Here is a 54583-nt window from a genome sequence, read left to right on the forward strand (position 1 = left end):
ACCGAGGCGTAGAACTTGAGCGCCCGGCCACCGGTCGTGGTCTCCGGGGAGCCGAACATCACACCGATCTTCTCGCGCAGCTGGTTGATGAAGATAACCGTCGTCCTCGTCTGGCTGAGCGCGCTGGTGATCTTTCGGAGCGCCTGGCTCATCAGGCGGGCCTGTAGGCCCATGTGGGAGTCGCCCATCTCGCCCTCGATCTCGGCGCGCGGCACCAGGGCCGCGACGGAGTCGATCACGATCAAGTCGATCGCGCCGGAGCGGATCAGGGTGTCGGCGATCTCCAGAGCCTGTTCGCCGTTGTCCGGCTGGGACAGGATGAGGTTGTCGGTGTCGACGCCGAGCTTCTTGGCGTACTCCGGGTCCAGAGCGTGCTCGGCGTCGATGAACGCCACCGAGCCGCCGGCCTTCTGTGCGTTCGCCACCGCGTGCAACGTCAGCGTCGTCTTGCCGGAGGACTCCGGCCCGTACACCTCCACCACACGGCCGCGGGGCAGACCGCCCACGCCGAGCGCCACGTCCAGCGCGGTCGATCCGGTGGGGATCACCTCGATGGGACCATTGGGCCGCTCGCCGAGGCGCATGACTGCACCCTTGCCAAATTTCCGCTCGATCTGTGCGAGCGCGGTGTCCAGCGCCTTTTCGTGGTCGGTCCCTGCCATGAGCTTTCACCCGGTCCGATTGTGTGGCACGCCGCACGTCGGAGAACGTGAGCGTCTACTGCCGACAACGGACGTCTCGGAGATCCCAGTAAACGAACATCCGATCGATTTGCGTGTCCAGTGAAAGGTACCAAACCGAGGGGGAGCGGGACGGGTCGCGCACCGAACCGCTCCGGAGGCAGATTGCGCCGCCGCCCGCTTCCCCGCGCTGAAACGCGGCTCCGTCGAATGTCGTCACGGCTTCCGAGGATGCCCTCCACCGGCTTCGCGACATATGAGACCTCACTGCGGCTGGCCTTGCTGCTGGCATGAGGTGTTCTCAGGTGGCCGTGCCGACCGCGAAGTCGCAGTCAGGCGGTCCTGCTGTCTCTCGGTAACCGACTCGAGTCACGTCGCTGCGTCTCGTTGACCTGTACCCGATGACGCATCATGTGGAGCGCGTTGCCACGCTGGGGTTTGCAGTGAAGACGACCTGACCTGTGATGTCCTTCGGCGTCTCTTGGTCCGCGACCGGTTCGCGAGATGCTCCCCGGGATGTCCGAAGGTAGCGCGAGAAGCTCCATTGAATGCAGACGGTAGGCCCCGTTCGGGTTGCCTGGAGCGCAACGACGTCTCCAGGCAACCGACTTCAGGCTCTAGAAGAACCCAAGTTTCTTCGGGCTGTATGAAACAAGAAGGTTCTTCGTCTGTCGGTGGTACATGGACCATGACCCCACTGACCTGCAAAAATGTGGGGAATCCCTTGCTGTGAAGCCTAGTTGTTCCGCACCTGGTCCGGATCTTGGAATTCGATGCCCGCGGGACTCTGTGCTGGTACTGCCTGGCACGGGTAGGCGAGGGCGTCTCTTGCTGCCCAGGCGGTCCAGGCGCATCAGCGCTGTTGGTGAGTCACATGTGAGAGCGAGGCCCGCTGCAGGTCTGCTCCGATGGGGTTCTGCATGCGCCGGCGGCGACGACGCCTGGGCCGATTGACCCCCGTCGAGTACGAGACCATCATGACCCCACCCGCAGCTCTGGCTGCATAAACCCCGCTGTCACCCGATCGTGCAGTAGTCCCAATCGAATCAGGTGCTCGACGCGGTCAAGAGGAAGGGCGGGAAGTACGGCGACCTGGCGCGGCCGTTCATCGTGGCGGTTGGCCGTGCGGCCGTGTTTCCCGAAGACGAGGAGACCGAGACCGCGCTGTACGGGACCTCGGCCGAGTACGCCCACGCTGGCGCACCCCTGACCGGCCGCACTTCGATCGGAACTTGGAGCGAAGCTCGGATCTGTGGCACCGCGCCATGGGTGGTGACCTATCCGGCTGTCAGCAGCCCGACGGCAACTCCCGCTGCGGCCAGTCCCGCAGTCTGCGGAAGGGTGAACCGCTCCCTCAGGAGGGTGATGCCCAGCAGGACCGGGAGCATCGGGGTAGAGGGAGGAGAGGACCACGGTGATGGCGACGAGCTGCTGCTGAACCGCGAACAGGTACAGGACGAGTGCACCGGCCGCGATCATCCCAGTGAACGTCGCGCCGATCGGTGCCGCACCGGCATCCGTATCGGCGCACGATACGACAGCGCTATGGGGAGGACGACGGCGATGGCCGCGAGTCGTCCGGCAGCCACCGGCCAGAGGCCCGTCGCCGTCTGTGCCTGGGCGAGCGCCAGGTACTGGAGACCGACCAGAGCGCGGGCACGGCGATGACGATGCCGAACCAGGAGAGGACCGACGGCCGGTCTCCGAGGACGGCCACACCGACCAGGACCAGCAGGGCCACTCCTCCCACGGCGCTGACGGGTACCGCCATGGTCTTCTGTACCGCGGCCCAGCCCGCGGTACAGAAGACCATGGCGGCACCGGTGCGGACGCCGGACAGCGCACCCCAGGCCAGACCGGCAGCATCCGGTGCCGTGCTCGGCAGGACGAGGACGAGGACGAGGACGAGGGCAACGGCGCGGGCGAGAACCAGGCCGCCGACCTGCCCGACGAGGGCGACGACGGCGAAATGGGCACGGCGGGAGAGCAGCCCGCCCCGCCAGTCGGCCAGGCCGTAGCAGGCCGCTGAGCCCAGTGCGAGAAGGACGCCCATCATCGGTCACCGGGACCCCGCCCCCTCGTCCCGCTCAGCCTGTCCCACCGGCCACACCGCGCCCCGCACGCAGCTTTTCCGGTCGCACAGGCGGCAGATCAGATGCGCGTTTCCGATCTCTTCGTACAGCCCAGTCAGCAGTTTGCTTAGCAGACCGACCAGAGCGATCTGCTCGTCCTCATCGAGCACGGCGACGATTTCGGTCAACGGTGCTCCCCGTGCCGTGAGCAGCTTGCGGGCCGTCCGCTGCCCGGAATTCGTGAGCTTCACCGAAACGGAACGGCCATCTCCGCGGCGCCGTCCGACGAGTCCGCCGCTCTCGAGCGAGTCGACCATCCGCGCCGCCGACTGTGACAGGCCCACTCGACACCCGAGCTCGGTGACGCTCAGCCCCGGTGAGACGGAGAGGGCGAGCAATGCCGCCGCTCCACTGGCGCTGACGCCAGCCGTTCTTGTGGTCTCGGAGAGCGCCACGTCGGTGACGGCGAGCGCCGTGGTACCCAGGAGATTGGCGACACGCATCGTTTCATGCATAACTTGAGATCGCGCAGGGTGTAAGAAGCACAGGTAACAGCGCCGTCGTTAAGGGAGACATGACCCCAAAACCGCAGCCGTAGCCGCTGTGGTTCGCTCCCATGTGTAGCTTGCCGCGAAGGCTTTGCCGTCCCTGCCGAGGCGATGACGCAGCCCTCGATCTTGTATGAGCCGTGACAGTGCCGCAGCGATGCTCTCCGGAACACGCGGTTCAAAGTAGACGGCATTGTCCTGAAGAATCTCGGGAACGGCGCCCGCCTTTGTCGCGGCAACGGCAGTGCCGCAACTCAGCGCTTCCAATGGCGGCAGTCCGAAACCCTCCGAAAGCGAGGGGTAGACGACGAGCTGGGCCGCGCGGTAGAGGTGGGGAAGCAATCGGGAAGGGCAATGTCCTATAAGCCGGACACAATGTTCCAGCTGATATTCATGGATCAGCCTCGACAATTCATCGGAATCTTCGAGAGCGAGAACCAAAGGAAACTTCTCTGTTATGTCGGGACAGAGAGACGCGGCTTCGATCAGACGAGCAACGTTCTTCCGAGGGAACGCGCCTCCGACGTACAGACAGAACGGCTCACGGAGACTGAACGTCTCCTGGATCAGGCGTACGGAAGAAGCACGGTCTGCGGGGACGAAATCCAGGCATGGAGCGATGTGCGTGACGTGAGATTTCCCGAGGATGCCCCAGCGCTCTTCCACATCGGCACGAGTGTCGTGTGAAACGCAGAGGAGAGCCCTGGCATCGGATGCGCACTTTCGTGCCCACCTGGAGTAATAGGAATAATAGGCAGGAGGGCATTGCGCGTTGTGTCCGGTGAAGTGCTCGAACGCAAGATCATGAACGGTCACGACCTTGATGCCCGGCCAATTGATCGGGCCCATGGACAATGGGCCGAAGAATATGTCAGGATCCACCGAATCAACGTGCTCAGGGAGGACTCGCTGTTCCCAGTATTCCCGGCGCGCAAAGCGCTCAGACGGTGCGTCCGCTGGTACGGGAACTGTCGTGAAGCGAAACTTTGGTGACTGTTTGGGAAGCACAACCTCGCCGACGGATTCTTCAGGCACAAGCGCTGTTACTCGGACCCCTTCTGTATGTGCAAGCCCATCAATAATCCGCATCGCATAATTACCGACGCCGCCGCCTCGCGGGTGGGCAATCGCTGCGTCGATGGCAACATGCATACCAGACCACTCTCCCAGATGTTCAGTCGGATTCAGGGCCGCTCTCTGGTGCCGCCGTCAATGACCGGCGCTTCCGTAATGCCGAGCCTGGCTGCGCCAGAATGAGTAACTGGCAGAAAGGCACAGGAGCCCGACGAGAGGCGACGCCGTGGCAATCCATGGGTGTACAAGCACTTCGTCGGCGCGTCCAAGCAGCTCGGATGCAGGAAAGTATGCGACAAAGGCCAGGGGGACGATGAAAGTCAAGGCAAACTGGGTTGCCAGGGGGAAGGCATTCATCGGATAGCCGCCGAAGTTATTGAAGACACTGTCGATGAGCAAGCGAAATGATCGGGTGGACAACAGTTTGAAGCAGAGAGCCGCGCCGGCCAGTTGCAACGAAAGCTCCACCAGGGCGCCTCCGACAATCGCCAAGACGAGATAGCCGACGGTGGCAGCTGTCCAGTCCCGATTTACCAGGCCGGCCGAAACTGCAAGGAGGCCGACTCCGGCGAGTAGATCGCCGGCAACTTGCGGGTTGATCTGCCGAGTCGTCAACTGAACCAGCAAGCCTGCTGGACGGACCAAATAGCGATCGAATTCTGCCTCCCGTATGACCTCATCGAGTCGATTCAATTGGTTGAAGGGAATGGTCCACAGAGCATGTGCTGTGAGTCTCATTCCATACAAAAACGAAATCTCAGTCAGACTCCAGCCGCCAATTTCTCCGAACCGCTCCACGACGGCCCACACAAAAACAAGACCGACGCACTGATAGGCGATGCCTCCGACAATCATAAAGAGCAGATTGGCTCGATATTGAAGCTGTGATCTCCATGCTGCGGCCAGGAGCAGGAAGTAGCGCCGTACGAGGCCAGGACGCGCGTACACACGCTCGTTCCGTTCGGTGGGAATCTCTGTCATGGCGACTTACGCACCTACCCGCCTTGGACGACGACTCGACGCCATGCCCTTGTCCAGACAGTGCGTAGGATTACGCACAGCACGATCAGCCAGGCAAGTTGCCTGCCCACGGCAGTACACAGATCGAGGATTCCCTGTAGTTGACCCACGTAGATCGCAAGCGGTGTGTACGTAGTGCCTTGAAATGGCAGCCACAAAGCCAGAGACTGCAGCCATTCCGGCATGAACCACAAGGGAATCAATGCTCCGGACATGAGTTGGCCCACCATTCGATAGACCATGAAGATCCCACTCACCTCCAGGGTCCAGAACGCCAGCATTCCGACCATGGTTGCGAGAAGCACGGTGACGATATAGCCGAGTACTGAACTGAACATCCAAAGGATGGCGCTCGCGGCCGATGGTGGCTGTTGCGCTCCGCCGATGAGTACAGCAAACGGAATCGCCAGCAAGGCGAATGGGAGCATGGCCAGGGTGACGCCCGATTGAGCGCAGATCATCTGAATGGGAAAGCTGAGGGGGCGCACCAGATCAATGGCAACTCGGCCATCGCGGATTCGTTCTGGAATGGCAGAGAAAGTGAAGGGGTTCAGCACCCAATACTGTACGGTTGCCAGTGTCGAGTATGTTGTCTGGGTTGTAAGGGAAACTTGATTCCCGTTGTTCGCAGACACGGAACCATCGGTTGGGAACACAGAAGTCCATACTGCCTTGAGCAGGTAAATCTGTATGAGCAAGCCCACGAGTTGAAGAAGGTAGTCGGTCCGGTACGTGGATACGCTCGCGGCAGATGCCCGCACTATCCCGAGGGAGGCCCTGGCGCTCCGACGAGTGGCATGCGCGGTTTTCATCGAGTGGTAGGGGCGGATGTGGAAGAGTACAGGCGCCGCACTACGCCTTCCAACTCAGGCTCCGTGATCGACATATCTGTTACCGCATTTTGCCTCAATACGGCTCCGATGAGGTCAGGCGCCTGGATTTGATCAGGAAGAAAATGGAGGCAGATCTGGCCAGTGCGGTCTCCCGTGGTGAAGGCCACGCCAGGGATCTCCAGATCGACCCATGAGTGTCCTTCTGCCAACTGGACGACCAGTTGGCGATGCGGCGCGTAGCGTGCCTTGAGCGAGGACACGCTTCCGTCGTACAGGACCCTGCCGCCGTCGATGAGAATTATGCGCGGGCACAGTCGCTCTACATCAGCCAGGTCATGCGTGGTCAGGATTACGGTCGTACCCTCTTCGCGGTTGAGATTGGCGATGAATTCGCGCATGCGTTCCCGCGCAACAACGTCGAGTCCAATAGTTGGCTCGTCAAGAAACAGAATGCGCGGTTGGGGGAGCATAGCTGCGGCAAGATCGCCACGCATCCTCTGTCCGAGCGAGAGCTGTCGAACCGGTGTATCCAAGAACGGCTGGAGATCCAGCAGCTCGGCAAAAGTCTCCATGTTTTTCTTGTACCTCGCCCTGCTCACACCATAGAGCTTGGCTATGAGATCCAAGGAGTCCCGCAGAGGAAGATCCCACCACAGCTGAGTTCGCTGCCCGAAGACGACACCGATGTTGAGAGCGTTTTCTTCGCGATCACGCCACGGAAGCTTTCCTGCTACTTCGACGACACCTCGCGTCGGCTGGAGTATTCCCGTGAGAATCTTGATGGTGGTGGACTTGCCCGCTCCATTCGGGCCAAGGTATCCTACCAGCTCTCCAGAATTGATCTCGAAGTCTACGCCTTGGAGGGCTTGAGAGGTGATCCGCTGCCGCGTGAAGAGCGTTCGTAGCGCACCGAACGCACCGGAGTGCCGCACCGGTCGATGGTATTCCTTGGTGAGCCCTTCAACCTGAATTATCGGCATCTTCGTATCCCGCCCCCTTCGGTGTGGTGCTCGGCGGCGCGGTCCAATGCGAAGTGTTGACGCAGGAACGCAAACGTGCCAGTGGGGCCCGTGTTCTCACCGCCGGACACGACGAAGCCGCGATAGTCCGGCTTGCTGGAGCCGGCGCAAAAGACATGAGAACCCGTGAAGTGGGGATGCAGGAGTTCATTGTCGGGTTCGCCGGGCCCGAAGGAGTCGCCGACAATGGTCGCCTCGGCATCCGTGGCGACGCCCAGGCGTGGCAAGCGGTTGACGAGATGCTGAACGGCACGGGCCTTGGTTGAGGTAGCCGGGAGAATGTCTATCGATTTGGTCCCGGCAGCTCGAACAATGAACCGATCACCATGGACAGCTGCGATGGTTCTCGACAAGTCGACGACAATTTTCTTTCGCTGGGATTCCAGGCCGAGAAGTGTCAGTGTGGTCTGGACTTCCTTCTGCTCGATGCAGACATTTCCCGATACGGCTTGATCTCCCTTGCGGAACAATGTGGGCAGATGGCCCCGCTTTCGTGTGTAGGTAAGTACCAATTGCGTGATGGATTCTCGATAGTGCCCGAAAAGTGGGGCGTTGTCGTAGTGGTATCTCGCTCTTCCCGCGCCGGTGAATTGTAGACAGGACCCCCCGTGGTTGCTGTAGAGCACCATCCCCTGTCGCAGCCTTGGTGCGATTCGGGCACAGATCCGTCGTTCGAGCGAATCCGAAGAGGCTCCCGACACGACGGTGATCAATACGTCGTGGACGCCGAGCAGTTGGGACAGGATGTCCACCTGATCGGACGTCAGAGCACCATGTGTGGGTGTGAGGGTGGCGTCCACGTCGGCTATCAGGAGACTGCGGAATGCCTGACTCATCAGTCGTGAATCTTCCCGGGCCAGGACGTGTTCAGGCGAACGTTCCTTCGTCGTATTGAGTTCATTCCTGACCTGAGAGTGCGTAGGCCTGATACCAGTCCATAGAAAGGTCGTCGTCGACCGTCACCCTGTTCCACAGCGGGGCGCAGTGATCCTGGGCAACCTGTCTGAGTTGCTCAAAACGATTCGTGACAGTGGACTGGATGAACTTGGCACGCTCATCCTCGGATGTGAAATGCTTGATTTCCTGCCAGACGGATCTTCCCGCCACGAAGCCTGAGCATCCCGCTGAGCCGGATATCTGAACGATATTGCGTAACTGGTCGAAGTCGACACCCCCCGACAAGACGGCCCACGGTGCTTCTATCATTGAACTTACCCGACGCACAAGTGATGGCCCGGGATACTCAATTTTGAAGATGTCGGCGGGAACGTCCGCGAGTGTCTCGAGTGCGGCTATCGTTCGTTCATCGCGGCGGTCGAGATCTCCTGGAACCATCGGTTCAAGGAGAAGCAGGATGTCCTGCTCCAGGCATTCGTGAGCCACCTGCTCGGCGAGGCGGCGACCGGCTGCCGCGCTGTCGGCGTCGTCCGGATCCATGTTGACTAAGAGTTTCACCCCGATGGCCCCGGCGTTCTTCGCCTTCTTGGTGGACCAGCCGTCGAGGAGCTCGGACTGTGGATAGCCGTCCTGCATGCTTATGCCTGGCTTTTCAAGACTCAGGATGAGTGCCGCGGACGGCGGAGTGAGATTAATGCCGTAATTTGGGTCGAGCAGCACACCCGTTGTGTGGACGTACAGGGGCGCGAGGAGCTGTTGCTTGAGTTTCCTTATCTGCTGGTAGGCCAGTGCACCGTCGTACATCTTCGCGAACATTCGCCGGTGATCCATTGCGGCGATGGTGAAGATGCCACTCTCGCTCAGCGCGTGGAGGCCGCGGACCTTGCCGGGCGTGGAGGCGAGACTGTACCTGCTGATCGCTCACTCCTTAGAACCGATGACGATCTGTTCGCTCGACGGGTCAGGAAATCATCCCGCGAATCGTTGGGAGGGTGCTGTGTACTCCATCAAGCCGGGGATTGGTCAAGTACGTGGCGAGAACGGTAAATGCGAAGTCCTGCGCGATGCCGGGGTTGATTGTCTCGAGCGTACGGTGAATGTCGTGCCAGTCTCCGCGCCATTCTCCTCGCTCAAAAGATTCAACCGCTGCCGTGACTGCCGCTTCGATCGTTTTGTGCGTGCCGTTTTGTTTGCACAGCTCGGTGAGGCGCTGCGCTGCTGCCTCGAGTGTAAGTTCGCTGTGGTCTTGACCGGTGTGCGAATTTATGGCCGCGGCAGTGGATAGGACGTGCGCTTCCGAGGCTTCTGGGAGATTGTCGTTGAGGATTTCTCTTCGCTTGTCCTCGCCGAACAGTACGCCTAATTCTCGGATGAGATCTGCCGGTTCGTCGGGGGAGTGAACAAAATTGAGATATGCATTGTAATTTCCCAGTGTTGCCCGAAGCTGCCACGGTGCTCTCTCACCCGGCTCCGAAGGGCCCTTTTGTTCGGCGAGCTTCTGCGTTGCCGTCATATTCCTTGGAGTGGTGGAGCGGAGTAGAAGGAAGAGGCAATCTGAGGTGCCGAACAGCATGTCGACCACCTGCTTGTGCTGGCGAGTCACTGCATTCCACTGGTATCGCCACAGTCCGCGGAGTACATGGCGTGATGCTCGGACGGTTTCGAAATGGACGACTTGCCAGTCGTGTGCATGCAGCCAACGAAGTATCTGGGGAACCTTGCCCAGTCGCAGCGCTTCAGGCTTCACGAGGAGTGTCGAGTGGCGTGTGCAGTAACTGCGAGTTGCCCGGCCCGGCATGCTGAGTGCGTCTTGCCAGGTCTCGACGAAGTACGTATCGTCTGCGAATGCTCGCCGCTTTTGGTCGATTTGCGTGAGCCAGTGCGGTATCGAGGAGTAATTCGCGTATGTTTCCATGCACGTCCCGTTCTGGTGGCTCAGTGTCAACTGGGCCTTTCGTGCGCGACCTTAGTAGATCTTCCCAGAGGGGCGCTAGCCTCGATCATTCATGAGGGTCCGTCAGCTTGCTGACGGACCCTTTGTGGTGAGTGTCGGTGGGGGTTTTCGGAGTTTGAGCAGGTTGAGAGCCCGGCTGTCGCGTCGGGTGTGCGCCGGGTGCCACGGCTCCGGTCGGCTCGTGCTGCTCGCAGGGATGGGAAGGTGCTGGTCAGCCGGGGTTCGGGAGGGCGTGGAGCCGGTCCAGAGCGTCGGTGATCACGTTGGTCCAGGGCCAGTGCCCGGCGAGGCGGAGGTAGCGGCGGCGCCCGGTGGTGACGAGCTGGGCGGCGGTGGAGAACAGCCGAAGCCGCAGGCGGCGGGGCTCCCAGAGCCGGGCGGTGCCGGTGAGGGCGAGCAGGGGCATCCAGGCGAGCAGGTCGAGGGCGATCTGGACGATCTCCAGCCAGATCTGGTTCTGTGCGGTGTCGTGGAGGGGCAGGTTGCGCAGGCCGGTGGCGCGGGCGGCGCGGATGCGGTCCTCGGCCCGGGCCCGCTGGCGGTGGCGCAGTTCGAGGGCGGCGATCGCCTCGCCGGGGGTGTTGGTGGCGAAGCAGGTCAGCCGCATGCCGTCGGCGTCGGTGAAGCGCAACTGAGCACCGGGGTGCGGCCGTTCCTTGCGCACGATCAGCCGCATCCCCTTCGGCCAGCCCGTCAGGCAATCGCTGCTGGCGTCGAGTTCGGCGACCCAGGTGCCGTCGCGGATGTCGCCGTCGGGTTCGACGGCCGGTGTCCAGGCCGAGGCCGGGACCTTCAGGACGGCCTGGTGGATGGCGTCGGTGATGGTCATGCCGACCGAGTACGACAGCCACCTGCCTCGTTGGGCGAGCCAGGCGACGAACTCGTGGGTGCCGCCGCCGGAGTCGGTGCGGATCAGCGTCTGACGTCCGCGACGGAGCCGTTTGGGCAGCTGGGCCAGGGCCAACCTGGTGGCCTGGATGTGGTCGGCGGCGGTGTTGGAGCCGGCGTTGCCTGGCCGCAGCAGGCCCACGACCGGCTCACCGGACCCGCCCCGGCCGTGGTCGACGAAACCCATCAGCGGGTGGTGTCCGAACGTCTTCTTCCAGGTCGCGGCGGCGTCCTGTTTCTCGGAGTGGGCCAGGACGAGGACGCCGTCGATGTCCACGATCACCTGCCCGTCAGCGTCCGGTGCGGCTTCACCGGCCAACCGCCAGACGTATTCGCGCACTTCAGCACGGGCGGTGCGCAGCGCGGCCAGGACTCGATGTCCGCCCGACGCCAGCTTGCTGATCAGCCGGGAGACCGTGGGGTCGGAGGCCACCGGCCCGAACACGGCCGGCTCGGCCCGCAGTACGGCGACGTCGGCCAGGCAGTCCCCGCCCAGCGCGACGGCGAGCGCGATATCCAGCAGGATCTTGCCCGGATCGTGCACCGCCCGTGGCTTGCGCCATGGCCCGAGCGCCGCCGATATCGCCGCATCCAGACCGGACTTGCGGACCGTCTCGACCAGCAGCACGGCCCCGGCCTGCGAGACGACTCCGCGACCGCCGCCCTCGATACGGACATGCGGGTGGGACCCGATACGCTTCTTCACCTGGAAAGTGCCTCCGGCGGTGGTGGGAACAAGGACCTCAGCAATCCTCATTCTCGCTGGTCAGAGGCACTTTCTGCTTTCTTGATCACCAGCCGGACACCCCGCCTCATGAAAGCGCGAGGCTAGAGCTGCAGACGCGGCGTAGAGCGCGGAACATGGTGGAGCTCCAACTGGTCCGTGGCTGGTCCGGGGATTGCGTGGATTTGAAACGGTTCGCGCCGGAGCGTCTTGGGGTGACTGCGTACAGTGGCTGAGGATCTCGGTTGTCTGGAGGGAAAACCTCCCTCCAGACAACCGACTTGCAGCTCTAGAAGAACCCAAGTTTCTTCGGGCTGTATGAAACAAGAAGGTTCTTGGTCTGCTGGTAGTGCTCCAGCATCATCTTGTGGTTCTCGCGGCCGATGCCGGACTGCTTGTAGCCGCCGAACGCCGCGTGCGCGGGGTACGCGTGGTAGCAGTTCGTCCAGACCCGGCCCGCCTGGATCGAACGACCCGCGCGGTACGCCGTGTTCATGTCCCGCGTCCATACGCCGGCCCCGAGCCCGTACAGCGTGTCGTTGGCGATCTTGATGGCGTCGTCGAAGTCCGTGAACGAGGTGACCGACACGACCGGACCGAAGATCTCCTCCTGGAAGATCCGCATCCGGTTGTCGCCCTGGAAGATCGTCGGCTGGACATAGTACCCGCCCGCCAACTCGCCGTCGTACTCGATACGGTGACCGCCCGTCAGAACCTTCGCGCCCTCCTGCTGGCCGATGTCCAGGTAGGAAAGGATCTTCTCCAGCTGGTCGTTGGAGGCCTGGGCGCCGATCATCGTGTCGGTGTCGAGCGGATGGCCGGGCTTGATCAACTCGGTGCGGGCGACCGCCGCGTCGAGGAACTCGCTGTAGTGGCCCTGCTGGATGAGCGCCCGGGACGGACAGGTGCACACCTCGCCCTGGTTCAGCGCGAACATCGTGAAGCCTTCCAGCGCCTTGTCCCGGAAGTCGTCGTCCTGCGCCCATACGTCGTCGAAGAAGATGTTCGGCGACTTGCCGCCGAGTTCGAGCGTGACCGGCTTGATGTTCTCGGAGGCGTACTGCATGATCAACCGGCCCGTCGTGGTCTCGCCGGTGAAGGCGACCTTCGCCACGCGCGGGCTGGACGCGAGCGGCTTGCCCGCCTCGACCCCGAACCCGTTGACGATGTTGACGAGGCCCGGCGGCAGCAGATCCGCGACCAGGCTCATCCAGTAGTGGATGGACGCCGGGGTCTGCTCGGCGGGCTTGATGACGACCGCGTTGCCCGCCGCGAGCGCCGGGGCCAGCTTCCACACCGCCATCAGGATCGGGAAGTTCCACGGGATGATCTGCGCCACGACACCCAGCGGCTCGTGGAAGTGGTACGCCACCGTGTCGTCGTCGAGCTCGCCGAGCGAACCCTCCTGAGCGCGGATCGCCCCCGCGAAGTAGCGGAAGTGGTCGATGGCGAGGGGGATGTCGGCGGCCAGCGTCTCGCGGACCGGCTTGCCGTTCTCCCAGCTCTCCGCGACCGCGAGCTTCTCCAGGTTCGCCTCCATCCGGTCGGCGATCTTGAGAAGGACGTCGGCGCGCGCGGTCACCGAGGTACGGCCCCAGGCGGGTGCGGCCGCGTGCGCCGCGTCCAGTGCGCGCTCCACGTCCTCCGCCGTGCCCCGCGCGATCTCCGCGAACGTCTGCCCGTTCACGGGACTCGGGTTCTCGAAGTACTGCCCGCGGGCCGGCGGCACGTACTCGCCGCCGATGAAGTGGTCGTAACGCGCCTGGTAGGAGACGATCGCGCCGTCGGTACCGGGCGCTGCGTAACGGGTCATGTGCTGCCTCCCAGAAAAGACCGCCCGCCGTTGGACGGCTCTCGGCGCGAGAGTAGGAGCGGGGAGGTTGCAGATACGTTGCGCGGGGTGGGGCGGAGCGGGGGAGGGCGGGGAGAACCGGGTCGGATCGGTCAGGACGCATTCGGAGCGGGATCTGGGCTGGTGGGGCTTACGTCTGGGGTGTGCGGGGTTGGACGCAGGCTGTGCGCGGTATTGCCTGTTGCCCTCGGCACGCTGCCGTGGTTGTGGGTGCTGCGCGGTGGCTGTGACCCGTAGCCGCTGTCGCGACCCGTCGCCGTCAGCGTGATGTCCACCCGGGGGCCGCCGACTGCTCGGCCTCCAGCTCCTCCAGGCGTGCCCGTACCGGGGCCGTGGGCCGTATCGCGGCGAGTGCCCGCCATACGTCGAGGTCGTCCTCGCCCCACGGCGCGTGGGCCCAGTCGGCCAGCAGGTCCGGGTCGTGGCCGGAGACGAGCGCGGCGCGGAGCCCGTCGGCGAGCCGGCGGCGCAGCCGTGCCACCGCCGGGGCCTGCGAACCGGGCAGCAACGGACCGGCATACGCCGCCACGGCCGCCGTGACCGCGCCGACGCCCAGCTTGCGCTCCACGACCGAGACGTCGGACTCGACCGGCACCGCGAGCCGGTAGGGCCGCGAACCGAGCACTCCCGGCCCGAGGAGGCGGCGCAGGCGGGCCAGCTCCGCGCGCAACGTCACCGGCGTCACCGACTCGTCCTCGTACAGCGCACACGACAACTCGTCGCCGGACAGCCCTTCCGGATGCCGGGACAGCAGCACCAGGATCTCGCTGTGCCTGCGGCTGAGGCGCAGCTTGCGGCCGCCTGCCACGAGCAGCGCCTCGTCCCGTCCCAGGGCGGTCAGTTCGAGGGCGTCCGTGGTGGCCGGGGCCGGGGTGAGCAGGGCCAGGTGGGACTCGGCGGCGCGTGCGACGGCCTGCACGAAACCCAGGCTGTGCGGATGCGCCAGACCATCGCCGCCGGTGATGTCGACCGCGCCCAGCAGCCGCCCGGTGCGCGGATCGTGCACGGGTGCCGCCGCGCACGTCCACGGCTGGACGCGCCGTATGAAGTGCTCCGCCGCGAACACCTGCACCGGCCGGTCGAGCGCCACCGCCGTGCCCGGAGCATTGGTACCCACCGCCGACTCCGCCCATCGCGCGCCCGGCACGAAGTTCATCCCGTCCGCCTTCCGGCGGGTCCCGGGATGGCCCTCGACCCACAGAAGTCTGCCCTGCGCGTCGCACACGGCGAGGAGATGCTCGCCGTCCGCCGCGAACGTCCCCATCAGCTCGCGGAACAGCGGCATCACTCGGGCCAACGGATGCTCCGCCCGGTAGGACCCCAGGTCTCCGTCGGTGAGCTCCACCCGAGCGGTGCCGTCGGGTCCGACCCCGGCCCGTGCCGAACGCCGCCACGAGTCGGCCACCACGGAACGCACCGGACGCGGCACCGTGCCCGCCTCCGTGAACGTCTCGTGGGCGCGGCGCAGCGCCCGCACCCGCTCGTCGGGGTCGGTCCCCGTTTCCAGGGCCACCCATGGATCGGTCAACTCGGCCTCCCGGGAAGGCGATGCGGCTGGGGACATCGTCACTCCCGTGGCGGGCGCGGACAAGCATCGTGACCACGCCCGGTACGGCCCGCCTCGCGCGTGGCGCTGCCCGACCCTCCGACCGCCTGCGGCTCAGGCGGAGTTGACCAGTCTCATGTAGCGCGTCCAATCCCAGTTCGGTCCCGGATCGGTGTGGTCGCTGTTCGGTACCTCGTAGTGCGCGAGGATGTGCGAGCGGTCCTTGGGGATCCGGTACTTGGCACAGATCGCCGCGGTGAGCTTCGCCGACTCCTCGTACATGGCGTTGGTGAAGTACGCGGGCTTGTCCACCCAGCCCTCGTGCTCGATGCCGATGCTGCGTGTGTTGTAGTCCCAGTTGCCCGCGTGCCAGGCGACGTGGCGCTCGCGCACCATCTGTGTGACGTACCCGTCGGCCGACCGGACGACGTAGTGCGCGGACACCTTCTTCTTGGGGTTCTGGAAGATGGTGAGGGTGGTGCGATAGGTCGCCTGCGTCACGTGGATGATCACGAAGTCGACAGGATGGCTCGTCGGGCGGTTGGCTGTCGTGTAGTTGGCCTTGGTCGCCGGGGTCCACTCGGCTCGTGGGTAGTCGACGGCCTGGGGTTTCGCGCCGGCTCGCGTGCTCGGGAGTAAGGCGGTGGACAGCGTGGCGAGTGCCGTGCTTTGAAGCAGGCGCCGCCTGCTGGGCAGGGATGCGGGCAGGAACGGGGGTCGGTCCATCGGGGCGCCTCTCGGTGGGAGCGGTGTCGTGCCGGGGCAGGCGGTAGAGCGAGTTCGTGTGTGCCGGTGCCGGTGTCGGTGAGTCGGGTTCAACGGCCCAGGGTCGCCGCCGCTTCGCGCATCCGTGTGTGCAGCCCGCGGTGTGTCTCGCGCTTGGGCAGCCACTCCTTGCGGAGCTTGGCCACGCAGGTGTAGTTGGTGTCGCAGACGTTGGCGAGCGGCGACTCGACGGTCTGGGTCGCGAACTGGTAGGCATCCAGCTCGCTGAACCCGTAGTCGCGCACCAGCCACCGCACCAGGTCGAGCTGGGATATTCGGAACGCGTCCTCCAAGGGGCGTGCCGAACCGGTCGAGATGATGTGCGTGTCCGACTCGATGCGGGGCCACGGCGTGGCGATCCCCTTGAGCAGTTCGACGATCACCACGGTGTTCATCGCACACTCGACGGCGACCCCGCAGGTCTCGCCCTCGCCCTGCCGTGCGTGCCCGTCGCCGAGGCTCAGCAGCGCGCCTTCGACGTTCACTCCGAGGTAGCAGGTGACCCCGGCCCGCATCTCGGGGGTGTCCATGTTCCCGCCGTGTGCGTCCGGCACCAGGGCCGAGCGCACCTCCAGGTTGGCGGGCGCCACGCCCACGGTGCCGTGCATCGGATCCATCGGCAGTTCGATCCGGATGTCGCTGTCGCGGGCGCTGAACAGCGCGGTGCGGCGCGCGCGGTCGAGCTGCCAGATCCACACGGTCTCCGGCAACGGAGGCTGCAGCGTGGCCGTGGTGTGCGTGGATGTGAGGGCCCCGAACAGCGGGACCGTCGTCGACGCCGCCCAGTCCCGTGCCGGTTCGATCGACACGAAGTGCACCGCGACCGTGTCGCCCGGCTCGGCACCCTCCACGTGGAACGGTCCCGTCTGGGGGTTGAGGAACGGAAACTCGCACACCTCGGACACCAGGTCCTTCTCCGACCGCACCCGCCCGGCGAAACAGTCCTCCGTGTACAGGTCGAGGACCGTGCCCGGCGCGATACGCGCCACCGGCGGCGCGCCGCCGAACGTCCACGCGTACTCGCCGGGTTCGGGCCGCACGGTCAGGATCCGCGGGTCGCTCATGGTTGTACAGCTCCGTTCTGCGCAAGGCTGGGGAAGGAGTCTCGTCGAGGCGAACACGGGCGGTCTCGGCTGTGCGCCCCGAGTGGCGTCGCAACAGCACCGCGATCAGCACGACCACGGTCATCATCCAGGCGCCCACGACCGGACCCGCGTACGACACCGGCAGATGCCTCGCCGGCTGGGGTAACTCTCGCCCGCGACGCGGGACGTACCAGGCGCGGGCAAGGCCCATCGCAGTCTCCCCCGACATGTGAATCCCCCGCTTTCCCCGTGCTCTGACACGCCTCCGTCCGCCCGACGACGGCGTCTCGCGTGAATCACGGTACGGCTCTTGCCGATGGGGGAGGAAGAACATGGCCCGGTCCGTGGACAACACCGGGACTGTGGACAACTCGGTCACTCGTGAGGGGGATTGAGATGCCCGAGACAGACCGGAGCGCGACCGGAGCGCGCGGCCGGGTCCGCAGGGAGGAGAGCCTTGTGGCGGGCCTACGCGGTGAGGCAGGGCGAGTTGGGGCAGGGCGAGCCGAGGCCTACGACGCCCCGCCGCCCACGCCCGCCGGATCGTCCAGCACGGTCCGCACCACCGAGTGCGCCGCGCCCAGCAGCGGTCCCTCGGGGCCCAGCCGGGAGACGGACACCGCGCAGGCCGGGCCCGCGGTCCGCCGCGCCAACTCCCGTTCCAGCGACGGCAGCAACCAGGGCGCGAGCCCCGACAACGCCCCGCCCAGCACGACGGCCTCCGGATCCAGCAGGTTCACGGCACCGGTCAGCGCGATGCCCAGCGCGATTCCGGCGTCGCGCAGGGCCCGCCGCACGTCCTTGTCGCCCTGAGCCGCGCGCTCGGCCAGCAGCCCGACCCGGTCCTCGCCCAGTTCCAGACCGGCCGCACGCAGCACGGCCTCCTCGCCCGCGTACTGCTCCAGGCAGCCGCGCCCGCCGCACGCGCAGGCGGGTCCCTCGGGACGTACCGGCACATGCCCCAACTCGCCGGCGAAGCCCCGCGTCCCCCGCAGCAGCCGTCCGTCCACGACGACCGCCCCGCCGATGCCGATCTCGGCGGAGACGTGCAGGAAGTCGCGCGGCGCCTGTTCGTTGAGCCAGAGTTCGGCGAGCCCGCCGAAGTTCGCCTCGTTGTCGACCGTCAGCGGGAGTTCGCCCGGCAGCAGAGCGCCGAGGTCCGTGTCGTGCCAGTCGAGGTTGGGGGCGCGGACGACGGTCCGGGCGTCGCGCGCCACGAGGCCCGGCACGGCGACGGCGAGGCCCGCGGGCCACAGGCCCTCACTCTCCGCCTCGGCGACGACCCGTCGTATCAGCCCGGTCAATTCCCGCAGCACCGGCTCGGGCGACCGGCCGCGGTTGGTGCCGTGCCGCACCGCCCGGGCCCGCACTTCGCCGCGCAGATCGACCGCGCACACGGCGAGATGGTCGACACCCACTTCCGCCCCGATCCCCGCGGGGCCGCGCCCGCTCAGGGCGAGCGCCGAGCCGGGCCGCCCCACCCGCCCCGGCCGTTCGGGGCCCAGCTCTTCGAGGAGCCCCGAACGGATCAGCTCGTCGACCAGGGTCGAGACGGCAGCCCGGGTCAGCCCGATGTGCGAAGCGACGGCGGCACGGGACAGCGGACCGTCGGCGTTCACGGTGTGCATCACCCGCGACAGGTTGCGGCGACGCATGCCCTGCTGGGTGTCGGGCAGTCGCCGAGCCGGACTGCTGGGATGGCCCTCGTGCAGCGGTGCGGTCATGCCTCCGTCAGTCCTCGTCCGGCCGGCCCACTCAGGGCTGTCCTGGTCAGTGCGTGCCGACGCCTCCGGGAGGGAGGGCCGCAGGTGCCGATCAGTCGTTCAGGGGCGATCCGCCTCCCGCTCCAGCAGCGGAGCCGCGTCGGAGAGTACCCCGGCGATCCGCGCGAGCGCCGCCTCGTCCCGCTCCACGGCCTCCAGCACCGGGCCGCGCGCGGTGTGCCAGCGCCGCGCGACCGCCGCCGGATCCTCGCCGGTCAGTACGCCCGCGGCCTGCGCGGCAGCGCCGAGCGCCACCAGTTCCTTCGCGTCGGGCACCTGAACAGGGCGCCCCGACAGCCGGCGTACGGTCTGCTGCCAGGCCGTTCCCCGCGCGCCCCCGCCGATGAGCAGCAGCGGGGCCGAGCGGTCCGCGTCCTCGTCGAGCACCAGGTCGAGGGCGCCGAGCAGGGAGTGGACCGCACCGTCGTACGCCGCCTGGAGCAGCTGTCCGGGCGTCGTGTCGTGCCGCAGTCCGAGCAGCAGGCCGGAGGCGTGCGGCAGGTCCGGCGTGCGCTCGCCGTCCAGGTAGGGGAGGAGCGTCACACTCGTGCCCGGCTCGACGGCCTCGCGGTCGATGCCCAGCAGCGCGGCGACGCGGTCCACGGCGAGGGTGCAGTTGAGGGTGCAGGCCAGTGGCAGCCAGTCGCCGCGCGCGTCGGCGAAGCCCGCCACGGTCCCGGACGGGTCGGTGGGCCGACGCGTGGAGACCGCGTACACCGTGCCGGATGTTCCGAGACTGAGGACCGGAGTGCCCGGGCGCAGCCCGAGGCCCAGCGCCGCGGCGGCATTGTCACCGGTGCCGGGGGCGACCAGCGTGCCCTTGGAGAAGGGCAGGTCATGGCGGTCGCGGACGGTGCCGGCGACCTCACCGGGCCGCACCACACGCGGCAGCAGGGCGGGGTCGAGCCCCACATGCCGCAGGATCTCTTCGTCGTACGCCTCGGTGCCGGACGCCCACCACCCCGTACCGGAGACATCGCCGCGGTCGGTCGTGCCCTGCCCCGTGAGGCGCTCGGTGAGGTAGTCGTGGGGGAGCCGTACGGCCTTGGTCGCGCGGATCGCCGCCGGCTCGTTCTCGGCCAGCCAGGCCCACTTCGTGACCGTGAAGGAGGGGGCCGGGACGCTTCCGGTGCGCTCGGCCCAGACCTTCGCGCCGCCCAGTTCCTCGGTCAGACGGCGGGCCTGCGGCGCCGACCGCACGTCGTTCCAGAGCAGGGCCGGGCGTACGGGTTCGCCCTGGGCATCCAGTGTGACCAGACCGTGCTGCTGCCCGCCGATCGACACCGCGGCCGCCTCGCGCGCCGCGTCTCCGCACTGGTGCAGCGCCTCGCACAGCGCGTCCCACCACTGCCGCGGATCGCTCTCGCGGCCCGCTCCGGACGAGACGGTGTGCGGCGCCTGGCCGCTCGCCACCACCTCCCCGGTGGCCGCGTCCACGACCAGGGCCTTGGTGGACTGGGTGGACGTGTCCACGCCGACGACGAGCGGACCCTCGGCTGCTGACATCGGACTCTCCCTCTTCCGCGGCTCCGCGGGGTCTGACCTGGTGTTTTAAGGGGTTTGTCCGGGCCGAGACGGCCCGGATGCCACTCCATGTCTCTGCTCGGAGACATCTTGTCTCTTCCCAGAGATGCCTCCGCATACTAATTTGTTAAGCGCCATGACGAAATAGTCGGAGCAAGCAAGGAGCCGCGGCATGAACTACCAGCCCACCCCCGAGGACAGGTTCACCTTCGGCCTGTGGACCGTCGGCTGGCAGGGAAGGGACCCGTTCGGCGACGCCACCCGGGCCGCCCTGGACCCGGTCGAGTCGGTGCAGCGCCTGTCGGAACTCGGCGCCTACGGAGTGACCTTCCACGACGACGACCTGATTCCCTTCGGATCCTCGGACATCGAACGCGAGTCGCACATCAAGCGCTTCCGGCAGGCTCTCGACACGACCGGTATGACCGTGCCGATGGCCACCACGAACCTGTTCACGCACCCCGTGTTCAAGGACGGCGCCTTCACCGCCAACGACCGGGACGTACGGCGCTACGCGCTGCGCAAGACGATCCGCAACATCGACCTGGCGGTGGAACTCGGCGCGCAGATCTACGTGGCCTGGGGCGGCCGCGAGGGCGCCGAGTCCGGTGCCGCCAAGGACGTACGCGTCGCGCTGGACCGCATGAAGGAGGCCTTCGACCTCCTCGGTGAGTACGTGACCACCCAGGGGTACGACCTGCGCTTCGCGATCGAGCCGAAGCCGAACGAGCCCCGCGGCGACATCCTCCTGCCGACGGTCGGGCACGCGCTGGCGTTCATCGAGCGCCTGGAGCGGCCCGAGCTGTACGGCGTCAACCCCGAGGTGGGCCACGAGCAGATGGCCGGGCTGAACTTCCCGCACGGCATCGCGCAGGCCCTATGGGCGGGCAAACTCTTCCACATCGACCTCAACGGCCAGTCCGGCATCAAGTACGACCAGGACCTGCGCTTCGGAGCGGGAGATCTGCGTGCCGCGTTCTGGCTGGTCGACCTCCTGGAGACGGCGGGTTACGCAGGACCCAAGCACTTCGACTTCAAGCCGCCGAGGACCGAGGACTACGACGGCGTGTGGGCATCGGCCGCGGGCTGCATGCGCAACTACCTGATCCTGCGCGACCGCACGGCGGCCTTCCGGGCCGACCCCGAGGTCCAGGAAGCACTGCGGGCCTCGCGCCTGGACGAACTGGCGCAGCCGACCGCCGCGGACGGACTCCAGGGGCTGCTCGCGGACCGTACGGCCTTCGAGGGCTTCGACGCCGAGGCGGCCGCCGCGCGCGGGATGGCGTTCGAGCACCTGGACCAGCTGGCCATGGACCACCTGCTGGGTGCCCGAGGCTGATTTCGCCTCCGATGGGAGACTCCTGCGCGGAAATCTCCGGAATCATGCGATCCATGCCATGAGTCCGTATCAACTTCCGCGCAGGGGTCGCGTCATGACCGGTTCGAGGCGACTCTTGACGGTATGGCCACGCCGCCCTTACCGCCCCAGCCTCCTCGGCCGCCGGACGACGCACCGCCTCCGGGCGGTGGCGGGTTCGGCCCGCCGCCCGGAGGCTTCGGACCTCCTCCAGGGGGTTACGGACCTCCTCCTGGAGGCAACGGCCCGCCATGGCAGGGGGGCGGCGGAGGCTGGCAGCCACCACCGTCACCGCCGCCCGGACCACCGGGCGGCCCGGGACGCCGCCGCACCATGCTCCTCGTCCTGCTCGCCGTGCTCGTGGTGATCGGGGCCGGAGCCGCCGTGGCCCTGGTCGCCACCAGCGGCGACGGCTCGTCGGACAAGGACCCGCCCGCGGAGAGCAGCGCGAGCACCAGTCGTCTGCCGACGCCGTCGCTGAGCATCCCGTCGGAGGTGCCCAGCGAACTGCCCTCCCTGCCCAGCGATCTGCCGTCCGACTTGCCGAGTGATCTGCCGAGCGGCCTTGACTCGCTGCTCCCGTCCCTCGCGAGCGACGAGGTGCCGTACTACATGCTGCGAACCGGTGACTGCTTCGACATCGACGACAGCCGGCCCGGCCAGGCCTCCAAGCGCTCGTGCCGCGCGGCGCATGACGCCGAAGTCGTGAAGGTGGCCGAACTGGAAGGCACGTACACGACCGATGCCGGCCTCAAGAAGGCGGCATCGGACCTCTGCGAGAAGCCCCTGGACACCAAGGCGGCCCGGCAGCCCGCCGGCACGGTTCGCGGCACCCTGGTGCAGTATCCGGACCCCTCGGGCTTCGGGATCGGCATAGACAAAGTCGCCTGCAGCCTGGCCGCGGACGTCGGTGAGGGAAGCCGCAAGCTCACCAAGCCGCTGAAGTGAGCCGCGCGCAGCGGAAGTGAGGCACACGCGCAGCCGAACTGAACCACGCGCGCGTAGTCGCGTGAAAACGCCGAACGGAGCCCGGCGTTCAGAACCCGCGCGGCAGCCGTACGTACGTCACCGTGGTCTCGATGCCGCTGTCCACCAGACGTCCCTGTGCGTCGAACGCCTCCGGGCCGTCCGTCATACCGAAGTCGTTGTCGTTGATCAGCGCGAGCGTGTCGTGGTCCACGCGCGCGACACCCTCGATCTTCCCGGGTATCCCTTCCACCTGGCCGAGGTCGACGACAAGACGCTTGCGCAGCACCGGAACACCGGAGGCGGCCGGGTTGTCGAGTTGCTCCAGGGACGGGGAGGTGGTGTCGTCGTCCCACTTGTCGCCGAGGATGTCCGCTCGTCGGCTCAGCTGCACCACCTGCAAGCGAGCGGCCTTGTCGGTGCGCTCCTCGACGAGCAGCCGGTCGCGTCCGACGGCCACCACGGAGGAGATCTTCAGCTCGGACGTGTCGTCCTCGCCCGGGTCGACCACGTTCACCGGGTCGAAGCGGTACGCGTACTCGGCGGTGACGGCCCGCTTCTTCGGCGAGAAGCGCAGCAGGCGCGTCGTCAGGGACGCCTCACCCGCCTCCGTGTCCGGTACGGACAGGGGGCTCTGGACGGCCATCACCAGGTCCCCGCCCGGAAGTTGGGCGAGTCCCTCGAAACCGCGGTTGACCTTCCGGTGCAGAAGGATGGCGGGCAGTGCCTCGACCACCGGGTAGTCCGCCCCGGTCAGGTTCAGCCCCTTGGGCACGTACCGGGTGAGCACCTTCCCGCGCGCGGAGACGTGGACCAACGAGGGCCCGTACTCGTCCACGAGCCAGAAACTGCCGTCCGCCGCACGCACGATGCCCTCGGTGTCCAGCCCGTTCGGGTTGTACGTGAGCGGTGTCTTCGCGTCGTAGGAGTACGGCGCCTCGTCGCGTCCCTCCTGGTTGGGCAGGCCGGTGACGGCCTTCCCGGAGGTGGTGGTTACGGGTATCGAGGCCAGCACCTTCACGGTGTCGCCGGACACTCGGATCTTCACGATCGCGGGGTCGAAGCCGGGCACGGGGAACGTGCGGCGCTTCTTGCCGTCCACCTTGATCTGGCCGTTGGGCTCGCGATCGGTGACCGTCCAGAACTCGCCCTTGCGGCCCGCCGGGTAGATGTCGCTGCCGATGCCGCCGAGGTCCACGCCCCGGTCGTCGTCCACCGTGCCCGGCAGCAGCGCGTTGCTGAACGTCCCGAGAGGGAGATCGCCGAGCGTCACGGAGTCCGTGACACGCGCGTCCCCCGAGGGCGCGCCGACCGCCGTACCGGCCACCGCGAGGCCGGCCAGCAGGGCGAGCGGCACGCCGCCGGCGACGGAACGGCGGACGCGGCGCCGGACGGCGGCATTCGGGGACATCGGGCCTCCAGGGGCACAAGTTCGGTGACAGCGGCAAGATTTCGCCCCCGCACCGAACGCCGAACCGCCGATGGATGAACAACGAGCGTCCACCACTCATCCGGTGAACGACGGCGGTGTCCTTCGTGCCTTCCCGCCCGGTGTCACTCCTGCCCCTCGGCCAGGGCGAGCGCCGTCGCCGGGTCCGGGGACGCCGGCCCCGCGGGGGTCCAGCGCCCCCGCTCCTTGCGATACGGCCACCAGCGGCCGTCCGGCCCCAGACGCACCTGTGCCGCCCCGCCGACGACGGTCCAGCGATTGCGGGACGCGCGCAGTGGCGGCCGCTCCTCCTCCCAGGCCGACGCGAGAGCGGCGCGCGCGCGTGCGAGGTTTTCCGCCTCCACCGTCCACTCCGTCTCCAGCACGTCGAGCGCGGGCACGCCGCCGTACTCCCAGGCACGGACGGCGAGCGCAAGCCCCTCCCGGTCCCGCCCCGACCCCTCCGCGAGTCGGGCGGTCACCGAAGCCGCCGGAGCGCTCGAAGCCAGCCGCACGGCGTCCTGCGCCGACGTCAACTCGGCCTCTATGGAGTGCTGTTCGTGCCCGGCCCTGACGGCCTCGGCCAACAGTCGGTGTGCCTCGCGGGCAGCCTGCGTCGCCAGGAACTCCAACGCGGCCGGATCGACACCGGGCGCGGGCTCGGTCTCCGTGTCCAGGGAGGGCGGCAGTCCCGGTTCTACGGGCACGGGAGGCGCGGCGGGCACCGGCGGCAGGATGTCCCCGGCCGCGTACGCCTCAGCGGCGTCCACGCCCTCGTGCGTCTGCTGTCGCGCGGGAGTCGCCTCGGTCCGAGGCGCGCTGCGGACCTGCAACTCGTCCAGCAGCTCCCGCTCGCCGCGACCGCGCATGAGGAGCAGCACGAACGGGTCCTGGTCCAGCAGCCGCGCCACCTGATAGCAGAGGGCCGCGGTGTGACCGCAGTGGTCCCACGCGCCGCAGTCGCACTCCGCCTCCAGATCGCCCAGGCCGGGCAGGAGTTCGACACCGGCCGCCGCGGCGTCCTCGACCAGATGCGGCGGCATCTCGCGGTCGAGCAGCGCCGCGATGTGCCCGGCCCGCTCCACCGCCATGCTCAAAAAGCGGTCCCACTGGTCCTCGGACAGCTCCTGGAGCAGGACATCGGCGCGGTGCGAGGTGCGGTCGCGGTCCTGGACCACCGCGGTGATGCGCCCCGGGCGCACCGACACGGCGCCCACCGCTCCCGCGCGCGCGAGCCTGCGGCCGGTCTTCAACTGCTGCAAGTCCATCGCGGCGTCCTCCAGCGCCTTGAGCCAGGCCTGTCCCCACCAGGTCTGTGCGAATCCCCGGCCGTGCGCGGGCGGCAGGGCGGCGAAGGTGCGCTCCGGGGCATCTTCGTACGGGTCGCTCATCGGGCCCCTCCTCGCAGTTCCACCAGGTCGGCCAGTTCCGAGTCGGTCAGCTCGGTGAGGGCCGCCTCCCCGGAGCCGAGCACCGCGTCGGCCAACTCCCGCTTGCGCAGCAGCATCTCCGCGATGCGGTCCTCGATCGTCCCCTCGGCGATCAGCCGGTGCACCTGCACCGGCCGGGTCTGCCCGATGCGGTACGCCCGGTCGGTGGCCTGAGCCTCGACGGCCGGGTTCCACCAGCGGTCGTAGTGCACGACGTGTTCGGCCTGTGTCAGGTTCAGGCCGGTGCCCGCGGCCTTCAACGACAGCAGGAAGACGGGTACTTCGCCCTCCTGGAAGCGCTGCACCATGGCCTCGCGCTGCGGGACGGAGGTACCTCCGTGCAGGAACTGGGAGCTCACGCCGCGTGCGCTCAGGTGCCGCTCGATGAGGCGTGCCATCCGCACGTACTGCGTGAAGATCAGAACGCATGCCCCCTCGGAGAGGATGGTGTCGAGCAACTCGTCCAGCAGCTCCAGCTTTCCGGAACGTCCCGCGATCTTCGGACTGTCCTCCTTGAGGAACTGCGCCGGGTGGTTGCAGATCTGCTTCAGCCCGGTGAGCAGCTTCACGATCAGGCCGCGCCGCGCCATGCTGTCGGCGCCCGAGATCTCCGCGAGGGTCTCGCGGACCACCGCCTCGTACAGACCCGCCTGCTCCTTGGTGAGCGACACGGCACGGTCGGTCTCGGTCTTCGGCGGCAACTCGGGGGCGATACCCGGGTCGGATTTGCGGCGACGCAGCAGGAACGGCCGTACGAGCTGGCCTAGTCGGTCCGCCGCCCCGGGATCCTGCCCGCCCTCCACGGCCTGCGCGTACCGGGTGCGGAAGGTGCCGAGCCTGCCCAGCAGGCCAGGTGTCGTCCAGTCGAGAATCGCCCACAGCTCGGAGAGGTTGTTCTCCACCGGAGTTCCGGTGAGCGCCACGCGCGCGCGTGCGCCGATGGTCCGCAGCTGCCGGGCCGTGTCCGAGTACGGGTTCTTCACGTGCTGGGCCTCGTCGGCGACGACCATGCCCCACGACGCCTCGGCCAGCCGTGGCGCGTCCAGCCGCATCGTGCCGTAGGTCGTCAGTACGAACTCGCCGTCGGCCAGACCTTCCAGACTTCGCCGCGCGCCGTGGAAGCGACGAACGGGAGTACCCGGAGCGAACCTCTCGATCTCGCGCTGCCAGTTGCCCATCAGGGACGTCGGACACACGACGAGGGTCGGGCCCGCGGCCGTCTCATCGCTCTGCCGGTGCAGATGCAGCGAGATCAGCGTGATCGTCTTGCCCAGGCCCATGTCGTCGGCGAGGCAGCCGCCCAGTCCCAGGGAAGTCATCCGGGCCAGCCAGTTGAGCCCGCGCAACTGGTAGTCGCGCAGCGTCGCGGCGAGCGCGGCGGGCTGCCCGACCGGCTCCTGCCCCTCCGGGTCCGAGAGGCGCTCCCGCAGCGTGGCCAGCCATCCCGTGGGCCGTACGTCGACCCGGTGGCCGTCGACCTCAGTGGAACCCGTCAGAGCGGCGTTCAGCGCGTCCATCGGCGTGACCTTGCGGTCCTGCTGGGCGCGGGCGCGGCGCACCTCGTGCGGGTCGACGAGCACCCACTGGTCACGCAGCCGCACCATGGGACGGTTGGCCTCGGCGAGCCGGTCCAGCTCCTGCCGTGTCAGTTGCCGATCACCCAGTGCGAACGACCAGTTGAAGGCCAGCAGTGCGTCGGCGGACAGGAACGACGGTGTGTCCGACGTCGGCTTGCCGGGGCCCTGCTCGTCGTCCGGTGGGCCGATGACCGCGCGGGCCGTCAGCTTGCGTGCCAGCTCCTTGGGCCAGTGCACCTCCACGCCGGCGGCCGTGAGCCATCGGGCACCCTCACCCAGGAGTTCGGCGACCTCCTCGTCGGCGAGCTCGATGGAGTCGGGCACGGTCGCAGACAGCAGGGGGGTGAGCGGAGCCCAGGCCCGTGCGGCGCGCCGCAACGCGAGCAGGGCGTCCATCCGCGCGCGCGGACCGAAGCCCGGGCTCGACCCGCCCCACACCTCCGAGGCATCGGCCACCAGGGTCGGGTCGCTCACGCTGTGCAGTTGCAGTACCGCCCGGAACGGCAGCCGGGTCTCGTCCGGTACGGCCGAGGCGAGGCCCGGCACCTCGACCCGCAGCGAGACCCGTACGCCCGCGTCGTGCCCGGCGGCGACGGCGGCGGCCCACGCACGCTGCTCCGGCACATGCTGCGGCTCCGAAACGGCGAAGGCAGGGCTGCCGGCCGCGAGCGTCGCGGCGGGGGAGCGGGGCAGCGTGTCGGCGACCGCGTCGAGGAACGCGCGCAACAGCCGCTCGGGATCGGGCAGGCGCAGCGGTTCGCTCTCGTCGACCGGCGCAGCATGCGCCTGGGGCGGCATCGCGGCGGCCAGTTCACGGATCCGCTCCAGGTCCGCCGCTCCCAGCGGGCCGGCACGCCACGCGTCGTGGTCACCGACGCTCAGACCGGGCAGCAGCAGCCCCCGTGCGGCGAGTTGGAGCGCGAGCACGGCCGCCGCACCCCAGAACGCGGTCGCCCTGTGTGCCCGCGCGGCGGCACGCGCGCGCGTGAGTACCGGCAAAGCCGCCCGCACCGGCAGCAGGACCGCCGGCACGCTGCCCAGTTCGACACCGTCCTCGCCGGGCAGGACGACGGTCAGTTCCTCGACGGATCCGGACCTGATGACAGGAGGGTCTTCACCATCGGGCAACCAGAAGGCGATGCTGCCCGTACGGGCCGGATCGGCAGGCATGAAGACGGCGCAACAGCGGGCCAGCTCGGAGATCTCGGACGGGGTCGCCGCAGGGATCCTCTGCACAGATATGACGCATTCCTCAAGTTTGACTAGCTGGAGTCGGAGTCGCCGAGGGTACAGCACTGCGGATGCCCGGCAGGCGTGACCTGGTCGTGACCCCGGTCACTTTCGTCTCGGGGGTGTCGTCAGTGCCACCGGAGGGCCGGGGGTCTTCCCCGGGTGAACACGGGTGGTGGCGCCATGGTCGCCCAAGGTCACTGATCCGTACGTTTCTTGAGGTCAGCCCTTTCCGTTCAGCCTTTCCGTCAGAGACCGGAGACCGCCATGCCCCACTCCTCCACAGCCATCGCGGAACATCCTCCCCGGGCCTCCACCGGCAGCGAGTTCACGCCGTTGCTGCGCACCGTCAAGGGCCAGGGTCTCCTCGACGGCAGGCAGGGCTGGTACGCGCTGGCCATCGCCGTCAACGCGCTCGCCCTGGCCGGCGTCGTCTCGGGCATCGTCCTGATCGGCCACTCGTGGTGGGTACTGCTGCTGGCCCCGATACTCGCCGTACTCTCCGCCCGCACGGCCTTCATAGGCCATGACGCCGGGCATTCCCAGATCACCGGGAACCGGTCCGTCGGCCGTCTGATCGGACTGATCCACGCCAATCTGCTGCTCGGTATGAGCTACTCGTGGTGGAACGACAAGCACAACCGCCACCACGCCAACCCCAATCACATCGACAAGGACCCCGATGTCGCGGCCGACGTCCTGGTTTTCACCAGCGACCAGGCCACGGACCGGGTCGGCTTCCGGCGCTGGCTCACACGCAACCAGGCCTGGCTCTTCTTCCCGCTCACCCTTCTCGAAGGCGTCGCCCTGAAGCTCTACGGCTTTCGGGACCTGCGCCGGCAGCCCACCCGTGAGCGCGTACAGGAGGCCTTCCTCCTGGTGGCGCATGTGGCCGCGTACGTGACGCTGCTGCTCACCTCCATGTCCCTCGGCACGGCCCTCGCCTTCGCCGCGCTTCACCAGGCACTGTTGGGACTCCACCTGGGCATGGCCTTCGCGCCCAACCACAAGGGCATGGAGATGCCCGACCCCGACGGCGAGGGGTGGGGTCATCTGCGCCGCCAGGTGCTCACTTCCCGCAACATCCGTGGCGGCGCCGTGACCGACTGGTTCCTCGGCGGCCTCAACTATCAGATCGAGCATCACCTGTTCCCGAGCATGCCCCGCCCTCATCTGCGACTGGTCCGGCCCCTGGTGCGCGCCCACTGCCGAGATCTGGGTATCCCTTACGCGGAGACGGGACTCGTGGACTCCTACCGTCAGGCGCTGCGGCACATGTACGAGGTCGGGGAACCCCTCAGGGTCGAATAGGGGGCACACTCAGGGTCGTATCAGGGTCTGGTCCTGGAACCGCGGGGAGCACGGACCCGTTCTCAAGACAGAGAGCGGCAGTGGCCGCGAAGGAGGCGACGTACATGTCGAAGAACGCGAAGATCGCCGCAGGGGGTGTGGCGGCCGGACTGATCCTGCTCATCTGGCTGCCCTGGTGGGCTGCCCTTCTGATCGTCCTGGGAGTTCCGGCGGCAGCGTATCTGACGCTGGACCCCTCACAGCGGCGCAGGCTGCGCCGCGTTACCCGCAAGGAGCTCGGTCACTGAGGCACCACCGATCCGGTCAGTTCCCTTCCGGGGCGCAGGAGCTGACCATGTCGCCGCTCGCGGACCTGCCGACGGTACGGTCCGCGGGCGGCTGTGTGCCCACGCCGCCCAGACAGTGAGCGGGGCGAAAGCAGACCGGTAGCCACGGCGGGATCGGCCGCAGTGCCGATCCCGTGGTCCGTCCCCCCGGGTTCAGCTCGGGCGGACCGCCATCTTGTCCAGCGCGTCCAGCAGGCCGGGCAGCTCGGCTCCGCGGCCGACAGTAAGAACCTCTCCCGGCTTCTCGTCGAGCAGTACGAACGCGATGTCGTCGGTCCTGGCCACCATCGACCAGCCCGGCCCGTCGGCCCGCAGGGTCCTCGCGTCACCCGGTGCGAAGGACGAGCGCACCCGGCCGAGGGGCGGCGGCGTGTCCACGTACGCGTGCGCTTCGGCGAGCACGCGCCGGATGCCGCTGGGAGGCTCGCTCGCACCGTCCTCGTCGGCGTCGCCGCTCCGCACGGCATCCCCGGTGGACGCCTCGGTGTCCGGGGTGGCGAACTCCTCGTCGTCGATCTGCTCTCGCCAGGCCGCCCACTGGAGCGCGATCTCGTCGGCGCCCAGCCGTCGCTGCGCCGGGCCCCAGGCGGACGTGTCCGGCGGAGCCAGCGGCTCCTGTTCCGCGATTTCGGGCGAAGGGTCGTGCGGGGCGGGCACATCGGGTGCCGCGACAGCGACGGGGAGTGGCCACCCGGGCAGCGCGGCGACCATCGTGCGGTCGTCGGGCGACAGGTCGTACTCCATGCCGCAGTCCCAGGACGCGATGGCGACGGCGACCAGCGAGACGTCGTCGATGACGACCGTCCACCGCGCCCCGTCCCCGTCCTGGCCGAGCACCAGGCCGTACCCGTCGGCAAGGGGCGCGAGACCGAGCGTCGAGCACGCCTCCGGGTAGTCGTCGCCCAGCACGCTGGGGAACTGCGCCGGTGTCAGGAGCACAGCTGTCAACACATACAGCGCGTCATCGTCATCGTCGCCGGTGGCGACGGCCCCATCGTCCGTCCCGGCCATCCCAGCCTCCCCATCCACTACATCCGTCGGCGCACCCTAATGCGCTCCCGCGGCGGTTGTCACGGGTCCTGAACGTGCACGGAGCTGCGGTTATCCCCCTGGACAGGGGCGAAACGACCATCCGTCACGGCTTGGTTTCCGCCCCCGCCCTGTCTCGGTCCGCCGTCAGGTACCGGCAGGTTCTCGCCGGTCGTCAGGCCACGGGCAGACCGAGCAGCGTCCGCGCCACGGCCGTCGGCGACTCGTCACGCTCCCGGGCGAGGGCGATGACGGCCCGGCACGCCAACTCGTTGACCCCGAACGACAGCGCCTCCGGGGACACCCAGGTCGCGGCCTCGTCGATCCCGTCCTGATCATCCTCGGCGCACGCCGACACGTAGGCCGCGGCGGCTTCGAACAGGTTGTGTGTGCGCTTCTCCGGGCGGTCTTTCCGGGGAGGACGGTTCTCCTGGGACTCGGTCGATTCCAGGCGTGCGAAGAACTTGCGGAGTCTGTCCACCATGCCGGACATACGGGCACCTTCCCCCTGCGTGGTTGCCATCGCCGATCGTCCACCTGCTGCTATTCAACGTAGAGTTGAATCTTCGACATCAGAAGGGGGACGGTGTCGTGAAGCGTCCGTGGCCGTCCCGTCGAGCGAGGCGATCGTGGCCCGCGGTCGGGCGAGTTCGGCCCGGCTCATGGTGCGTACGACGGTTGAGGATTCCGCACCGGAAGGGATCGTCGAACTCCTCGGCAGGCAACGGGAGATCGCCCTCGTGGGACATGCGGACGCGTCGGTGACGGCACTCGACGAGGCTCGCGTCACCGAGGCGGAGCTGATCGCCCGCAGTACGGGCGGCGCCGTGGCGATCGTGCTCGCCCACCGGCGGCCCGACCTCGTCCCACTGCTGGTTCTCACGGAGGTCGACCTCGATCCGTGTCCCCCTCACCGCGGGCGACAGCGGAATCGCCTCCTACGAAGAGGGCGCCTACGCCGACGGCGGCCACGCGCGCGTGCCGGAAAGCACCAGCCTCCGGTGGGCGGCGACCATGCGGCTCGGCTATCCGGAATCCCGTGAGTCGCGGCCTCAGCGCAGCCGTTCGGCCAGTGCGAGGAACCTGGCGGGCTCGTCCACGTACGACGTCATGCGCCAGCCGGAGCCGGACAGCAGCGGACCGAGGACGGCCTCCGCGCGCAGATCGTCCGGCGTGAGCTGCCTGCCCTGGCGCGCCGCGAGAGTGGCCCGGCCGATCGGATGGAACAGCGCCAGCGTCCCGCCGGGCCGGACGACCCGCGCCAACTCCCGCACATTCTCGGCCGGATTCGGGAGGTGGGCGACGAGGCCGGCCGCGAAGACGGCGTCGAGCGACTCCGTACGCAACGGGAGCCCGGCCACATCGGCGACCAACAACTGTCCCAGCCGGTCCCGGCCCGCCCGTACGGCGGCCTCCAGCATGGCCGGGGTCAGGTCCGCGCCGAGAACCACCCCGGAGGGCCCCACAGCGTCTCTGAGCGGCGGCAGGGCCCGCCCCGTACCGCAGCCCGCGTCGAGTACGCGGTCGCCCCTCCGCAGCCCGAGTTCGGCGACCGCCGCCGCGTACGCCGGGCCGTCGTCGGGGAAGCGGTCGTCCCAATCGGCCGCGCGGGCCGTGAAGAACTCCTGGACATGCGTGTGGTCGTCGCTCATGCACCGCATGTTCTCGCACCGGCGGCGAGCAGTGTGATCGAACGCCGACGCGAAACGCGAGGCGGTGCACATGTTCGAGCGTGACGCGATCGTTCAGGTGCACCGCTACGTCATATTGCAACAGCTTTCGAAATGCGCCCCCTGTGTGCGCCCTGTGCAGGACTAGCTTCCGGAGCCATGGGACACCTGGACCACGCCACCTTCGGCTGGCTGACCCCCGCACTGTCGTACGTGATGGCCTGCATGGGCGCCGCCCTCGGGCTGCGCTGCACGGTCCGCGCGCTGGGCGCCTCGGGGCGCTCGCGCCGCAACTGGCTTCTCACGGCGGCCTCCGCGATCGGCACGGGCATCTGGACGATGCACTTCGTGGCGATGCTCGGCTTCAGCGTGGGCGGCACCGACATCCGCTACAACGTGCCACTGACCATCGTCAGTCTGCTCGTCGCCATGGTCGTGGTCGGCGCGGGCGTCTTCGCCGTGGGCTACGGTCGCGACCGCGGCCGCGCCCTCTTCCTCGGCGGGCTCACCACCGGCCTTGGCGTCGCGAGCATGCACTACCTGGGCATGGCCGCACTGCGGTTGCACGGGGGCGTGACATACGACCCGGTGCTCGTCGGGATCTCAGTCGTGATCGCCGTGGTCGCGGCAACCGCTGCCCTGTGGGCGGCGTTGAACATCAAGTCGCCTATCGCGGTCGCCGTCGCCTCCCTCGTCATGGGAGCGGCGGTGAGCAGCATGCACTACACCGGAATGATCGCGGTCAGCGTGCGGGTCTCCCCGTCGGGCGACGCTCTGCCCGGGGCCACGGCGATGCAGTTCATCTTCCCCCTCGCCGTCGGCCTCGGGTCCTATCTCTTCCTGACATCGGCGTTCGTCGCACTCTCCCCGACCGCGGGGGAGCGTGAGGCTTCCGCCTCGGCCCAGCAGCCCGTCGAGAGTGTCGCCCGCTAGTGGTGGGCCCGGACCGGCAACCCGGCAGGCGCGCCCCCCGAACCACTCCGAGCGAGGAGGCCATGCGTACACCCCGTAGGACCCCCATCAACGGCTCCCAGCCGCCGCCGACCCCGGTGCGGGGCCGCCGCGCGCACGCCGGACGGCCGGCCGACGAAGTCACCGACCAGGACGAATCCGCGGGCACAGTGCCACCTGACGCGCCCATACGCGCGGGCGAGTGGAGTCTGCGCCCCCGAACAGTGCGGGCGAAGATCGTCTGCCTGCTGATGGTGCCCGTCGTCTCCCTGCTCGCTCTCTGGGCGTACGCGACTGTCACCACCGCCCAGGACGTCTCACGGCTGCGGCAGTTGCAGCGCGTGGACTCCCAGGTGCGCGCTCCGGTCGCCGCGGCCGTCGCCGCGCTCCAGGACGAACGCACGGCGGCCGTGCGCTACGCGACCAAACCCGCCGCCGACCAGGAGGCCGACCTCAAGAAACTGGCGGCACGCACCGACCGGACCGTGGCGGAGCTGCGCCTCGGGGATCACAACACCGTCGCCGACAGCGAAGAGCTGCCCTCCGGAGTGGCCGGGCGCCTCGAAGCCTTCGTCACCCGAGCCGAACAGCTGCGCTCCGTACGGACCGGGGTACTCGACCGGCGCACCGGCTGGGACGACACGTACGAGCGGTATACCGAGACCATTTCGACCGCCTTCGGAGTGGGCGGAGCGCTCACCGGCATCCAGGACGCCGAAATCGGCTCCGACGCGCGCGTGCTGCTCGAGTTCTCCAGGGCGGGGGAGTCCCTGGCGCAGGAGGACGCGGTGCTCGCCGGCGCCCGGCTCGCCGGGAGCCTCGACGGGCAGCGGCTGCGGATGTTCACCGGCGCCGTCGACACGCGCAGGCTGCTCACCGAGGCCGCTGTCGCCGATCTCCGTGGACCCGAACGAACCGCCTGGCAGGACCTCGCGGAGGGGAGCGCGTACGGCGATGTCCACGCCGCCGAGGACAAGGCGCTCGCGACCCGGCCCGGCGGCAGGGTGCTCGATGCCGCACCCGAGGCGAGGTGGAACGCCGCGCACGCGCGCGTGCAGGACGACATGCGGGCGATCGAGGCGGACGCCGGCCGTGGTGTCGCGGACCGGGCCGACCCGTTCCGGCGCGGGCTGCTCTCAGCGGCCGGTGCCGCGGTCCTCCTGGGGCTCGTCGCGGTGGCCGCGTCACTCGTCATCTCCGTACGCATCGGACGAGGCCTCGTCATCGAGCTGGTGAGCCTGCGCAACACCGCACTGGAGATCGCCCGGCGCAAACTCCCGCACGCCATGCGGAAACTACGCGCCGGGGAGGAGATCGACATCCGTGCGGAGGCTCCGTCCGGGCCTCCCGCGGAGGACGAGACCGGGCAGGTCGTGGAAGCCCTGGGCACCGTGCACCGCGCCGCCCTGCGCGCCGCGGTCGAACGCGCGGAACTCGCCAGCGGCATCTCCGGAGTCTTCGTCAACCTCGCCCGCCGCAGTCAGGTCCTCGTACACCGCCAACTGAACCTGCTGGACAGCATGGAGCGCCGCTCCGACGATCCGAACGAGCTCAGCGACCTCTTCCGGCTCGACCACCTCACCACGCGCATGCGACGCCACGCGGAGAGCCTGATCATCCTCTCCGGAGCAGCCCCGGGCCGGGCCTGGCGGATGCCGGTCTCCCTGACGAACGTGGTCCGCGCGGCCGTCTCCGAAGTCGAGGACTACGCGCGCGTGGAGGTACGACAACTCCCGGAGACATCGGTCATCGGAACCGCGGTCGCCGACCTCACTCACCTCCTGGCCGAAATCGTCGAGAACGCCGCCCAGTTCTCACCGCCTCACACCAGGGTGCGGATCACCGGCGAGCCCGTCGGCAACGGCTATGCCGTGGAGATCGAGGACCGGGGACTCGGCATGGGCAAGGAGACTCTCGCCGAGGCCAACCACCGCATCGAGCAGTCAGAGGCACTCGACCTGTTCGACAGCGACCGGCTCGGCCTCTTCGTGGTGAGCAGGCTCGCGGCCCGGCACGCGATCAAGGTGCACCTCCGGACCTCGCCCTACGGAGGCACCACAGCGGTTGTCCTGCTCCCCACGGCGCTGCTGCACACCGGGGCGGAGGAACGTTCCGGTACCCGCAAGGCGGAGGCGGAACGGCCCGCGGAACGCGAGTACGCGCGCGTGCCCGCTCCGGCCCCGAAGCGGGACTCCGTGGAGGCAATGAACGAACGGCCCGCCCTGGTGGCCCCTCTGCAGACCGCGGCGGAAGCCTCCATGGGCGGCTCGCGCGACAGCCACCCGCCCGGCGTGACCGCGCTGCGCCTGCACCGCCCCGAGAACGACGCCGACGACGCCGAGGGCGACACCCGGGCCGAGGAGTCCGACGGGCTCCCCCGGCGCGTACGACAGGCCAGTCTCGCCCCGCAGTTGCGCGAAGAACGTCCGGCAGAGCCGGCGGAGGCCGCGGGGCGCCGGGACGACGAAGAGCGCACCCCCGAAGCGGTACGGGACCGCATGGCGGCCTACCGCGACGGATGGGCCCGCGGTGGCGGCCGTACACCCGGCCTCGGCGCCACCCCCGGCCCTGTAGCGGGCAGCGACAGCAGCGAAGGAGACCCCGCATGATCCAGGATCCGGGCATGAGGACCGCACAGCGCTCCGGCGAACTCGACTGGCTACTGGATGACCTGGTGCTGCACGTCGACGAGGTGCGGCATGCCGTGGTGCTGTCCAACGACGGACTCGCGGTGGGCGCGTCCAGTGACCTCAGGCGCGAGGACGCGGAGCATCTTGCCGCGGTCGCCTCCGGCTTCCACAGCCTGGCCAAGGGGGCGGGCCGCCATTTCGGCGCCGGGGGCGTGCGCCAGACGATGGTGGAGATGGACGACGGCTTCCTCTTCGTGGCAGCCGCCGGCGACGGTTCCTGCCTGGCCGTTCTCAGCGCCGTGACGGCCGACATCGGACTGGTCGCCTACGAGATGGCACGCCTGGTCAAGCGAGTGGGCGAGCATCTCCACTCGGCGCCGCGCGTCGGCGCGCAACCACCCGCGGCCGGGTGAGTGAGGGGGTTCGGCACACATGACCCAGGACCGTACAAGCCCTCCTGAACAGCCGGGCAGCCAGTGGTACGACAACGACGCCGGGCCGCTCGTCCGTCCGTACGCGATGACGGGCGGGCGCACCAAGTCCGGCCCCAGCGGGGTGCGTTTCGACCTGATCGCGCTCGTCTCCCTGGACACGGGAGCACCCGACGTCGGCGACGACACCTCACTCGGTCCGGAACACCGGGCCCTGATCGAACTCTGCCGTCTCGAGACCCAGTCGGTCGCCGAACTGGGAGCCGACGCCGACCTGCCCGTGGGCGTGGTCAGGGTTCTCCTGGGCGACCTGCTGGAGCGGGGATGTGTCACGGTCAGCCGTCCGGTGCCGCCCGCGCAGCTGCCCGACGAGCGCATCCTGCGCGAGGTCATCGAGGGATTGAGGGCGCTGTAGATGGTGGATCAGAACACCAGCCGAGCGGTCCCGCGCCGCGATCGGTGCCCATCCGGGCACCGAGTGGGCGCGAGACGGTCAGAACGCTCAATTAGTGGTCCAACCTCTCGAAACGGAGCCGCAGTTGTCATGATGCTGACTCCGCACACCTGTACTCACGGCTGTACTCACGTCGACCGTTGCCGGCACTCCCGAGAGAAGTGATCGATGGTCTCCGAACACTCCGACGCCACGAGCGGTGAGACGGCCGCCCTGGCGTTGAAGATCCTCGTTGCCGGCGGATTCGGCGTGGGCAAGACCACCCTGGTGGGCGCCGTCAGCGAGATCAGGCCACTGCGCACCGAGGAACTGCTGAGTGAGGCAGGCCAGTCGGTGGACGACACCGACGGTGTGGACCAGAAGGTCACAACGACCGTCGCCATGGACTTCGGCCGCATCACCATCAGATCCGGCCTGTCGCTCTACCTGTTCGGCACGCCCGGACAGGACCGGTTCTGGTTCCTGTGGGACGAACTGTCGCAAGGGGCTCTCGGCGCCGTCGTCCTCGCGGACACCCGACGACTCGAGGACTGCTTCCCGGCGGTGGACTACTTCGAGCACCGCCACATCCCGTTCGTGGTGGCCGTCAACTGCTTCACGGGCTCGCGTACCTACGGCGCGCATGACGTGTCACGCGCTCTCGACCTCGACCAGGGAACACCCGTGGTGCTCTGCGACGCCCGTGACCGCGACTCGGGGAAGGAGGTGTTGATTCGCCTCGTCGAGTACGCCGGGCGGATGCACACCGCCCGGCTGCTCGACTCGGTCGGCTGACGAGAATCCCCGCAGCCGACCGATACAGGCGACCGATGTGAGGCCTCACGGTCGGTTGACGAGAGGCCTCACAGCCGGCTGGGGCGAAGACCCGCTCAGTCCGCGACGGCGGCTTGAGCGAGTACCTTCTCGATCCTCACGCGTACGAGGAGTTCGCCGGGCACGCCGTTGCGTGCGCCGAACTCCTCGGCCCGCTCCTCGCCCATGTAGCGGCCCCCGATGCGCCCGGCCCAGAGCCGGAGCTCGTCGAGATCCTCCGAGATCCGGGCGCGCCCCTGCAGGACGACGAACGTGAACGGTGGCCGGTCGTCGTCCACACACAGGGCGACCCGGCCGTCCCTGGCCAGATTCCGTCCTTTGACCGTGTCCTTCCCCGTGTTGAAGACCAGGTCGTCTCCGTCGAGAACGAACCAGATGGGCGCCACATGCGGGCTCCCGTCAGCCCTGACGGTCGACAACTTGCCAGTGCGGGTTCCTTGCGAGACGAACGCTCGCCATTCCTCATCGGTCATCTTGTGTGCCATGCCCCTATCCTCCTTGCCCGGACGACGGCAGTGGGGAAGGGTGACTGATCAGATCCTCCGGCCAGGGGGAGTCACACATCCACGGGGAGACGGATCATGGCTGAGAATCAGGGACTTGGCTGGCTGCTGGACGACCTGACCGAGCGGGTCGAACACGTACGGCACGCACTGGTGCTGTCCAACGACGGGCTGGTGACCGGCGCGAGCACAGGGCTCAGGCGGGAGGACGCCGAGCACCTGGCCGCCGTCTCGTCGGGACTGCACAGCCTGGCGAAGGGATCGGGCCGCCACTTCGGCGCGGGCCGAGTGCGCCAGACGATGATCGAGTTCGACGACGCCGTGCTCTTCGTCACGGCGGCCGGCACCGGCAGCTGTCTGTGTGTGCTCAGCGCGGCGGAGGCCGACATCGGCCAGGTCGCCTACGAGATGACGCTGCTCGTCAACCGCGTCGGCGAACACCTCCACGTCGATGCCCGACAGCCGGAACACGCACCCGCAATAGATCTCTGAGCTGCATTGACGCCGCTGTGGCCAAAGTTATCCACAGGTCCGGCGCGAGATCCGGCGAACCGGCTACGGTTTTTCTCGAAGCAAGCGCACGCAAGCGCACATCGCTGCACGGGGGAGAACCATCATGTCCGGCAACACCATCACGCAGTCCGTCATGCCCACCGTGACCCCGGCCACCGCCCCGGTGGCCAGGACGTCACTCGCACAGAGCCGCGCCGCGCGAGAACTGGGGCTCAAACGAGGCGAGTTCGACCTCGCCGTACTCCTCGGACGCATCCGTACCGTCCCGGACGAAGGCGGCGGAGGCCACCGTGTCGCACGCGCCGAGATCGACCGGGTGAGTTCCGAGAGCGGATTCCCGGATGCGCTGCGAGAACGCGTCAAGACGGTCGGCACCTCGGAGGGCGCGGTCCTCATGGATGTGACGACCGCGCGGTTCACACGGTTCGCACGCCTGGGCTTCGTCACGCCCGTCAAGTTCTATCTGAATCGCTACCGGGTGGTGGTCTGGCTGTACCTCGCCGAGGAGCTGCGGCAGTTCGCAGCGGCTCTACGCGGCATCTTCTTGCAGGTCAGACCCATCATCGAGGGCATCAGAGGGTGGCGTCTCAACGTCGTCGACAGGGGTGAATTCGCACTCTCCGGCGGAGGCCTCGCGGTCCTGGGGAGGATCTGGGGAGATCGCTGCGGAATCTGAACCACTCGCGAACCAGGCGTCCATCGCCTGCCGGCCCCTGCCGTCCGCTTCGGGCAGGAAGTGCCCGTACACCTTCAGCGTGATCGCCGCATCGGCATGGCCGAGCCACTTCGAGACTGCCACGGGATTCTCCCGCGCGTCCAGCTGTACGGAGGCGAATGTGTGCCGTAGGCAGTGGAAGCCGGATTCGTGCGAGGACTGGTACACGAGACGGTTCCCGCGCCCATCCTTCCGCTGTATTTTCACGGGGGCAGGGATGATCCCGGCGGCAGCAAGGGCGCGCTTCCAGTAGTGCTCGTTCCACATGTTTGCGCGGACCGCGGACGCGTTGCGGTTGGTTACGAGCAGCCGGTGCGTCTGCGGGGCCCGCTCTTTCGCCTCCAGCTTGGTCTGCGGCGGCCGCGGATCCTTCCAGGGCAGCGTCACAGCCTTTGCCGGGTAGGCGGCCAGGTGCGCCTTGATACGAGACGCGAGATGCTCCGGGATGGGCACGGTCCGGGTCTTGTTCCCCTTCGGGAGCGAGAACACCAGCTTCCCGGCGACGGTGCGGATCTGCCGGTTCACATGGAGGACGCCGCCCTCAAGGTCAATGTCCTCCACGGCGAGCCCCAGAGTCTCGCCGTGGCGGAGGCCGGCGCCGGCGCCGATGTCGACGAGGATCCGGTAATGCTCTGGCAGGTTCGCCTGCACGGCACCGACCCGGTCCCGGGCCCAGGCGCGAGCCTTGGTCGGCGCCTTGGTCGGGGCCTTGATCGTCTTGGCCCGGCACGGATTCTTCCGGATGCGCTCGTCGTCGACGGCACAGTCGAGGATGTTGTTGAGATACTGCCACACGGTCACAGCCGTGCCGGGGGCGATCACCCCCTCAAGGTCCTTGAGCCACTTGCGGAGAGTCTCGACCTTGATCTGCCGCAGAGACAGGCTGCCTAGGTAGGGAAGGATCTGATTGCGGAGTCTGCGGCTCACGGTTTCGAGCGTTGCGGGATCTCCGGTGCGGGCCGGCCACCAATGCTTCTCGACGTACTCGCGCAGGAGAATGTTGCCGTCGCGCGGGTCGATGAACTCGCCCTTGTCGCTGTCGGCCATAGAGTTGGTGAGCCACTTCTCCGCCGCCCCCTTCTGTTTGTCGGGGAAGGACCTGGCCCGGACTCCGGGGATCCCTGCGACCTTGTAGCGCTTGCCCTGGCCGTGGCGCGCCGTCGGGATCGTGTACTTGCCCTTGGCGTCCTTCTTGAACCAGCGGTCTTCGATGTATCCCGGCACTGTCGCCCCCCCGTTCGGTCAGACCTTGCTCAGCGGCTCGGGGCCGTTGTCAATGATCTCCCCGGCGAACATCTGGAACCAGCGGCCGGCGGCAAGTTGTTCGTCGGTGGCCGGGTTCATGGCGGCGGCGAACTGGGCCGTGGTCAGAATGGGGTTGATGTAGACCCTCACGAGCCCCTTCTTCTCAGCTATGCCAACGCCGCTCGGCAGTTCCTTCATGAAGACGTACTCGATCTGGAGCGGGCTGCCGGGGGTGGCGCGGGAGACGATCTCGTCGTTCCATAGTTGGAACCAGCGGACTGAGGCCATGAGCTGGTCGATCTCGACGTTCAGCTGCCGCACGACGTCGGCGAGGGGCGCGTGCTCGTCGAGGCAGACTCTTATGGTTCCGCGATCTTCATCGATTCTCGCAGCCCTGCCAGGCGTGAGGTCATCGACGGTCTTGTAGGCGACATCCAGCATGAACCCTCCCCGCGTTGCGGCCGTGCATCTTGAGCCAGATCGGCCGGAAGCGCACGGTTGGTGAAGGGTACGTCTACAGGGAGTCGCCGACAATCGATTGAAGAAATGTCTACTTACGGACATTCATGGTCAGTTGACCGACCGGTCCGGTGACGGTGTGTCAGTCTCCGGCCTCGCGTCGCGCCCGCTCCTCGGCTTCGATCATGTAACGCCACTTCATCAGCTCGGCTTTGGACTTGCCCGCCAGGTGGCCGACGATGATGCGCACTTCCTCGTCGTAGCCGGCGAGTTCCGTGGCCTCGTATTGCAGCCACTGTTCTGCGGCTGCCTCTTTGATGCGCCGCAGCGGCCTGCCTGTGGCGGCGGCGAGGGCTTCCATCTGTTCCAGTGACGGCGGGTTCGCGGGCGGATTCTTGACGAGTTTCTGGTACCACTGTCGGGGCAGTCGGGTGCCGGTTACGGCTGCGGCGCCACGGTCGGCCATCTCCTGGTAGGTGATGCCAGAGGTGTTGGCCTCTTCGACTAGTTGTGAGAGTGCGCCGACAGGGGAAGGTTCGGCCGCACCAGGGTCTGGGGCTTTGGCCGGAGCCGTCATGTCCTCGTTGTCCTCTCGTGGCACTTCTACACCGACTGTCTCTGGGTGGGGGAGTCTGCGCCGGAAAAGTAGCAGGTCAGTCCGTACAACCATCGTGGATCCGGGACGGATCGTCCACAGATCAATGCTATCCAGCCACAGATTTTGCCGATACCCAACCTTCCAATGTCCCGAATCTGTTGACAATCTGTCCCTAATCGAGTTGACTCAAGGGCAGTGAAAGGCACCTCCGCAACGGGGAGATCCATTGAGCGTGCGCTACGTCCTGAGAGACCTGGACTACTTCAAGAAGACCATGGAATGCCCAGGTCGCGGGGCCCCCTACACCGTCCGCGACCTTGCGGAAGCGAGCGGCGTATCCCGCTCCCAGATCGGGCGCCTCCTCACCGCAGAGCTCGACAATCTCGACGTCAATGACGCGCACGCCATCGCGGAAGCTCTCGGTGTCGCCGTGCTGGTTATTTTTTTGCCCCCCGTGTCCCCAAAACAGGGACATGCCGTCACTGAAACACCCCCCTACAGGAAGGAGTGACCAGGTGCCCAGGCCCGCCAAGACCCCCACGCAGCCGCCGCCCGGCCACGTCTGGACCCCCGAAGCCGCCCACCGCATGGGCGTGACCGTCAAGACGCTCTGGAACTACCGCCACCTCGGCAAAGGGCCCAAGCCGGTCGTTCGAGGCCGCAAGCTCGCCTACCCGATCGACCAGATAGACGCCTGGCTCGAAGCCCAGGACAGCCCGGACCCCCAGGCAGAGCACGACTCCCGCCCCCCGGAAGCGCGCAGCTCGCCCCGGAAGAAGCCGACCGACCTCCAGCTCGCGGGCTAGCCATCAAAAAGCCCCACCCGCCGGGCTCTCACACACCGGCAGCCGGGGCTCCGCGGCCCGAGAGCCGCGCGATCCACACCTCACGAACTCACGAAACGAAAGGTGCTTCACGTGCCTGAAGAGTACTTCTACCGGAAGACCTCCTTTGAGGTGATGTTCCCCGCGGCGGGAGCATCCGACCTGTACGACCCGATCACGCGCCGCACGATGGCTCCGCGCAGCGTTCTGCTGGAGCTGTTCCGCAAGGAGACGCCCGACGAGGGCGAGCGCGAGTGGGCGCACGTTGCGGTGTACGGCCCGCGGCGCCTGAAGTCCGGCGAGCTCGGCCACGAGATCAGCTCGTTCCACTGGCAGCAGACCCGCGTCGAGGGCTCCCCGAACCGGGACAGCGTGGACCGCCCCGAGTGGCTGACGGATGGCCTCGCCGCTCACCTCCCGGACGGCTGGTCCCGTTCGCTGCTCAACCTTCCCGGCGGTGCGGCATGACGACGCCCTCCCAGCCTGCCGAGGTCGTGAAGCTCGATCTGTCCGCCGGATCCATCCATACGAAGCTGATCGACGGTCAGCCGCACGTCATCCTCAAGCCTGCTGTCGACGACTTGGGCCTCGCCTATTCGCCGCAGCTCCGCAAGCTCAAGTCCCGCTCCTGGGGAGTTGTGACCGAGACGGTCACAACTGGCGCTGACGGCAAGGCCTACACGATGGCCGCCACGACGGTCCGCAGCTTCCTCATGCTGATGGCCAACGTCAACGAGAACCGCGTTGCGGACGACGTCCGCCCGACCCTCGTCGCCTTCCAGACCGAGACCGCGGATGCGATCGAGGCGTACTGGACGCGCGGCGGTGCGATCAAGCCGAATGCGCCTCTGCCGCAACTCGACGTCCTGAAGGAACAGGTCGAGTCGCAGCGTGAGGCCCGCCTCCGCGAGATGAGCGACTACCGGGCCGTGACTCGCGCCATCTCCGGCGCTGGCGGTGACCGTGAGGACTTCCGGGACGTCCAGGACTTCATCTACCTGGAGCTGTTCGGCATGTCGGCGGAGACGATCCGTAAGCGGCAGCCGCAGGTGAACGGCAAGCGGTACAAGCGGGACAGCCGTCACGGCAAGGTCGGCGAGCTGATCCGGTCGGGTGTCGCAAAGGACCACCTGACCGAGGCGCAGTTGAAGCGCCTGGACGCGATGGTGCTGGCGATGTCGAGCCTGCTGGTCGCCTGGCATCCGGACGGTATGGCGCCGCTGAGTTCGATCCACGACGCCGTGCAGGAGTCCGCTCGCGCGATCTCCCGCGGGCCGAAGTCGATGCGAGGTGCGGCATGACCGACTACGCCGCTTCCGCTGCCCGGTTCGCCGCTGACACGCGCGGCCACGAGATGACGGTCTTGCTCGATCAGGGCATGTACCGGCACTTCGCCTTCACGGACCCGACGGGCAGCTTCTACCGCTTCGACCTGGTGACGTGGCCGCACAACCTGATGGTGCGCGGCGACGGCTTCTCCTTCGCCTTCTCCGTCTACCCGCCGGTCGACTTGTTCCGGCTGTTCCGCGAGTCCAGCCACAACGACATCAACCCGGGCTACTGGCAGGAGAAAGTCACCGCGGGCCGGGGCGACGTCAGGGACTGGTCGGAGGAGAAGTTCCGTGCCTGGGTTGTCGAGGAGGCCGCCTCCGCTGAGGCCCGCTTTCCCGGCGCCGTCAAGGCTGTCGGCCAGCAGATCCTGAACTCCGAGGATCACAACCTTGAGTACCGGGGGACCGCCGAGTACGCGGTCGCATCGTTCGACCACGGCGACTTCCGGCTGCGGATCCCGAACGACTGGGAGCGGGACTTCGAGGACTTCTCGTGGGAGTTCCTGTTCGCCTGCCGGGCGATCGTGTGGGGCATCGGCCGGTACGACGCGACGATCTGCGGATCCCGCTGCCCCGAGCACCCGGACCACTACTGCCGCCGGTCGCCCAAGCATCAGCCCGGTATCTGCCGAGATGTGAAGCAGAAGGGCTTCGAGTCCTGCACCTGGGACCCGGCCACGAAGCGGGTGGCTGCGTGATGGCCGAGTCGAAGAAGCCGCAGCCTGCCCAGCCGGATCCGCGTGTGGGTTTGAACCCGACGGGCCGCCCCCGCCGCTCATCGGCCGCGAGCCGCAGGAAGCACGACCGACGTAACAGCCGAGGTGAGGCCTCGTGAACGCCCCCATCTCCACCGAGGTCATCGCGAAGCTCCGGGCCCTCCGGCAGATCCACAAGGTCTCGGCGCAGAAGCTCGCCGATGCAGTCACCGATCTCGGGTTCCCCGTCAGCCGCGCGATGCTCGCCAACTGGGAGGGTGGACGGAAGGGCACGATCCCCGTCGACTTCCTGGTGCTGGCCGCGAAGGCGCTCGGCACGACCGCTGAGGCGATCCTGAACGAGCCGGTCTTCTGTCCGACTTGCAGGGGCGATGCTCCCGCCGGGTTCACCTGTAACACCTGCGGCGGTGCCTCATGACCGCCTTCGACCCCACGGTTGCTGCCCGGATCGCCAAGTCGGGCATCCCGATGTCGGCGGACCTCGTCCAGGACGCGGACCGGCTGACGGCCGAGCTTGAGGCCGAGATCCGGGAGCGCGCTGTCGCTGGCATGGTCTGCCCCGAGGCGCAGGCGAATGGCCGCCGTGACGGCATGCATGCCTGGTCTGGCGGCTCGTTCACCCATGCCCGATGCGAGCTGTGCGGTTTCACCCGGACGCGCGGTGAGCGGTCCGAGGAGACCGTCGCACTCCTCGTCGAGCTGGACCGTACCCGCGTCGAGCTCGCTGCCGCCCGGCAGGCGCTGCGCATCCGCGACACCCAGCTGGCCCGGCTGCACAACGAGATGACCGGGGGCCCGGCATGACGCTCCCGTCGAAGCGATTCCAGTCCCCGCCGCCGCACATCACCCGCGCGGACACACCGCTGGACGTGCTGCTGCAGCAGATCGCCGACAACCAGCCCGACACCACCACTGACCTGCCCTCCGAGGAGACGCCGTGACCGCTGTGACCACCATCGCCGACCTGTCCCGTCCGCTGGCGCTCCTGCGACTCCTCACCGCCGACCACCCGGAACTCCCCGCCCTCAACATCGCCATCTCGCCGAACGTCCCGGGCCGCCTCGACCTGGCCGTGCACAACGACCTCGCCGCGTTCGAGGCGTGGCGGGAGGCGCTCGGCATCGACTCCGGCGCCGTCCGGCACAACCTGCAGAGCGGTGACACCACGGTCGTCCTGACCGCGGCTGCGGAGATCGCCGACGCCCGCGTCAACCTGGTCGGCTACAGCCGCAACATGGCCCTCCTCACGGCGGTGGCCGCATGAGCACCGTCATCGAGACTCCGGCCGTCGACGACGTCGAGGACGCGCTGATCGCCCTCGACCGCGACTACTGCACCGTGTACGGCCCCAACCTGGCCGACTGGTCACGCGGGGTGCGGGGCGAGTTCTTCGAGCTGCAGCGATCACGCCGGACGATGGACCGCGAGTCGAACCCGCTGCACCCGCGGAAGTCGTCCGCAAGCCGCCGACGCAGGCATGCGAAGCAGCTCAGCTACCGGGTGCACCGCATCGCCCCGGGCGCGGCCACCATCCTCCTCACCCCCGTATGGATCGACCCAGAGGGCCCCAAGGAGCGCGTGTATGTGGTGACGGCCCGCGCGGAGGGCACCAAGCGGCACCTGAAGCTGCCCCGCGGTGGCTCACGGCAGCTCACGGCCCTCATGCAGGGTGCCTACCCGGCCGCCGACTGGAACCAGCCCCAGACCTGGCATGCCGACGGCAACGCGCTCACCACATGGCAGCCGCGGAGGGCGGCGGCATGAGCGGCCGGGAGATCGAGTCGTCGGCGATTGTCGTCCCCTGCATTGCCCCCGACGCACGGCGGCGGCTGGAACGCGCCGCGGCCGTGCGGATCGCCGACCAGGTCGCGGCGGAGAACCCGCACCCGCTCGACGACTTGATGCCGCAGTTCGCGGGCCGGCAGCTCGCCAAGGACCCGGTCATCGCCGCTGGGCTGCTCGAACTCCTCGACGCCATCGGATACACCCGCAAGGAGCAGACATGACCATGCACCTCGTGCCGAGCCGCTGGCAGAAGAAGCCGAAGCACTCTGCCGACGTCCGTATCGCCGAGCTACAGAAGGCGCACGCCGTCGAACTCGCCGAGCTCACCGAAAAGTACGAGCAGCAGCTGAGCGGCCTCCGCGTCGAGAACGTGGCCCTCCTCAACCGGCAGGCCGCCGCCGACGACTTCTTCGAGCTCCTCATGCACGACGTCGTCACCACCAACGCGGGCCTGCACCGGGTCGAGGAGTTGCGGCAGGACGCCGAGGTGGAAGCCGCGCAGATGCAGTCGGAGCGCGACGACTGGCGGGACGAAGCCCTCGCCCTCCGCGCCAAGTTCGGGCCCCAACTCGCCGCGGAAGCGAACGCGCACCGCATCGACGTGCCGCCCATGGAACGCGACACCAGCGCGATTGAGGACCAGGCGACCGGGCCGATCCCCGTCATCACCCTGCAGCAGGCCTTCGGCACCACCGACCCCGCGCACGTGCCCGCCTGGGCTAGTCGCGACTGAACTGCCGCCGCGCCGGATGACACCGGCCAGCGCGGCGGCGCCCAACGCAAAACCCCCGCCTGGGGCTAACAGGCGGGAGTCCGAGATCAGCATCCCATGGAGGGAATCCTGTGACGACCACGCTGGAACGCCTGGCCGCCGAGCCGAAACACGACCCATCGATCCTCCTTCCGAACGTGTGGTCCGAGTTGCTGCACCGCGTCGAGGTGCTGTGCCCGTGCGGCAGCACCTCGGGGGTCCGCAGCGGAGAGCTGACCACGCACGAGCCGAAGTCGACGTATGACATGAACGGCCAACGGCGCTCCGTGATCAGCGACGCGACCGGGATCGGCTGGACCTGCCGCTACAGCGGGCGCACCGTCACCCTGGACGCGGCCCTGGCGCGCGACAGCGTTCTCACTCCGGCCGAGAAGCGCGTCCGTGACACCACGCAGCACAGGCTCGAATCCGGGATCACGGACACCGCGCCCGCCGGGTACGTCCCGCCGAAGCCGATCGCCGAGCTGTTCGCGCTCGCCGACGCGAACGGGTGGACCGCGCAGCAGGCGTGGGCGCCGCGCGACGAAGGCTTCGTGATGAACATCCGAGTGAGTCGGGCGGCCGATCACGGCGCGAAGTGGCAATACAACCTGTCGTACTTCGTCGCTCCTGGCGTCGCCCGCCGGACCCAGTTCGGGCTGTCCGTCACCCCGGACCGCAGGGCTCAGCACGACACCCCGTCGATCAAGGCGATCCGCGCAGTCATCGAGCAGCACCCGGCGCCGGAGGGGGCGTGATGGTCGAGTCGAAGCTGACCATCCCGATCGACATCCAGAAGGGCTGGGGGCGGCAGGGCCAGTACACCGCCTCCATCGGACCGATCGCAGGCCGCGGCCGAACCATCGCCGAGGCGAAGAGCGACCTGCTGTCCAATCTGCTGGCAGCGCTCGCCGCCGGGTCGGTGGATCCGGCCTTCGCCCGCGACGACGACGGCGCGCTGATCGTCGCCGTGCAGGGCCTCGTCGGCGGCGTAACTCACTGGCGTGTCGGCGACGACAACCCGCGGCCGATCACCGGATGCGACGGACCGCCCCGCGAATCGCTGGAGACGACACCGCACTACACGGTGTTGGGGAGGCCGTCATGACCGTCCGCCCGCCGATAGTCGGCGCCGCCCTGTGGACCGCGGTCATGAAGAACGCCGGCGACCGCTGCGAGTGCCGCGGCGCGTGCGGCCAGAAGCACGACCCGAACCGCCGCGGCGTACAGAGCCGGTGCCCGCTGGAGAACGGCAAGCACATCAGCAAGAAGGGCAAGGTCGTGCTCATCGCGATGCCGCGCGACCCGATAGGTGAGGGCGACTTCACGACCGCAGCCCAGCTGCCGGCCCGGCGCCTGGCCGCGATGAGCACGACCTGCTATGACGCGGTGCTCGCCAAGATCCGCAAGGCCGAGAAGGCGATCCCGCCGCAGGACGACGGGCTGTTCGCCATCGACGAGTACGTCGTCAGCAAGGCCAGCCAGAAGCAGGCCGACGTGGGCGCCGCTTAGCTCCCGGCCGCCCGTCCGGTCAGGTACGGGCGGCCGGTGAATCAGAAACCCCCGAGCGGAGGCGCCGCCCGGGGATCCCGGATCGATCATCCCAGGAGAAGCGTTGAACATCGAGATCAAGGTCGACGACATCACCCTCGCCACCGTCGTCGCGGACGTCATGGACTACGACGAGGACGGTGGCCTCGTTTCGTCCGGCAAGGAGCGCACCGTCGCCGATCTGGTGGCCGCGCAGATCGTCGAGCGGGTCGTCCGTGACGACCGCTACCCGCGGCTGCGCGACAAGGTCACCGAGATCCGCGATGAGGAGATCCGGGCCGCGATCCGCCCGGCCATCGCGGAGGCAGTCACCCGGCCGATCAAGAAGACGAACGGCTACGGCGAGCCGACCGGACAGGAGACCACACTGTCCGAGGTCATCGTCGACGAGGCCCGCAAGTTCATGAAGGAGCCGGCCGACAAGTACCGGCGCGAGGCGGGCACCGTCCTCCAGCAACTGGTGCGGGCCGAAGTCGATCGGGTCTTCAAGGCCGAGATCGCCGACGCCGTCAAGCAGGCCCGCGACTTGGTCGCCGGACAGATCGGCAGCCAGGTCAGCGAGCAGATCGCGGGCGCCGTCAAGGCCGGACTCAAGGCCAAGTAGCCGACTGGCCCCACAGACCGGCGGCGCGTCGAGCCCCCCACTCCGCGCCGCCCAGGGCCGCCAGCCCTCACCAACCCCCCGGTCGGGGCTGGCGGCCCGCCTTCAGTGCACCCAGAAACGGAGAATCATGAGCACCAGCAGCCCCACCATTCCGCCGGACGTCGCCGCGCACGTCCTGAACCACTACGGCCGCGGCGGGCATCCGGCAGGCGACTGGGCGGAAGACCTCATCAGCCTCATCTCCCGTGCCGACAACCTCAACCGGGACCGCTTCGCCGCCGGATTCCCCGACTACGTGGCCGCGATCACCGCCATCAAGTACGACCCGAACGGCGTCGCCTACCTCCTCGACCTGGCCGCCGGACGTTGCCCGCGCTGCAAGAACTCCGACGGGCCCATCGCCGACGCCGGCCTGTGCGAAGCCTGCGCCCGCCCGATGCCCCTGGACGGTGCCGCGTGACCGCCGCAGCGAGCAGCGAAGAACTGGAAGAGCTGGTCGGCAACCTCGAAGACGAACTCTCCGAACTGCGCGACAACTACGCCGACGTGGCCAAGGAGCGCGACTCGCTGCAAGGGCAGGTCGACGACCTCACCGCGCGCATCGCGGGCGCCCGCGACGACATCGAGGACGCGCTTCGGGGGCTGAGCTCATGACGACCACCGTCGAAGCGCCAACTGCGGTCGAGCCCGGCCTGTACGACATCCCCGCCGAGCTGTATCACCAGGACCCCGTGCCCGGCGGCAGCCTCTCCTCAACTGGCGCCCGCAAGCTCGCCACCCAGTGTCCCGCCAAGTTCAAGTACTGGTCCGAGCACCCGCAGCCACCGAAGAAGGAGTTCGACCTCGGGACTGCGGCCCACACGCTCGTCCTCGGCAACGGTCCCGAGCTGGTCGTCGTCAACGCGGAGAAGTGGACCACCAACGCAGTCAAGGCTGAGGTCGCCGCGATCCGCTCCGAGGGCAAGACGCCGCTCAAGCCGTCCGAGCTGGAGCAGGTCAAAGCCATGGTCGCTGCCCTGCGGGCCGACCCCGAAGCCTCGGCACTCCTCGATCCCGAGTCCGGTGTCGCCGAACGGTCCGCGTTCTGGGAGGACAACGGCATCTGGCGGCGGGCCCGCTTCGACTGGCTGCGCCACGACGGCCAGCTCGTCGACTACAAGACCACGAAGTCGGCGAACCCCTTCGACCTGCCGAAGGTGATCCACGACTGGGGCTACCACCAGCAGCAGGAGTACTACCTCGACGCCGGACTGGCCCTCGACCTGATCGACCCCGAGAAGCCGTTCCAGTTCGTGCTGCAGGAGAAAGAGCCGCCCTACCTGGTAGTCATCACGACCTGCGACCCGATGGCCCGCGAAGTCGGACGCCACCTCAACACGGTCGCCCTCAACGCCTACGCCTTCTGCCGCGAGTCCGGCGAATGGCCCGGCTACATGCCCAACCCGATGGTCTCGCTCCCCTCGTGGGTCGAGCGCCAGTACGCCTAGGAGAAGCCCACATGACCCAGCCGCTCGGCCAGCCCGTCCGTGCAGGACGTCAGCAGCAGCCGCAGGCCAACGAGTACGACGACGGCCCGTTCACCTTCCGGCCCGCCACCAAGGACGGCGCCAAAGCGCGCGTCTCCATCCAGGGCGTCTCCGGCTCCGGCAAGACCTGGACGTCCCTCGCCCTCGCCCACGGCCTCGCCCTCGGTGAGCGGTTCGCGGTCATCGACACCGAACGCGGCTCCGCGTCCCTCTATATCGGCGACCGCGGCATCCAGTTCGACTCGCTGCCGATGCACCGCTACGACCCTCGCGACCTCGTCAAGGCGCTCGCCTCCGCCGCGAAGGCCCGCTACCCGGTCGTCATGGTCGACAGCCTCTCCCACTATTGGAAGGGCACTGACGGCACCCTCGACCAGGTCGAGAAGGCCAAGTCGAAGTACGGCGGGAACAGCTTCGCGGGGTGGAAGGACGGCACCCCCATGCAGAACGACATGGTCGAAGCGTTGCTCGCCTACCCCGGTCACGTCGTCGTGACGATGCGATCGCAGACCGAGTGGGTGTTGCAGGAGAACGACCGCGGACGCAAGGAACCGACCATGGTCGGGATGCGCGCCGAGCAGCGCAAGGGCATCGAGTACGAGTTCGGCGTCGCTGCGGAGATGGACATCACCAACCGGCTGCGATTCCTCAAGTCCCGCTGCCCGTCCCTGCACCAGCAGGTCATCGAGAAGCCCGACGGCGACCGTGACATCGCCAGGCCGCTCCTCGACTGGCTGAACGACGGCAGTAAGCCGCTCGACGCCAGCGCGTGGATCGATGCCGCGTTCGCGGACGACGCCACCGTCGACGGACTGCTCTCCCTGTACCGCGAAGTCGAGTCGCACAGCGCCCTCGCCACCCCGCTCCTGCACCCGCAGACCGGCCAGCCGACGACCCTCGGCGACGCCATCAAGGAGCGCGGCGTCGCGCTCAAGAACGCCCAGCAGTAGCCCGCACACGCAACGGGCCGGCCGCGGGCAATGCGGCCGGCCACCAACCCAGAACACCACAGCCTGGAGGAGCCCACCATGGCCCGCAAGCTCAACCCCGCCGAACGTCTCGCCTCCGCCGAGAAGGATGTCCTGCTGGAGGAGATCGCCGACCAGTCCTCGTGGGATCAGTTCATCGTCGAGCAGGCCGTCTTCCACTTCGGACAGCGGCACGACGAATGGTCCTGCAACGACCTCCGCGACGTGCTGCCGGAACTCGGTCACGGCTTCCTCGGCGCCGCTATCAACTCGCTGCGCGTCGGCGGAATCATCGCCCACACCGACCGCATGGTGCCATCCACGCAGGTCAACACGCATGCGCATCGCATCGCGGTGTGGACGCTCACCGACAAGGGCCACCGTATCGCCGCCGCACGACGAGCTGCCCGCGCCGACCAGAGGCGGGCTGCCTGATGTGCGACATCGCCCTGTTCTGCGGCCTGTTCGGCCTGCTCCTCGGCCTCGTCGCCGTCATCGCATCCATCGCCGACCGCAGGCACAGGAGGCGGACGTGATGGGCGAGGTCACCCCCGAGACGGTCAACGGCCTGGTCAACGCCTGGCTGTGGCTCGCCGACACCACCGAAACCTTCGGGCCCGGACTTGCTCTTGCGGGCGCCGCATGGGCGGTCCGGTGGGCGGGATGCCGGGCCATCGACTACGCCTGCCGCCGCCACACGTTGGCCGCCTGGCGCCGACAACTCGACGAGCCGCCCATGCAGGCCGGACACGACCAGCCGGACCTCGAAGAGTGCACCGCCATCTGGAACGCCGACACCCGGAAGGAGAAGCCGTGACCAGGCCTATACCGCCCCACGGAAGCCAGGGCCGCTACAAGGGCACCCTGAGCGGAAGCCGCCCGCCCTGCCGCTGCCCCAAGTGCGTCGCCGGAGCCTCCCGGGCCGGTCAAGAACGCACACTCGACCGGCTGGCCGGAAGGCCCCGCCGCATCGACGCCGCACCCATCATCGCCCACCTGCACAAATGCATCGCGACCGGCATGAGCCAGTGCCTCATCGCCCGCCACGCAGACATCGACCAATCCACCATTAGTCGCCTCCTCCAGCGCCCCAACCCGAAATGCCAGCGCACCCAAGGCGAACGCATCCTCGCCGTCCGACCCGGCGACTTCAGCACCCAAGGGATGCGGCCCTCCATCGGAACGGTGCGACGCATCCGCGGTCTGTACGCGGCCGGCCACGGCCCGCGGAAGGTCGGCCAGATGATGGGCATCGCAGAGACCCGCCTCATCGACATGGCCCGAGGTATCTGCGAGCACGTCACCCTCAAGACCGACCTGGCCGTGCGGGAAGCGGTCGCTTCCCTCCACGCCCAGCCGGGTACCGACGTCCAGGCCCGTGCCCGCGCGCTACGTGAAGGCTGGCCGCCGCTCGGCGCCTGGGATGACATCGACGACCCGAACGCGGTCCCTGAGTGGACGGGCTTCTGCGGCACCGACCGCGGTTACTGGGCCCATCGCAACCAGCAGCTCCCCATGTGTGACCGCTGCACGAAAGCCCACGAAGCGTGGCTCGACAAGCACGCCGACCTCACCGTGCAGGAACTCAACCAGGCCCGCTTCCGGGCCCGTGCCGCCGCCTCCCACCGCGAAGCCGACCTCGCCCACGACGCCCGCGAGTTGATGCGGGTCTCCGGGCTCGACGTGGCGCTCGCCGCCGAACGGCTCGACGTCACACGGCAGCACCTCCAGCAAGCACTCGTCCGCCACCCCGACACCGAAACGGAGCTCGCCGCATGAGCGCCCGCAAGCCTGCCACGAAGCCCCGTGTCGCCACGCACCGGCCCGCCCAGCGCCGCCGCAGGTACCGCCACGACGAATACACCGCGGTCGACCTCTTCAGCGGCTTCGGCGGACTCACCAAAGGCATCGAGGACGCCGGATTCACAACGATCATGGCCGCGAACCACAACCCCTACAAGGTCCAGATCCACGAGGCGAACCACCCGGACGCCGAACACTGGATTGCAGACCTCGTCAACCCCGAATCCTCCGACTACCACTCCGCCCGCGACCTCCCGAGGGCCGATCTCCTCGCCGCCGGCGTGAGCTGCGTCAACCACTCCCAGGCCAACACGGTGAAGGCGTACTCGCAGCGGATGTCCCTGTTCGACCTGGACGACCCCGACTTCGACGCCCGCGTCACGAAGTCCGAACGCGACCGGGCCACCGCGAATTGCGTCCTGCACTACGCCGCCGAGCACCACCCATGGATCATCCTCGTCGAATGCACGACTGAGCTGTACTCGTGGGGCCCGGCGATCCCCGGCAAGCCGAAAATCGGCGACGGATCCACCTACCGCTGGTGGCTCCAGCAGTTCGACCTCCTCGGCTACCACGGCACCGTGCTCTACCTCAACTCCCAGTTCTTCGGCGTACCGCAGTCCCGCGACCGGGGTTACTGGATCTTCTGGGACAAGACCCTCCCCGCACCCGACCTCGACCACCGGCCCGTGTCCCGCTGCCACCACTGCGACAGGGACGTTGAAGCGGTGTGGACGTGGAAGACCGGCGTCCCGGAAAGCGGACGGGTCTGCTACGGCAAGCAGTACGAGTACCGGTGCCCCAGCTGCCGCCGCGCCGTCGTCCCGCCGATGACACCGTCGC

At 68.0% G+C, this 54583-nt stretch carries 61 protein-coding genes and 2 pseudogenes (1 of these 63 cut by a window edge); 36 read left to right on the top strand and 27 right to left on the bottom strand.

What is annotated here, in order from left to right; all coding sequences use genetic code 11:
- The 17 genes from recA to xylB all read right to left on the bottom strand — a co-directional run.
- Window positions 1-662, bottom strand: a 662-nt coding sequence (gene recA, locus AB0I18_RS15105) for a recombinase RecA (protein WP_363105900.1), incomplete at its 3' end; no start/stop codon positions are given.
- A gap of 1561 nt (window positions 663-2223) precedes the next feature.
- On the bottom strand, window positions 2224-2736 hold the full coding sequence (locus AB0I18_RS15110; RefSeq protein ID WP_363105901.1) for a hypothetical protein: 513 nt from the start codon (window positions 2734-2736) through the stop codon (window positions 2224-2226).
- A 3-nt stretch (window positions 2737-2739) separates the two neighbouring features.
- Entirely contained in the window at window positions 2740-3255 is a 516-nt protein-coding gene (locus tag AB0I18_RS15115) for a MarR family transcriptional regulator (RefSeq protein ID WP_363105902.1), read from the bottom strand.
- A 60-nt stretch (window positions 3256-3315) separates the two neighbouring features.
- A complete protein-coding gene (locus tag AB0I18_RS15120) occupies window positions 3316-4452 on the bottom strand; it encodes a glycosyltransferase family 1 protein (protein ID WP_363105903.1) in 1137 nt (378 codons plus the stop codon).
- Window positions 4453-4509: 57 nt separating this feature from the next.
- Window positions 4510-5355, bottom strand: coding sequence for an ABC-2 family transporter protein (locus AB0I18_RS15125; RefSeq protein ID WP_363105904.1), 846 nt, complete (start codon window positions 5353-5355; stop codon window positions 4510-4512).
- A 14-nt stretch (window positions 5356-5369) separates the two neighbouring features.
- On the bottom strand, window positions 5370-5951 hold the full coding sequence (locus AB0I18_RS15130) for an ABC-2 family transporter protein (protein WP_363105905.1): 582 nt from the start codon (window positions 5949-5951) through the stop codon (window positions 5370-5372).
- A gap of 251 nt (window positions 5952-6202) precedes the next feature.
- Window positions 6203-7207 (bottom strand): ATP-binding cassette domain-containing protein, encoded by a 1005-nt coding sequence (locus tag AB0I18_RS15135; RefSeq protein ID WP_363105906.1) that lies wholly within the window; start codon window positions 7205-7207, stop codon window positions 6203-6205.
- Complete coding sequence (locus AB0I18_RS15140) at window positions 7198-8046, bottom strand: hypothetical protein (RefSeq protein WP_363105907.1); 849 nt, start codon at window positions 8044-8046, stop codon at window positions 7198-7200. The genes AB0I18_RS15135 and AB0I18_RS15140 overlap by 10 nt, the downstream gene beginning before the upstream one ends.
- 97 nt (window positions 8047-8143) lie before the next feature.
- Window positions 8144-8974, bottom strand: a complete 831-nt coding sequence (locus AB0I18_RS15145; RefSeq protein ID WP_363105908.1) for a hypothetical protein — start codon at window positions 8972-8974, stop codon at window positions 8144-8146.
- Between the two features lie 130 nt (window positions 8975-9104).
- A complete protein-coding gene (locus AB0I18_RS15150) occupies window positions 9105-10058 on the bottom strand; it encodes a nucleoside-diphosphate kinase (protein WP_363105909.1) in 954 nt (317 codons plus the stop codon).
- Between the two features lie 250 nt (window positions 10059-10308).
- Window positions 10309-11691, bottom strand: coding sequence for an IS1380 family transposase (locus tag AB0I18_RS15155; RefSeq protein ID WP_363105910.1), 1383 nt, complete (start codon window positions 11689-11691; stop codon window positions 10309-10311).
- A 307-nt stretch (window positions 11692-11998) separates the two neighbouring features.
- Window positions 11999-13522 carry an aldehyde dehydrogenase family protein gene (locus tag AB0I18_RS15160; RefSeq protein WP_363105911.1) on the bottom strand — a complete coding sequence of 508 codons (1524 nt, stop codon included), beginning with the start codon at window positions 13520-13522 and terminating at the stop codon, window positions 11999-12001.
- 298 nt (window positions 13523-13820) lie between these two features.
- The gene (locus AB0I18_RS15165; RefSeq protein WP_363105912.1) at window positions 13821-15125 is read right to left on the bottom strand and encodes a GAF domain-containing protein; all 1305 of its coding nucleotides are present in this window, start codon (window positions 15123-15125) and stop codon (window positions 13821-13823) included.
- Between the two features lie 96 nt (window positions 15126-15221).
- A complete protein-coding gene (locus AB0I18_RS15170; RefSeq protein ID WP_363105913.1) occupies window positions 15222-15833 on the bottom strand; it encodes a peptidoglycan recognition family protein in 612 nt (203 codons plus the stop codon).
- 89 nt (window positions 15834-15922) lie between these two features.
- Complete coding sequence (locus AB0I18_RS15175; protein WP_363105914.1) at window positions 15923-16936, bottom strand: acetamidase/formamidase family protein; 1014 nt, start codon at window positions 16934-16936, stop codon at window positions 15923-15925.
- 533 nt (window positions 16937-17469) lie between these two features.
- Entirely contained in the window at window positions 17470-18681 is a 1212-nt protein-coding gene (locus tag AB0I18_RS15180) for an ROK family transcriptional regulator (protein ID WP_363105915.1), read from the bottom strand.
- A gap of 99 nt (window positions 18682-18780) precedes the next feature.
- Window positions 18781-20226 carry a xylulokinase gene (gene xylB, locus AB0I18_RS15185; protein WP_363105916.1) on the bottom strand — a complete coding sequence of 482 codons (1446 nt, stop codon included), beginning with the start codon at window positions 20224-20226 and terminating at the stop codon, window positions 18781-18783.
- Between the two features lie 190 nt (window positions 20227-20416).
- Here xylB and xylA point away from each other — a divergent pair, with 190 nt between their 5' ends.
- Window positions 20417-21583: a xylose isomerase gene (xylA, locus tag AB0I18_RS15190; RefSeq protein WP_363105917.1), complete on the top strand. Its 1167-nt coding sequence runs from the start codon at window positions 20417-20419 to the stop codon at window positions 21581-21583.
- A 351-nt stretch (window positions 21584-21934) separates the two neighbouring features.
- Entirely contained in the window at window positions 21935-22549 is a 615-nt protein-coding gene (locus AB0I18_RS15195; RefSeq protein ID WP_363105918.1) for a hypothetical protein, read from the top strand.
- Between the two features lie 88 nt (window positions 22550-22637).
- On the opposite strand, the gene AB0I18_RS15200 is transcribed toward AB0I18_RS15195, so the two are convergent.
- The 3 genes from AB0I18_RS15200 to AB0I18_RS15210 all read right to left on the bottom strand — a co-directional run bounded on the left by AB0I18_RS15200 (window position 22638) and on the right by AB0I18_RS15210 (window position 28239).
- On the bottom strand, window positions 22638-23978 hold the full coding sequence (locus tag AB0I18_RS15200) for an esterase-like activity of phytase family protein (protein WP_363105919.1): 1341 nt from the start codon (window positions 23976-23978) through the stop codon (window positions 22638-22640).
- 143 nt (window positions 23979-24121) lie between these two features.
- Window positions 24122-25387 (bottom strand): SWF or SNF family helicase, encoded by a 1266-nt coding sequence (locus tag AB0I18_RS15205; RefSeq protein ID WP_363105920.1) that lies wholly within the window; start codon window positions 25385-25387, stop codon window positions 24122-24124.
- Window positions 25384-28239 (bottom strand): DEAD/DEAH box helicase, encoded by a 2856-nt coding sequence (locus AB0I18_RS15210; protein ID WP_363105921.1) that lies wholly within the window; start codon window positions 28237-28239, stop codon window positions 25384-25386. Before AB0I18_RS15210 ends, AB0I18_RS15205 begins: the two co-directional genes overlap by 4 nt.
- A 261-nt stretch (window positions 28240-28500) precedes the next feature.
- On the opposite strand from AB0I18_RS15210, the gene AB0I18_RS15215 reads away from it, so the two are divergent.
- Both AB0I18_RS15215 and AB0I18_RS15220 read left to right on the top strand, forming a co-directional pair.
- Complete coding sequence (locus tag AB0I18_RS15215) at window positions 28501-29544, top strand: acyl-CoA desaturase (protein WP_363105922.1); 1044 nt, start codon at window positions 28501-28503, stop codon at window positions 29542-29544.
- A 104-nt stretch (window positions 29545-29648) separates the two neighbouring features.
- The gene (locus AB0I18_RS15220) at window positions 29649-29831 is read left to right on the top strand and encodes a hypothetical protein (protein ID WP_363105923.1); all 183 of its coding nucleotides are present in this window, start codon (window positions 29649-29651) and stop codon (window positions 29829-29831) included.
- Window positions 29832-30023: 192 nt separating this feature from the next.
- Here the strand turns inward: AB0I18_RS15220 and AB0I18_RS15225 are convergent, their stop codons facing one another.
- Together AB0I18_RS15225 and AB0I18_RS15230 are read right to left on the bottom strand one after the other, a co-directional pair.
- Window positions 30024-30881: a hypothetical protein gene (locus AB0I18_RS15225; RefSeq protein ID WP_363105924.1), complete on the bottom strand. Its 858-nt coding sequence runs from the start codon at window positions 30879-30881 to the stop codon at window positions 30024-30026.
- A 193-nt stretch (window positions 30882-31074) separates the two neighbouring features.
- Window positions 31075-31383, bottom strand: a complete 309-nt coding sequence (locus tag AB0I18_RS15230) for a hypothetical protein (RefSeq protein ID WP_363106066.1) — start codon at window positions 31381-31383, stop codon at window positions 31075-31077.
- 262 nt (window positions 31384-31645) lie between these two features.
- Between AB0I18_RS15230 and AB0I18_RS15235 the strand changes: the two are divergent.
- A pseudogene (locus tag AB0I18_RS15235) lies at window positions 31646-31922 on the top strand (alpha/beta hydrolase); the annotation flags it as partial.
- 29 nt (window positions 31923-31951) lie between these two features.
- Here AB0I18_RS15235 and AB0I18_RS15240 read toward each other — a convergent pair.
- Window positions 31952-32551 (bottom strand): methyltransferase domain-containing protein, encoded by a 600-nt coding sequence (locus AB0I18_RS15240; protein WP_363105925.1) that lies wholly within the window; start codon window positions 32549-32551, stop codon window positions 31952-31954.
- A gap of 177 nt (window positions 32552-32728) precedes the next feature.
- On the opposite strand from AB0I18_RS15240, the gene AB0I18_RS15245 reads away from it, so the two are divergent.
- The 5 genes from AB0I18_RS15245 (at window position 32729) to AB0I18_RS15265 (ending at window position 37809) form a co-directional block, all read left to right on the top strand.
- Window positions 32729-33502, top strand: a complete 774-nt coding sequence (locus AB0I18_RS15245) for an MHYT domain-containing protein (RefSeq protein WP_363105926.1) — start codon at window positions 32729-32731, stop codon at window positions 33500-33502.
- Between the two features lie 62 nt (window positions 33503-33564).
- Window positions 33565-36129, top strand: a complete 2565-nt coding sequence (locus AB0I18_RS15250) for a nitrate- and nitrite sensing domain-containing protein (protein ID WP_363105927.1) — start codon at window positions 33565-33567, stop codon at window positions 36127-36129.
- A complete protein-coding gene (locus AB0I18_RS15255; protein ID WP_363105929.1) occupies window positions 36126-36563 on the top strand; it encodes a roadblock/LC7 domain-containing protein in 438 nt (145 codons plus the stop codon). The genes AB0I18_RS15250 and AB0I18_RS15255 overlap by 4 nt, the downstream gene beginning before the upstream one ends.
- A gap of 19 nt (window positions 36564-36582) precedes the next feature.
- A complete protein-coding gene (locus tag AB0I18_RS15260; RefSeq protein ID WP_363105930.1) occupies window positions 36583-36996 on the top strand; it encodes a DUF742 domain-containing protein in 414 nt (137 codons plus the stop codon).
- 207 nt (window positions 36997-37203) lie between these two features.
- Complete coding sequence (locus AB0I18_RS15265) at window positions 37204-37809, top strand: ATP/GTP-binding protein (protein ID WP_363105931.1); 606 nt, start codon at window positions 37204-37206, stop codon at window positions 37807-37809.
- Window positions 37810-37904: 95 nt separating this feature from the next.
- Here AB0I18_RS15265 and AB0I18_RS15270 read toward each other — a convergent pair whose 3' ends face one another.
- Window positions 37905-38333 (bottom strand): PPOX class F420-dependent oxidoreductase, encoded by a 429-nt coding sequence (locus tag AB0I18_RS15270; protein WP_363105932.1) that lies wholly within the window; start codon window positions 38331-38333, stop codon window positions 37905-37907.
- Between the two features lie 96 nt (window positions 38334-38429).
- On the opposite strand from AB0I18_RS15270, the gene AB0I18_RS15275 reads away from it, so the two are divergent.
- Both AB0I18_RS15275 and AB0I18_RS15280 read left to right on the top strand, forming a co-directional pair.
- Complete coding sequence (locus AB0I18_RS15275) at window positions 38430-38843, top strand: roadblock/LC7 domain-containing protein (RefSeq protein WP_363105933.1); 414 nt, start codon at window positions 38430-38432, stop codon at window positions 38841-38843.
- Window positions 38844-38997: 154 nt separating this feature from the next.
- Window positions 38998-39390: pseudogene (locus AB0I18_RS15280) on the top strand (DUF6397 family protein); the annotation flags it as partial.
- A 3-nt stretch (window positions 39391-39393) separates the two neighbouring features.
- On the opposite strand, the gene AB0I18_RS15285 reads toward AB0I18_RS15280, so the two are convergent.
- The 3 genes from AB0I18_RS15285 to AB0I18_RS15295 all read right to left on the bottom strand — a co-directional run bounded on the left by AB0I18_RS15285 (window position 39394) and on the right by AB0I18_RS15295 (window position 41860).
- Window positions 39394-40803 carry a site-specific integrase gene (locus tag AB0I18_RS15285; protein WP_363105934.1) on the bottom strand — a complete coding sequence of 470 codons (1410 nt, stop codon included), beginning with the start codon at window positions 40801-40803 and terminating at the stop codon, window positions 39394-39396.
- A gap of 18 nt (window positions 40804-40821) precedes the next feature.
- Window positions 40822-41265, bottom strand: coding sequence for a hypothetical protein (locus tag AB0I18_RS15290; protein WP_363105935.1), 444 nt, complete (start codon window positions 41263-41265; stop codon window positions 40822-40824).
- A gap of 160 nt (window positions 41266-41425) precedes the next feature.
- Window positions 41426-41860 carry a hypothetical protein gene (locus tag AB0I18_RS15295; protein WP_363105936.1) on the bottom strand — a complete coding sequence of 145 codons (435 nt, stop codon included), beginning with the start codon at window positions 41858-41860 and terminating at the stop codon, window positions 41426-41428.
- Between the two features lie 253 nt (window positions 41861-42113).
- Here AB0I18_RS15295 and AB0I18_RS15300 point away from each other — a divergent pair, with 253 nt between their 5' ends.
- The 24 genes from AB0I18_RS15300 to AB0I18_RS15415 all read left to right on the top strand — a co-directional run.
- Window positions 42114-42392 (top strand): helix-turn-helix transcriptional regulator, encoded by a 279-nt coding sequence (locus tag AB0I18_RS15300; protein WP_363105937.1) that lies wholly within the window; start codon window positions 42114-42116, stop codon window positions 42390-42392.
- Window positions 42393-42396: 4 nt separating this feature from the next.
- Window positions 42397-42687 carry a helix-turn-helix domain-containing protein gene (locus tag AB0I18_RS15305; protein WP_363105938.1) on the top strand — a complete coding sequence of 97 codons (291 nt, stop codon included), beginning with the start codon at window positions 42397-42399 and terminating at the stop codon, window positions 42685-42687.
- A gap of 111 nt (window positions 42688-42798) precedes the next feature.
- Window positions 42799-43173, top strand: a complete 375-nt coding sequence (locus tag AB0I18_RS15310) for a hypothetical protein (protein WP_363105939.1) — start codon at window positions 42799-42801, stop codon at window positions 43171-43173.
- Window positions 43170-44006 carry a phage antirepressor N-terminal domain-containing protein gene (locus AB0I18_RS15315; protein ID WP_363105940.1) on the top strand — a complete coding sequence of 279 codons (837 nt, stop codon included), beginning with the start codon at window positions 43170-43172 and terminating at the stop codon, window positions 44004-44006. Before AB0I18_RS15310 ends, AB0I18_RS15315 begins: the two co-directional genes overlap by 4 nt.
- Window positions 44003-44734: a hypothetical protein gene (locus AB0I18_RS15320; RefSeq protein ID WP_363105941.1), complete on the top strand. Its 732-nt coding sequence runs from the start codon at window positions 44003-44005 to the stop codon at window positions 44732-44734. The genes AB0I18_RS15315 and AB0I18_RS15320 overlap by 4 nt, the downstream gene beginning before the upstream one ends.
- Window positions 44735-44867: 133 nt before the next feature.
- Complete coding sequence (locus AB0I18_RS15325; RefSeq protein ID WP_363105942.1) at window positions 44868-45170, top strand: hypothetical protein; 303 nt, start codon at window positions 44868-44870, stop codon at window positions 45168-45170.
- Window positions 45167-45556 (top strand): hypothetical protein, encoded by a 390-nt coding sequence (locus AB0I18_RS15330; RefSeq protein ID WP_363105943.1) that lies wholly within the window; start codon window positions 45167-45169, stop codon window positions 45554-45556. Before AB0I18_RS15325 ends, AB0I18_RS15330 begins: the two co-directional genes overlap by 4 nt.
- The gene (locus AB0I18_RS15335; RefSeq protein ID WP_363105944.1) at window positions 45553-45693 is read left to right on the top strand and encodes a hypothetical protein; all 141 of its coding nucleotides are present in this window, start codon (window positions 45553-45555) and stop codon (window positions 45691-45693) included. Before AB0I18_RS15330 ends, AB0I18_RS15335 begins: the two co-directional genes overlap by 4 nt.
- A complete protein-coding gene (locus AB0I18_RS15340; RefSeq protein WP_363105945.1) occupies window positions 45690-46016 on the top strand; it encodes a hypothetical protein in 327 nt (108 codons plus the stop codon). Before AB0I18_RS15335 ends, AB0I18_RS15340 begins: the two co-directional genes overlap by 4 nt.
- On the top strand, window positions 46013-46516 hold the full coding sequence (locus AB0I18_RS15345; RefSeq protein ID WP_363105946.1) for a hypothetical protein: 504 nt from the start codon (window positions 46013-46015) through the stop codon (window positions 46514-46516). Before AB0I18_RS15340 ends, AB0I18_RS15345 begins: the two co-directional genes overlap by 4 nt.
- Window positions 46489-46758 (top strand): hypothetical protein, encoded by a 270-nt coding sequence (locus AB0I18_RS15350; protein WP_363105947.1) that lies wholly within the window; start codon window positions 46489-46491, stop codon window positions 46756-46758. Before AB0I18_RS15345 ends, AB0I18_RS15350 begins: the two co-directional genes overlap by 28 nt.
- Window positions 46755-47270, top strand: coding sequence for a hypothetical protein (locus AB0I18_RS15355; protein WP_363105948.1), 516 nt, complete (start codon window positions 46755-46757; stop codon window positions 47268-47270). Before AB0I18_RS15350 ends, AB0I18_RS15355 begins: the two co-directional genes overlap by 4 nt.
- A 110-nt stretch (window positions 47271-47380) precedes the next feature.
- Window positions 47381-48046, top strand: a complete 666-nt coding sequence (locus AB0I18_RS15360; protein WP_363105949.1) for a hypothetical protein — start codon at window positions 47381-47383, stop codon at window positions 48044-48046.
- Window positions 48046-48396, top strand: a complete 351-nt coding sequence (locus AB0I18_RS15365) for a hypothetical protein (RefSeq protein ID WP_363105950.1) — start codon at window positions 48046-48048, stop codon at window positions 48394-48396. Before AB0I18_RS15360 ends, AB0I18_RS15365 begins: the two co-directional genes overlap by 1 nt.
- Window positions 48393-48800 (top strand): hypothetical protein, encoded by a 408-nt coding sequence (locus tag AB0I18_RS15370; protein WP_363105951.1) that lies wholly within the window; start codon window positions 48393-48395, stop codon window positions 48798-48800. The genes AB0I18_RS15365 and AB0I18_RS15370 overlap by 4 nt, the downstream gene beginning before the upstream one ends.
- Window positions 48801-48903: 103 nt before the next feature.
- On the top strand, window positions 48904-49443 hold the full coding sequence (locus AB0I18_RS15375) for a hypothetical protein (RefSeq protein ID WP_363105952.1): 540 nt from the start codon (window positions 48904-48906) through the stop codon (window positions 49441-49443).
- A 127-nt stretch (window positions 49444-49570) separates the two neighbouring features.
- On the top strand, window positions 49571-49903 hold the full coding sequence (locus AB0I18_RS15380; protein ID WP_363105953.1) for a hypothetical protein: 333 nt from the start codon (window positions 49571-49573) through the stop codon (window positions 49901-49903).
- Window positions 49900-50097, top strand: a complete 198-nt coding sequence (locus AB0I18_RS15385) for a hypothetical protein (RefSeq protein WP_363105954.1) — start codon at window positions 49900-49902, stop codon at window positions 50095-50097. Before AB0I18_RS15380 ends, AB0I18_RS15385 begins: the two co-directional genes overlap by 4 nt.
- Window positions 50094-50930 (top strand): PD-(D/E)XK nuclease-like domain-containing protein, encoded by an 837-nt coding sequence (locus AB0I18_RS15390; RefSeq protein ID WP_363105955.1) that lies wholly within the window; start codon window positions 50094-50096, stop codon window positions 50928-50930. The genes AB0I18_RS15385 and AB0I18_RS15390 overlap by 4 nt, the downstream gene beginning before the upstream one ends.
- Window positions 50931-50941: 11 nt before the next feature.
- The gene (locus tag AB0I18_RS15395; protein WP_363105956.1) at window positions 50942-51919 is read left to right on the top strand and encodes an ATP-binding protein; all 978 of its coding nucleotides are present in this window, start codon (window positions 50942-50944) and stop codon (window positions 51917-51919) included.
- Window positions 51920-51997: 78 nt separating this feature from the next.
- Window positions 51998-52372, top strand: coding sequence for a hypothetical protein (locus AB0I18_RS15400; protein ID WP_363105957.1), 375 nt, complete (start codon window positions 51998-52000; stop codon window positions 52370-52372).
- A gap of 100 nt (window positions 52373-52472) precedes the next feature.
- Window positions 52473-52754, top strand: a complete 282-nt coding sequence (locus tag AB0I18_RS15405) for a hypothetical protein (protein ID WP_363105958.1) — start codon at window positions 52473-52475, stop codon at window positions 52752-52754.
- Window positions 52751-53716 (top strand): hypothetical protein, encoded by a 966-nt coding sequence (locus tag AB0I18_RS15410; RefSeq protein ID WP_363105959.1) that lies wholly within the window; start codon window positions 52751-52753, stop codon window positions 53714-53716. Before AB0I18_RS15405 ends, AB0I18_RS15410 begins: the two co-directional genes overlap by 4 nt.
- Window positions 53713-54583 carry the 5' end (the start) of a DNA cytosine methyltransferase gene (locus AB0I18_RS15415; RefSeq protein ID WP_363105960.1) on the top strand. Its footprint extends 893 nt past the window's final position, so 871 of the gene's 1764 nt are visible here — the first part of the coding sequence; it begins with the start codon at window positions 53713-53715; the stop codon falls past the right edge of the window. The genes AB0I18_RS15410 and AB0I18_RS15415 overlap by 4 nt, the downstream gene beginning before the upstream one ends.

The organism is Streptomyces sp. NPDC050704, from assembly GCF_040654355.1.
Lineage (GTDB): Bacteria > Actinomycetota > Actinomycetes > Streptomycetales > Streptomycetaceae > Streptomyces.

What these genes read in the sequence shown, in the direction of transcription:
- AB0I18_RS15110 (WP_363105901.1), bottom strand. Translation starts at nt 2,736, where the DNA reads ATGATGGGCGTCCTTCTCGCACTGGGCTCAGCGGCCTGCTACGGCCTG.
- AB0I18_RS15115 (WP_363105902.1), bottom strand. Translation starts at nt 3,255, where the DNA reads ATGCGTGTCGCCAATCTCCTGGGTACCACGGCGCTCGCCGTCACCGAC.
- AB0I18_RS15120 (WP_363105903.1), bottom strand. Translation starts at nt 4,452, where the DNA reads ATGCATGTTGCCATCGACGCAGCGATTGCCCACCCGCGAGGCGGCGGC.
- AB0I18_RS15125 (WP_363105904.1), bottom strand. Translation starts at nt 5,355, where the DNA reads ATGACAGAGATTCCCACCGAACGGAACGAGCGTGTGTACGCGCGTCCT.
- AB0I18_RS15135 (WP_363105906.1), bottom strand. Translation starts at nt 7,207, where the DNA reads ATGCCGATAATTCAGGTTGAAGGGCTCACCAAGGAATACCATCGACCG.
- AB0I18_RS15145 (WP_363105908.1), bottom strand. Translation starts at nt 8,974, where the DNA reads ATGGATCACCGGCGAATGTTCGCGAAGATGTACGACGGTGCACTGGCC.
- AB0I18_RS15150 (WP_363105909.1), bottom strand. Translation starts at nt 10,058, where the DNA reads ATGGAAACATACGCGAATTACTCCTCGATACCGCACTGGCTCACGCAA.
- AB0I18_RS15160 (WP_363105911.1), bottom strand. Translation starts at nt 13,522, where the DNA reads ATGACCCGTTACGCAGCGCCCGGTACCGACGGCGCGATCGTCTCCTAC.
- AB0I18_RS15165 (WP_363105912.1), bottom strand. Translation starts at nt 15,125, where the DNA reads ATGTCCCCAGCCGCATCGCCTTCCCGGGAGGCCGAGTTGACCGATCCA.
- AB0I18_RS15170 (WP_363105913.1), bottom strand. Translation starts at nt 15,833, where the DNA reads ATGGACCGACCCCCGTTCCTGCCCGCATCCCTGCCCAGCAGGCGGCGC.
- AB0I18_RS15175 (WP_363105914.1), bottom strand. Translation starts at nt 16,936, where the DNA reads ATGAGCGACCCGCGGATCCTGACCGTGCGGCCCGAACCCGGCGAGTAC.
- AB0I18_RS15180 (WP_363105915.1), bottom strand. Translation starts at nt 18,681, where the DNA reads ATGACCGCACCGCTGCACGAGGGCCATCCCAGCAGTCCGGCTCGGCGA.
- xylB (WP_363105916.1), bottom strand. Translation starts at nt 20,226, where the DNA reads ATGTCAGCAGCCGAGGGTCCGCTCGTCGTCGGCGTGGACACGTCCACC.
- xylA (WP_363105917.1), top strand. Translation starts at nt 20,417, where the DNA reads ATGAACTACCAGCCCACCCCCGAGGACAGGTTCACCTTCGGCCTGTGG.
- AB0I18_RS15195 (WP_363105918.1), top strand. Translation starts at nt 21,935, where the DNA reads ATGCTCCTCGTCCTGCTCGCCGTGCTCGTGGTGATCGGGGCCGGAGCC.
- AB0I18_RS15200 (WP_363105919.1), bottom strand. Translation starts at nt 23,978, where the DNA reads ATGTCCCCGAATGCCGCCGTCCGGCGCCGCGTCCGCCGTTCCGTCGCC.
- AB0I18_RS15205 (WP_363105920.1), bottom strand. Translation starts at nt 25,387, where the DNA reads ATGAGCGACCCGTACGAAGATGCCCCGGAGCGCACCTTCGCCGCCCTG.
- AB0I18_RS15215 (WP_363105922.1), top strand. Translation starts at nt 28,501, where the DNA reads ATGCCCCACTCCTCCACAGCCATCGCGGAACATCCTCCCCGGGCCTCC.
- AB0I18_RS15220 (WP_363105923.1), top strand. Translation starts at nt 29,649, where the DNA reads ATGTCGAAGAACGCGAAGATCGCCGCAGGGGGTGTGGCGGCCGGACTG.
- AB0I18_RS15225 (WP_363105924.1), bottom strand. Translation starts at nt 30,881, where the DNA reads ATGGCCGGGACGGACGATGGGGCCGTCGCCACCGGCGACGATGACGAT.
- AB0I18_RS15230 (WP_363106066.1), bottom strand. Translation starts at nt 31,383, where the DNA reads ATGGTGGACAGACTCCGCAAGTTCTTCGCACGCCTGGAATCGACCGAG.
- AB0I18_RS15240 (WP_363105925.1), bottom strand. Translation starts at nt 32,551, where the DNA reads ATGAGCGACGACCACACGCATGTCCAGGAGTTCTTCACGGCCCGCGCG.
- AB0I18_RS15245 (WP_363105926.1), top strand. Translation starts at nt 32,729, where the DNA reads ATGGGACACCTGGACCACGCCACCTTCGGCTGGCTGACCCCCGCACTG.
- AB0I18_RS15250 (WP_363105927.1), top strand. Translation starts at nt 33,565, where the DNA reads ATGCGTACACCCCGTAGGACCCCCATCAACGGCTCCCAGCCGCCGCCG.
- AB0I18_RS15255 (WP_363105929.1), top strand. Translation starts at nt 36,126, where the DNA reads ATGATCCAGGATCCGGGCATGAGGACCGCACAGCGCTCCGGCGAACTC.
- AB0I18_RS15260 (WP_363105930.1), top strand. Translation starts at nt 36,583, where the DNA reads ATGACCCAGGACCGTACAAGCCCTCCTGAACAGCCGGGCAGCCAGTGG.
- AB0I18_RS15265 (WP_363105931.1), top strand. Translation starts at nt 37,204, where the DNA reads ATGGTCTCCGAACACTCCGACGCCACGAGCGGTGAGACGGCCGCCCTG.
- AB0I18_RS15270 (WP_363105932.1), bottom strand. Translation starts at nt 38,333, where the DNA reads ATGGCACACAAGATGACCGATGAGGAATGGCGAGCGTTCGTCTCGCAA.
- AB0I18_RS15275 (WP_363105933.1), top strand. Translation starts at nt 38,430, where the DNA reads ATGGCTGAGAATCAGGGACTTGGCTGGCTGCTGGACGACCTGACCGAG.
- AB0I18_RS15290 (WP_363105935.1), bottom strand. Translation starts at nt 41,265, where the DNA reads ATGCTGGATGTCGCCTACAAGACCGTCGATGACCTCACGCCTGGCAGG.
- AB0I18_RS15295 (WP_363105936.1), bottom strand. Translation starts at nt 41,860, where the DNA reads ATGACGGCTCCGGCCAAAGCCCCAGACCCTGGTGCGGCCGAACCTTCC.
- AB0I18_RS15315 (WP_363105940.1), top strand. Translation starts at nt 43,170, where the DNA reads ATGACGACGCCCTCCCAGCCTGCCGAGGTCGTGAAGCTCGATCTGTCC.
- AB0I18_RS15320 (WP_363105941.1), top strand. Translation starts at nt 44,003, where the DNA reads ATGACCGACTACGCCGCTTCCGCTGCCCGGTTCGCCGCTGACACGCGC.
- AB0I18_RS15330 (WP_363105943.1), top strand. Translation starts at nt 45,167, where the DNA reads ATGACCGCCTTCGACCCCACGGTTGCTGCCCGGATCGCCAAGTCGGGC.
- AB0I18_RS15335 (WP_363105944.1), top strand. Translation starts at nt 45,553, where the DNA reads ATGACGCTCCCGTCGAAGCGATTCCAGTCCCCGCCGCCGCACATCACC.
- AB0I18_RS15345 (WP_363105946.1), top strand. Translation starts at nt 46,013, where the DNA reads ATGAGCACCGTCATCGAGACTCCGGCCGTCGACGACGTCGAGGACGCG.
- AB0I18_RS15350 (WP_363105947.1), top strand. Translation starts at nt 46,489, where the DNA reads ATGGCAGCCGCGGAGGGCGGCGGCATGAGCGGCCGGGAGATCGAGTCG.
- AB0I18_RS15355 (WP_363105948.1), top strand. Translation starts at nt 46,755, where the DNA reads ATGACCATGCACCTCGTGCCGAGCCGCTGGCAGAAGAAGCCGAAGCAC.
- AB0I18_RS15365 (WP_363105950.1), top strand. Translation starts at nt 48,046, where the DNA reads ATGGTCGAGTCGAAGCTGACCATCCCGATCGACATCCAGAAGGGCTGG.
- AB0I18_RS15370 (WP_363105951.1), top strand. Translation starts at nt 48,393, where the DNA reads ATGACCGTCCGCCCGCCGATAGTCGGCGCCGCCCTGTGGACCGCGGTC.
- AB0I18_RS15380 (WP_363105953.1), top strand. Translation starts at nt 49,571, where the DNA reads ATGAGCACCAGCAGCCCCACCATTCCGCCGGACGTCGCCGCGCACGTC.
- AB0I18_RS15390 (WP_363105955.1), top strand. Translation starts at nt 50,094, where the DNA reads ATGACGACCACCGTCGAAGCGCCAACTGCGGTCGAGCCCGGCCTGTAC.
- AB0I18_RS15395 (WP_363105956.1), top strand. Translation starts at nt 50,942, where the DNA reads ATGACCCAGCCGCTCGGCCAGCCCGTCCGTGCAGGACGTCAGCAGCAG.
- AB0I18_RS15400 (WP_363105957.1), top strand. Translation starts at nt 51,998, where the DNA reads ATGGCCCGCAAGCTCAACCCCGCCGAACGTCTCGCCTCCGCCGAGAAG.
- AB0I18_RS15405 (WP_363105958.1), top strand. Translation starts at nt 52,473, where the DNA reads ATGGGCGAGGTCACCCCCGAGACGGTCAACGGCCTGGTCAACGCCTGG.